Raw genomic sequence first — 57,671 nt, forward strand, 5'->3', positions numbered from 1 at the left:
CCTTCCAGCACCACCAGGCCTGCCCCACGCAGAACACCATGAACGCCAGCAGCCACAGGTAGAACCCGGCACCGAACCCGGTCACATCCTGGAAGGCATAGCTCTGGTTGTCCGGCAACCGGGTGATGCCAAAGCTGCTGGCCGCCAGGTACAGCGCCAGCAAACCGCTGACGAGCGCCAACCGCCGGAAGCGCCGATGGGCAAGGATCGCCAGCGCCAGCAGCGGATTGGCGAACCACTGGTGCAGCCCGAAGGCGATGCCCCAGGGGCCGTACAGCACCATCTGCAACGCCGGCATGTGCCGCCCGGCGCCCATCAGGGCACCGTCGAAAGCCAGGCTCAGCAGATACAGGGCCAGGCTGGTGGTCAGGTAGAAAGCGGGCAAGTGAGGCACCTGGTGAAAACGGACAGAGTGCGACCTTATCCCAGCCTGCCCCCTGTATCCAAACCCGATGGCGAGACACGGCGCACCTTCAGCCTGCCTCTGCCGGCTCGATCGCCTCGGCATGACTGGTCGGCTGGACGCGCAGGCTCGGCATCTGCGTCCCCGCATAGATCGTCGCCACCAGGGCCACGATCAGCACGCCATCGAACCAGCGCCAGCGCGGGACATCCATTGCCGCGTGCACCTTCCGGCACCACCAGGCCTGCCCGGCGCAGAACACCAGGATCGCCAGTGTCCACAGATAGTAGCCGGCGCCAAAGCCGGTCAGGGGCAGGAAGTCATAGCTGCGGTTGTCCGGCACCCGCTCGATGCCCAGGCAGCTGAGCGCCAGGCCCAGCGCGATCACCCCGGCGCCGAGCGCCAGCCGGCGAAAACGCCGATGGGCGAGTACCGCCAGCCCCAACAGCGGGTTGGCGAACCACTGGTATTGCCCGAAGGCGATCCCCCAAGGGCCCATGAGGAGGATTTGCAACGCCGGCATATGCCCGTCGGCGCCCATCAGGATTCCGTCGAAACACAGGCACAGCAAGAACAGCAACAGCGTGAACGTCACATGGAAAGCAGGCAAAGCGAAGGCTCCATCCAACATCAGAAAAGCGCGTCCATGACGCAATCGGGCATCAGGCCACAGGCGGTTCGAGCAGCAACCCGTAGAGCCCCGAATCGGACAACTCCCCCGCCACGCACCAGCGCGCGCGCAAAGTGCCTTCGAGCACGAAGCCCTGGCGTTCGAGGGTGCGCGCCGAGCCCAGGTTGCGCGGGTCGATCTCCGCCTCCAGGCGACGCAGGTGCAGGGTATGGGCGAGGTAGTCGATGAAACAGGTCAGGGCCTCGTCCATATAGCCCCGGCCCTGGGCGGACTTGGCCAGGCAGTAGCCGATCTCGCCACGGCGCGAACCCTCCTCCAGGTTGAACAGCTGGACCATGCCGATCAGCTCGCCGTTGTCGCGGCGGTACATGCCCAGCTTGAGCATCTGGCCGGCGGCATAGGCTTCGCGGTCGGCGGCCAGGGCGCTTTCGGCCTCGGCCAGGGTCTGCCAGGGGGCGTGGTACCAGTAACGCATCACTTCCGGGTCGGCCATGATGGTCAGCCACTGCTGCGCATCGCCATGGCGCATGGGGCGCAGCTGCAGGCGTGGGCTGTCGAGGCACAGGTCGCTGGGGAAACTGCGGGGGTGAGGCACGCCGGGACTCCTGTCCGATTGTGGGGAAGGTGACAGTCTAGCGTCAGCGCCGGGGCTGGCATAGCCGCCCCGGCAAGACTCACCCGCGCGCCCTACAACCCCGCCAGCAGACGCTCGCAGCGCGCCTCGTCGAGGCCGGTGTTCATGATGCACAGGCGCATCACCGTTTCTCCCTGCCAACGCGTCGACACCACCAAGGCAATACCTTCACGCAGGCAGTCCCGCGCCCAGGCGTCGTACTCGGCCGCCTGCCAGCCGCGGCGCTTGAACAGGATCACGCTCAGCCCCGATGCCTCGATCAGTTCCAGCCGAGGGTGCCTGGCAATGCGCTGGCGCACGCTGTCGGTCAGCGCCAGGATACGCTCCAGGGTGTGCCGGTACATGTCGCTGCCATGCACCACCAGCGAGAACCACAACGGCACGCCCCGTGCGCGGCGGGAGAGATGAAACGCATAGTGCATGGGGTTGAACTGCTGCGACTCGTTGATCTGGTCCAGGTAGGACGCATCCTGGGTGAAGGCCGCCATTGCCTGTTGCGGCTGCGCATACAGCAGCGCACAACAGTCATAGGGCACGAACAGACCTTTGTGCGGGTCGATGATCAGCGAGTCGGCCAGCTCGATGCCCTGGAACTGCGGGCGCACCTGCGGGACGCAGAGAAATGCGCCGCCGTAGGCGGCATCGACGTGGAACCAGATGCCCTGCCGACGGGCGATGGCACCTACGCCCGGCAGGTCGTCGATCTGCCCTGCGTTGGTCGAGCCGGCCACCGCGACGATTGCCACGACCTGCTCCAACCGACCATCGGCAGCCAACTCACCCAAGGTCTGCTGCAACCCCGCTGCGCTCATTCGCCCCTGTTCATCACAGGCCACGTCGACCCTTTCAAGGTCCAGCAGCCCGGCACTGACGTCGATCGAGGCATGGGCCGCCAGGCCCGCCAGCACTAGTCCGCCGCGCCGCCCCGTGCGCTCGCGGTAGCGTTGCCGGGCGGCCGCCAGCGCGGAGAAGTTGCCGGCCGTTCCACCACTGACGAAACAGCCGCCCGCCTCGCCCGGCAGCTGCGCCAGATCGGCCAGCCAGCGCAAGGCCTGGTTCTCGGCCCAGATCAGCCCGGCGCCCCCCAGCCAGCCGGAGCCGATCATGCCAGTGGCCGACAGCAGCCCATCCATCAGCGCGGCGGCCGGGGTCGGCGCGGAACCGATGTAGGCGAGATAGCCGGGATGGTCGGTGGGCACGCCCTGCTGTGCCAGCAGGCTGCCGAACACATCGAGCGCGGCAGGTAGCCCCAGCCCGGCCGCGCTGATGGGGTGGCCGACGCGCTGCTCGACGGCGTGGCTGATGGCCGACGCTTCGTCCGGGGCCGACAGCTCGCCCCGTGGTCGGCTCAGCGCCTGGCGCAGCGCTTCCAGCATCAGGTCGATATCGCCGGCGGCGAGGTTGCCCTCGCCGATGGTGGGTAGAAGCCGTGGCGGGTCCATGGCGATTGGTTTGCGCATTTGCATGTCCAAAGTGTCCTGCTTGGTGAGGGTCCAGGCCGACTGCCTCTGTAGGAGCGGCTTTAGCCGCGATGCAGGCACCGCGGTGTATGGCACCCGCGTTGCGGGTGATCGCGGCTGAAGCCGCTCCTACAAAGGCCGGGCCAAATGCTGGGTCAATTCAATGGGGTATTCGCGCCGCACCATGCGGTAGTCGGCGTGCCGGTACTGGCGCTGGTCGAAGTCGGGGTGGGCCTGCAGGTAACCGGCCAGGTCGTGACCACCCGCCCGCGCCGCCTCGACCAGGCGCAGCGCCAGGCCCACGCACTCACCGAAGTCCGGCGTGGCGTGGGGGCACAGCGTCACCACGCCGGAGCCCGCCAGCAGGCTGTCGAACTCGTCGATCAGGCAATCGTCGGGTACCAGGTAGACCGCGCCGGGCTGGGCGCGGCGATGGATCTCCCGCGCCACGGCCACGTGCGAGCCCATCAAGGCGTGGACCACCGGCCCGGCACTCGACGCGGCCCTCTCGCCCCCCCCTTCGCCAAGCGCCCCGGCCAACCGCTCGCCATAGGCCCCCGGCTGCGCCCAGGGCGGCTCGACCCGCCCGGCATGCCGGGCGAGGTACTCGAGCATCACCGCCACCTGCCGCGTTTCACTGGCACACAAGCGCCAGGCGCCCACGGCATGGCACAGGTCGGGCGCCGTGGCGGCGGGCAACAGCAGCGGCACGCCGGCCGCCTGGTAGAGGCGCCCGGCCACCCGGGCACATTCGCTGTTGAAGTGGCCGACCACCACCTCCACGCCGGCATCGAGCAGGTAGCGTGCGGCCACCTCCGCCATGGCCGGGTCGGCACCGTCGTCCGCCCACAGCAGTGGCAAGGTCGTGCCTTCGGCGGCTCGCCGCAGCCACTGCCCATAGGCCGCGCGCGGGCCGCTCAGCGGCCCGACGATACCCACTGGGCGCAATGACGAGCCCCGGCTCATCCCGCCCGCCCTGGCATCAGTTGCGCCAGCGCCTCAGGCGACAGCTTGGGCAGCTCCAGCGTGGCGCCCTGGGCCAGTACGTGATTGCCGGCGAAGAACGTGCAGGCCTGGGCCGCGTCGTTGGCCTGCGCCTCGATGTTCAGCACCTCGTTCAGTTGGCGGCTCACCCCTGGCATCAACGGGGCGGTGGCATGGGCCAGCCAACGTGCGGTGAGCGCCAGCAGCGCCACGGCGGTGCGTGCATGGTTGGACAAGGGTTGCCCGGGCGCCAGCAGGTGTTCCTGCGCCAGGCCGAAGCGCCAGGCCCGGTCGATCACCTGGGCGACCTGCTCGGCCATGCGTCGTGGCGAGTAGGTCTGGGTCGCCGCCGCCTGCCGGTAGCCCGCCATCCATTGCATCAGCTCGCCGTGATAGATCTTCTGGTCGCTCAGCCAGGCACCGGACTCAGGCACCTGGCCCCCCTGCCGGGCGACATGCTGCTGCAGGCGCTGCACCCAGTGGGTCAGCTTGTCGGCGAACAGGTCGTTGATCCGCTCGCAGACCTGGTCCACGGTGAAGTTGGTCCTCACCCCCTCGGGCCGCGTCAGCATCAGCGCCATGCGGGCATAATCCGCACCGGCCTCGGTGAGGAAGTCCTTGCCCCAGATCAGATGGCGGCGGCTGGTGGAGAACTTGCTGCCGTTGAGGTCGAGCAGTTCGTTGACCACATGGTGGCGCGGTGGCGTCAGCCCCAGTGCCAGGTACACCGCCGGGAACAGCAGGGTGTGGTAGTAGGCATTGTCGAAACCGTAGCAGTGGACGATGTCCATGGCGCCCGAGTAGCGCTGCGCGGCCCTGGCCATGCGGTCGCCGTCCGCGCCCGGCAGTTCGCTGGCGGCCCACAGGTAACCGAAGGCCATCTCGAACCAGACGTACACCACCTGGTCCTGCATCCCCGGCAGGCGATGGCGGATGCCCCAGTCGCTGCGGTGGCTGATGCAGATATCCGGCAGCCCTTGGCTCAGCATGGTGTGGCACAGCTGGTAGACATGCGCCGGCATGTTCGCCGTCTGCACATAGCTGGCCAGCTCATCGGCCAACGCGCTCAGGCGGAAGAACAAGCGTGTCTCGATCTTCAGTTGCGGCTGCCGGCCATCCTGCTTGACCCGCGGCTGGGTCAGGTCGACGCACTGGTTCGGCTGGCCACAGGCTTCGCAGGCATTGCCATCGCTGCTCTCGCCACAATGCGGGCAACCGCCGTGGATGAAGGCTTCGTGCAGCGCGTTGCCCTGGTTGTCGACGAACACCGGGGTGTCCTTGGCATAGATCAGCCCCTGGTCGTACAGGCGCTGCAGGTAATGGTGGACGAAGTCGGCATACTCACCCTGGTTGTCCGGGGTGATGAAAAAGTCCATGTCGATGCCGTAGCCCTGCCAGGTCTCGCGGATCGCCTCGGCGTAGTGGTCGGCGCACTCGCTGGGGCTGAACCCTTCCCGGGCCGCGCAGGTCACCACGTAGGTCTGGTTGTCGTCGCGGCCGCTGCCGTAGAACACCTGCGCGCCCGCGCCGGCCAGCACGCGCTTGAGCACATCGCCGGCAATATAAGGGCCCGACAGGTGCCCCAGGTGCAGGTCGCCATTGGGGGTGGGCGGGGTGGCGAAGATCAGCGTGTCGAGCACCGGCTCCGCCTCGACCGGATTCACCTGCCCGGCATCCCAGTACAGCGAGTGGAACTGCAACGGCTCGCTGGCGCTCAGGTTGCGAATGGTATGGGGCTCGAAACGCTGGCAGTGAACCGCGTCGCCGGCGTGCACTTCGAGCACCTCCTGGGCGGTGCGCACCAGACCATGGCCCGCGGTGAAGACGAACAGCTCGTCCTCGAAGTGGTTGTGCGGCTGGCTCTCCTGCCCCGGCGCCAGCGTGCAGCCCATCAGGTTGATATTGGTGCCTTCAAGATCAACGGCACGCGAGTCGACGTTGTAGAAGCGCTTGGCCGGCGCGAACATGCTGATTTTTTTCATTGTTCTGGTCTCTATCCTTGAGTGATCACACGGGCAAGACACATGGCGGCGTAAGGCGCCATCTTGAAGCCACCGCCACTGAAGCCCGACGCCACCAGCACACCGCCAGGCAACCCGGGCTGCTCGCCGAGCAGGGCGATGGGTTGTTCGCTGTAGCAGTCGCTGTGGCACAGCGCGCCTTCGGCACTGGCCGTGCGCAGCCAGGGGAAACGCCGCTCGCCGCGTTCACGGGTTAGTTGCGCGTGCGCCGGGCTGGCCGCGGCATAGGCCTGGCTGGCCGACACCCGCAGGCCGGTGGGGGTGCCCACGTAGAAGCCGCCGGTCAGCGGGCACCAGCGCCCGTTGAGGTCGTTGACGTCATCGATGAAGCACGGGGCCGTGGCCAGCGCGGCGGGCCCTTTGAAGCGGGTGACCTGGATGTGCTGGTTCCACAGGCCGAAGGCATCGCCAAAGTGGCGCGCGAGGAAGTCAGGGGTGCCATTGCCCATGGCCAGCACCACATGCCCGGCCTCGAACGCACCACTGGAGGTCTCCACGCCGGCCACCCGGCCGCCGCTGCCATCGACCCGTAAGCCGTGCAGGGTGACCGCGTCCTGGTAGACACCGCCCAGCGCGATACCGGCCCTGACCAGGTACTCCAGGGTCGGCCTGGCGTCCATGTAGCCCGACCCAGGTTCGAGCAGCGCCAGTTCGGCGTTGATCGGCAATGCCGGGAAACGCGCGGCCAGCGCCTGGGCATCGAGCAGTTCGGCGCCGATGCCCTCCTCCGCCAGCCAACCGTGCATGCGGTCCAGATCGGGTACTTCGGCGAAGTGCAGATAGCCCGTACGAGCGAACGGCACCCGCCCCTGCGAGGCTGCACTCAGTCGCTGGTAGAAGCGGTAACCCTCGGCCGCCGCCGCCGTGGCTTCGCGCGAGGCGTGGGTGACCCGCACGATGCAGCCCGACGCGCCGGTGATGCCGCAGGCCAGTTGTTTCTCGTCGAGCAGCAGGCAGCGCTTGCCCGCCTGGCTCAGCACATGGAAGCAGGTCGCACCGACGATACCTGCGCCCACGATGATCACATCAAACGGCTTTTTCATACTGCCTGTGCCTCAAGGTGGTCTTCAGGTCACCGACGATTTCGCCGGCACGGATGGCCATGTTGGAGATCAGCGTCGCGCTCAGCCCGTGGGAGCCCTCGGCGACACCGGTGGAATACAGCAACGGTGCGGCCTCGCCCTTGAAGGCCAGGCGGTAATGGCGCGACAGCTGCGCACCGCCCTCCTCCTTGACCAGCCGCGACGCCAACGGCGCGCACAGCAGGTCGGCGATATTGCGCGGGCGGAAGCCCGTGGCGCACACCAGGTAGTCACAGTGGACCTGGCGCGCCTCGCCGCTCAGTTGCCGATCGAACGTCACCTGCAGCCCATTGCCCTGCGCCTGCACCTTCTGGAACCGGCTCAGGCGCTCCAGGGTCAGGCGCTGCTGGCCGCTGACTTCGTCGTCGTACCATTGGCGGTAGAGCTTCTCGATCAGCGCCAGGTCGACCGCGGCGTAGTTGGTGGAGGCATGGGTGCGCAGCACGTGCTTGCGCACATGGGCCGGCGCCGCATGGAATCCGTCCACGGCCTCGGCATCGAAGATCTCGTTGACGAACGGGCTGTCGTCGGCGGGGGTGTAGCCATAACGGGCGTGGATCGCCGTCACCTTCAACGCCGGGTAGGTCTCGAGCAGGTACTCCACCGCCTCGGCGGCGCTTTGCCCGCCGCCGACCACCACGCAATGGCCGTCCGCCGGCAAGTCGGCGTCCTGCAGCCGCGCCAGCAGGTGATGCACATGGGTGACGCGCTCACCGGGCTGGACATCGTCCGGCATCTGCGGCTCCAGCCCCAGCGAATGCACCACCGAACGGGTCAGCATCGAGGTGGTGGTATCGCCGACCTGCATCTCGACCCGGAACAGCGGCGCGCCGTCGTCCGCCACGCCGCCTTCGGCGATGCGCAGCACCCGGTGGCCATAGAACACCTGCTCGCTGAACTCGGCCGCGCACCAGCTCAGGTAGTCATGGAACTCCACGCGCCCGGGAAAGAAGTCCTTCTTGTTGCAGAACGCCGCGATACGGCCCTTGCTGTGCAGGTAGTTGACGAAGGTGAAGTGGCTGCGCGGGTTGCGGAAGCTGACCAGGTCCTTCAAGAACGACACCTGCATGGTGGCGTTCTTGAACAACATGCCTTTGTGCCAGGCAAAGCCTGGGGCGCTGTCGACGAAGGCTACCGACAGCTCCGGGGCCAGCTCCTGCAGGGCGATGGCCAGCGAAATGTTCGACGGGCCGAAGCCAATGCCCACCACGTCATGTACCTTGCGCTCGCAAGGGCTTCTGGCCACATCTGTTGCAAAACTCATGTGAACTCCCTTTCTACTGAATTTCAGGCTGAGCGGGGCCACGGGGTCGTCATCCACGATGACGGCCCCGGGCGGTCCGGTTAGGGTGTTGCAAAGTGCCTGCGGGCTAGTCGAACTCGAACGCGTCGGCCAGGTTGAGCGCCTGCAGCCGGGCGATATCCTCCTCCAGCACCGACAGGCTGCGATGACGCAGGAATACGGTGCAGCCATAGGTGGTGCCATCGGTGGTCATCGCCATGTACTCACCCAGCGGCGGCGCGACGAAGTAGTGGCTGAAACTGGCCAGGCCACGCACCTCCCGGTCGAAGCGAAACGCTTTGACACGCCCCGGGCGGGTCACCACGAAGGAGTAGTCCGCCACCGGTTGTTCCGCGCCGGCGCCGATGCGCGGCAACTGGCGCCAGCTGTCTTCCTGGGAAGGCCAGCCCCCCAGCCGGCACAGCTCGGGCAATGGCGTGCTGGCCAGGCGCGGCGACAGCTTGACCAGCCGTGGCCCATGCTGGGTGACCACCACTTCGGCATGCAGCGGGCCGTGCACCATGCCCAGCCCGCGGGCCACGGCAGCCAGCCGTGGCACCAGGCCGTCGGGCAGCCGGGACGTGGGCAGGCTGGTAACTGCGGTGAGAATCCTGCGGCCTTCCAGGTCCAGGGTGTAGCAGTGCCAGGCATCGCTGACGATGAACTGCCCCTGGGCGAACACACCATTGATGAACAGCGGCTCGCCCGGCTCGTGCTCATGCAGCAGGAACGGCCCCGACACGCCCTGCATCGCCACCGCCAGCGCCGGCGCGTCGATGCCACCAAGCCCAAGCAGCAACGCCGAGCCTCGCGACGCCGGCGAAAGCGACGGGCGCACCACCCAGGTCTGCCCGGCATCGCCCGGCAATGCGTGCAACGACGCCAACGGCTGCGCGCTGAAAGCCAGGCCTGGGTCGAGCCGGCTGACCGCGCGATGCTGCGCGCATTTGTCGTAGAACACCGCCGGATCGCAATCGGCGCTGAAGTAGCCAGCGGCGATGTTGGCGGCCATGACCTGGCGCAATTGCTGGTCATCGGCCGCCAACTGATACGCCACCGGCGCCTGGGCGTTGGCCGCGCGCATCACGTCAGGTCCTGCCGGGTCGGACCACGGAAATGCACCGCGTCGATATGGCAGCTGCGCGGCTGGGCCAGCACGAAGCGCATGGTTTCCCAGATGGAGCGCCCGTTGAGCAGGCGACCTGCCGGGTCGACGGTTTCATCAAGGCTGGTCACCTCGAAGTCGGGCGGGTAGAAACCGGTGACCCGAATGCCTTCCGCCGCCAAGTGGTGGGTCATGTTCTGGCAGAAGCCGCTCATGCCATGCTTGGCCGCGAAGAACGCCGGGTGGGCGACGGAGTTGGTGAACTGCGGCACGCCGCACACCGAGACCATCGCCATGATGTCCGCCGCGCCAGAGCGGCGCAGGCTGGGCAGCAGGGCCCGGGTCAGGGTGATCGAGCCGGTCAGCCCGGAATTGATGGTGCTGACGATCTCTTCATCGCTGTCACCCTCGCCCAACGGCCCTTCGAGCCACTGCGCGGCACTGAGCACCAGGATATCCACCGGCCGCTCGTCGGCCTGCAACTGCTCGGCGAACGCACGCACCGAGCGGGCGTCGGCGATGTCGCAGGCATAGGCACGGGCCGAGCCGCCTTCGCCCTGGATGATCTCGCAGGTGGCGCGGGCGCTGTCCAGCTGGCGCGCGCACAGGTCCACATGGGCGCCCTCGCGGGCCAGCCAGACCGAAACCGCCTGGCCGAAATCACGGCCACCCCCGGTGACCACTACACGTTTGTTCTTCAGCATTGTCTGCTTCCCTGTCATGAAATCCGTCAACAGCCGGGGTGCGGCACCGTGCGGCTGCCCGAGAGCTTTTGCCCATGCAGCTGGTCGACGATGTAGTCCGCGGCATGCTCGGCCCACAGCCCTGGGGCGATGTACTGCGTGTGGTCATCCGGCAGGCACTGGGCGAGCATCTTGGTGTTCACCCCGTTGCCTGGGTCCAGCGCCACCGCGTGCAAGCCCTCCGGCAGGTCGGCGCTGAGCGAACCGATCAGCCCCTCCACCGCGAATTTGCTCGCGCAGTACGGGCCGAGCCCCCAGGACGCCGAACGCCCCCAGCCGGAGCTGATGGCGACGAACAGGCCCTGGCCACGGTCGAGCATCGCCGGCAGGAAAGCGTGCAGCGTGTTGACCACGCCCAGCACATTGACCTCCATCACCTGCGCCCACTCCGCCTGGCTGATTTCCCAGGCCGGCTTGCGCGCATTGATCACCCCGGCATTGCACACCACGATGTCCATCGCCCCCTCGCGGCATGCCGCTTCGGCGAAGCGCCGCATGTCTTCGGGCACCGCCACCGAAGCACTGAACAGTGCCGGGTTGGCCTGGGCCGCCGGCGCGGCCTCGGCCGACAGCTGGCAGCCGAACACCTGGTGGCCGCGGGCGGCCAGCGCCTGGCTCAAGGCCAACCCCAAGCCACGGCTCACACCAGTGATGGCGATGCGCAGCGGCCGCTGCGTGGTTGTGTTCATGATTCCTCCTTGATCGTTTGGCTGCTCACGCAAAAGCGCGATACAGCGTTGTCCGCCAGCAGGTTGGGCACCTCACCGCCCCAGTGGCCCTCAGGCCAGCTGGCGCTGAGGGTCGAGCGCGTGATCAGCGCATGCCCGCTGACAAAGATGAACGGCACCTTGCAGGCGATGGCGGCCTCGGCGTCGGCGCTGGCATCACCGAGGAACACGGCTTGCGCGGCACTGCAGTCGTACTGCTCGAGCAGCGCGTTGATCGCCGCGATCTTGGTCACCGGCGAACCCACCACCCGCGCCAGCAGCCGATCCATCCCGCACTCGGCCAGCGCGGCATTGATCTCCGCCTCCACGCCGCCGCTGACCACCGTGCAGATGACCCCACGGGCCGCCAGCCGGGCGAGCAGGTGCGGTGCGCCCGCCACCGCCGGCGAGTACCGATAGTGCGTTTGCAGGTACTGCTCGTAGCGGTCGATGCTCGCCGCCACGAAGTCTTCCTCCTGGGCCACCCCGATCACGCGCTGGAAGGCTTCGAAGTGCCAGCGCCGCGGGCGACCGAAGTTGAGCCGGAAGCTGTCCTTGCAGCGCTCACGCAGCACCGCCGGGTAGGCGGCCAGGGCGTGATCGACCGCGGCCAGCTTCACCCCGTTGGAGTCGAGCAGCACACCGTCACAGTCGAAGAACACCAACTTGCAGTCCGCCAGCAGTTCACCGAGTTTGACCATGTTCGTTCACCGGTAGTGGCTGAGAATGCCCGCGTCGAACTTGTGCGCCCCGGCATGCCCGGCGATCTTGCCGAGGATGTCGATACGCTCCAGGCCCGTCAGCGGCGTGCCTTCGAACAGGCGCTGGGCATAGGTCGGGTGCACGTTGTGCCTGGCCTGGCTGCGGTAGGTGGGCGAGTAGCCCCAGTTCGCCGTGAGCCTGAGCGGTTCGATGTGCTCCGCCAGGAACGCCTCGCACTCGGCCATTTCCCGTGTCCCCGACTTCAGCAGGCCGAGGGTTTCGGTCGGCGCGTTGCCGGCCCCCCGGCCGATCCCGGCGAAGGTGCCGTCGGCATGCCGGGCGCCTGCGTCCAGCGCCGCCTGGGTGTTGGCGACCGCCAGGCCATAGTTGTCGTGGGCATGGAAACCCAGCGGCAACGGGGTCAGCTCACGCGCCTGGCTGAACAGGCGATGCACCTGCTCGGGCAGCATGCGCCCGAAACTGTCGGCGAAATACAGCGCCGTGACTGGCTCGATGGCCAGGGCCGGCAGGTCATGGGCCAGTTGCTCCGGCGTCAGCTCGGCGGCCTGCATCAGGTTGATCATCACCGCCAGCTCCTGCCCCGCCAGCGCCTTGGCCAGCGCCAGGCTGCCCTCGAGCTGGCTGCTCATGGCCGCGATGCGCAGGATGGCGATGGGGAACGGCGAACGCCGGATCGCCGCCAGGATCACCTCGGCGACAGCCTGCACCGGCTGATCGAGGATACGCCAGGCATCGATCATCACCGCCGCGCGCATCGGCCCCAGGTCGACCTGCTGGCGCTGCACGTCGCTCAGCGACTCGGGCAATGCCTTGAATGACCCGAGGTGGCTGACCCCGGCGGCGGGGTCCAGGTTCAGGTAGCCCATCTCGACAATGTCCACGCCGGCGGCCTGGCACATACCGAAGTAGTGCCCGACCATGGCATCGGAAAACCGCCAGTCGGTCTGGAACCCGCCATCACGGAAGGTACAATCCATCAACACGAATGACTGGTTGTGCGCGGTCATTTTTGTTGGCCCGCCGTTTCCAGGGTCCAGTCGTACACCTGCTCCAGGCGCCACCAGTTGAGGTCGGTGCGGTTGCCTTCGATGCGCTTGAGCAGCGGGTTGTCGTCACCGTGCATGCGGTCGTCCCAGGCCTGGATCACCGGGTGCACCGACAGCGCGTGGGTAAAATCGCGCAGCGGGTCGAACTGATCGTGGGCTTCGACTTGCATGAACAAAGTGCGAGGCGGCAACAGGTAGATCGACATACGCTGCAAACCGATTTCACGCAGTACGCCGCGTTCACCGGAAATTTGCACGGGAACATCACGGTGCATGGCTTTATACAGTTCGGCGGCTTCGAGGCTGGTCAATTCAATGGAGAAACCAATACGTTTCATGAGTAACTTCCTTATTACTGGGTCACGAATTCGAAAAGTTGGTCGTAGACTTTTTCAACTTCTTTGAGGGTTTCCACATCCATGGTGAAATCCACGGGTGGGCGGATCAAGGTATTGCTCATCAACCGGCGGCGTTTGAGCAGGTGTTTCGACAACTGCAAGTAACAGTCGATGCTCGCCATCATGTGGCACATCAAGTAGGACAGCGGGTAGGCGATGGCCCGGGCGGTTCGCTCGTCGCCGGCCTGCAAGGCGCGCCACAGGGCCACGGTGATCTCGGCGATCTCGGTGGCCGGGATCACCCCCGCCAGGCCGCGCTGGTAGGTGTCGACCAGCATCATGCCGCCGTCGCCCTCGAAGATCCGTGCCTGGCCGCCAGTGGCGTCGCGCAGCAGCGAAACCTTGGGCGCGGTGGGCGCGGACTCGGGCTTGAACTGCACCTTCTGCGGGCCGAACGCCTTGAGCAGGCGGGCCTGCACGTCGATCGACAGCGGCCGCTTGGCCAGCGACTTGGCGTGGTGCACCAGCACCGGTATCTGCACGCTTTCGACGACATTGGCGAAGTAGGTGTACATCTGCTCGTCATCAAGCGCCCACATCGACGGGTGCATCACCAGCAGCGCGTCACAGCCGGCCTGTTCGGCCTGGCGCGAATATTCGATGGCCTGGGCGATGCTCTCGCCACCGGTGCTCATGATGGCCAGGCCCTTGTCGCCGGTCTGTTCGGCGATCAGCTCGGCCACGCGGAAGCGTTCAGTGGTGGTCAGCCGTGAAACCTCGGAAATCTGCCCGATGACCACGCCGTCGCAGCCGGTGTGCAGGATATGTTCGACCTGCAGGCGCAGGGCCGAGGTATCCAGGGAGAGGTCGTTGTTGTAAGGCAGGATGGCGACCGGAAGGACACCTTGGATGGGGAGTTGCGTCATGCCTGATATTCCTTATCAAAGTTTGACGTTAACAACTAGCAGACTCGCAACTTACACAACATGCGGCCACTCAGACGGCGCGTACGCCCTCTGTTTTTGGCCAGCATGCCTGGCGACCCGCAGCAAGGCGGATGCGTCTGAAAGTGTTAAGCGCAAGGCGTCGACTTTATTCGTAAAAGTCGGGTGTTCAACTACGGACTTATTCGGGAGTGCGGGGTATCCGTGCAACTTTCTCACTAGTTACTTGGTGCACGCCGAAGTCGGGGGCAAGTAAATGGCGGGGGGGATTTTTTGTCGATCCAGCATTTGTATCAAAATAATACAAATATGAATTTACAAAGACACACACGTTAAAACTGTTTTCTATATTTCAGGTTGTTTCAGACATGTAACTGGATTTAAATGTTTCGATGTCCGCAAAAGCGCCGTGCTAGAGCGCTTACAAGGAAAGGTTTCGCACCTGGTATGCATTTGAAGCCCAAGGGCAATGACAGATCTGCTGAACGAATGAATCCAAAGGGCCTGAATTTAGCGCTCACAGTTCATTCATTTGACTATGTGAAGAAAAGTTCGCCGTTAGTAGGGGCTTGACTTGCTTGAAGTTGGGCGGCTGGCCCACTCTCGTGCCGGCTGGCATCTACGGTTGCACGCGGTACCTGTAGGAGCGGATTCATCCGCGAACTACGGTTGCGCGCGGTACCTGTAGGAGCGGATTCATCCGCGAAGCAGGCGCCGCGGTGTCTGGCACCGGCCTTGCCGGTGTTCGCCAGCAAAGCTGGCTCCTACGGTTGCGCGCGGTACCTGTAGGGCCACCGGATGCCCGCCGCGATTCTTGCAGCGCCTATAAGATCGCGCGCCGCCCGCGCGGCGCATCGCGGATGAATCCGCTCCTACATTTGTTGCAACGTGCCGCACCTGCCAGGCCATGGTTGCCAGCCTTGGCGCATGGCGTGAGCCGGACGGTGCGGCGGCAGCGTCAACCGAAAAACCGCGCCGTACAAACAAGGCGGACCGGGTGCTCTTTCAGGCATCACTGGCCCGAAACAAACGTAGGAGCGGATTCATCCGCGATGCGCCGCGCGGGCGGCGCTCGATCTCATAGACGCTGCAACGTTAACGCCGAACACCTTGAAGGGGCTGGTGCCTGAGAATGTTTATGTCACACCCCCACGTGTAGGCATGGAGCGACTTGCCTCTCGGCAACGTCCGAACTGGGCATCGGAGCGGTCCGGCATACGCACAGCACATCATGGCTTAGGATCTTGCCGTTTGACGGGCAGGACTAACCCCCATGGAATCACTCGATCATGGTGTACTTCCGGAAATGAAGGTTGCCCTCACCGCATTCGTCACGGTGGACATTGTGATTTCAGTAGCGCTCAGGCGTTACCTGGCACAGAGGGATTTTTTCTGGGTGGGCGCCATCACCAGCTATCTCTACAACACCCTGATCGGCGCACTGTACCTCTACATGGCGCTCCACAGGCAGTTCCTACTGGTGTTTGACATCACAGAACTGTACGAGTGGCTTTGGCCTGCCTCGTTCGTCTTCTGTTTCCTCATGGTGTTTTTCCACAGCTGGGCATTCTTTGGAGGCACGCAACGATAAACCATGGAAGCCTTCATTCACCTGGTACTCGTGTTGATGGTGCTCTTCGCGCCTATCGCCTGGGTCACACTCGTGGCCATCCTGGTCAGCCCTTATTGACCTTCCCTTATCGAGACTGCCCGGCAGTCTCGATAAGGGATGCGCTTATTTGCCCTTACTCAGCCCCAACTCCATATCATCGATCAGCCCCTTGGCCAGCCCGCTGAGAATCCGCGCGGCGCTGGCGGCCATGAGGTCACCCTCCATCTCGGCCTCGGTGGTGAAGTGCGCCACGCACCCGAGCAGCACCGACAGGTCGCTGAAGGCATGTTCGAAAGGAATGCCCGGCTGGATACGGAAGATCTCGAGGCAGGTGGTCGTGCCCTGGGTCGGGCCGGGCTTGTGGTCGTCGCTCATACCGGCGCCCCCTTGGCCCGGGCGTGGCGGACCAGCGCGATGACCAGTTGAGCGAGGATTTCGGCGCTGTCCATCATCACGTCCAGGCGTTCGTCGCGTGGGCAGTGGGTGTAGGCGTGGATGGTGTCGCTGAGGGTGTGCATCAGCTTGTTGGCGTGGGCCATGGCCTCCTCGGGGGGGAGGTCGCTGATGATGGTGACAAAGGGGATTGGGTAAGGTGGGTCAGGTACTAATTTTTTCATGGTGTTCTCCTCAAGAATTACAGGGAGACAACCACCTCCATCCTTCTCACAGACAAGGGTGGCAGCCGTACGCATGGTGAGAAGACCGTGTAGACACCATGAAAAGCCACGGCCAGACCGAAGCCTGCACGCGCACGACTGCCATGAAAATGGAAAGCCAAAATGGTGAATACAACGGGCTTCTCACACCCGGTCGCCAAATTTGACGACCCAGCGACGTTACCCTCGGAGTAATTTCCAGCCAATTCGGAGCCTTCCGGCAGGCGCGTAGGATAGGTCCCAAGCGCTGACCGGCTGAAGTATTTTGTTTCAGATTCGGAAATGTCTGACGGCGTCAGGAAGCCGGGGGCGCTTTGCGCCCCTTTCGCGGCACAAGGCCGCTCCTACAGAGGGAATGCGATCTCCCTGTAGGAGCGGCCTTGTGCCGCGAAAGGGCCGCGCAGCGGCCCCGGCGCTCTACTTCAGAACCCCATGCTGAAGCTCACCACCACCCCATGGTCGCGGTTCTCGTTGGACAACTGCCCGGAATACCCGACCCCCAGCTTGCCACTGGCCCCGACGCTCAAGTCCAGCCCGGCCTCGACCACCGCCGCATCCTTGGCAATCGGCACGCCCTCGGTGCTGAACCCGGAACCCCCATCGATAAAGCGCAGATCCGCATCCGGCTTGTCATCCCCAAAGGCATGGCGCCAGCCCACGGACAGCCGTGGCGTGATGGTGCCGCCACTGTCGAGCTTGATGTGCTTGCCCGCCCGCACACCGAGGGTGGAATAGGTCACATCCTGATCGACCTTGCCCTCCAGCCGCCCTGCCCCACCCTTCTCATGGGCGGTGTCGCTGTCGTAGTTGACGTAGGCCAACCCGGCGAACGGCTCCAGGGCGATACCACCGGCATCGATGGCATACCCCACCTCGCCGAACACCTGGGCGCTGCGCGCCTTGTACTTGGCCTTGAGCCGGTCGTCGTAGCTGCCCACCGCGACATCGCGCTTGGTGTCGATGTCGTGCCAGGCGTAAGCCACGCCCAGGCGTGCAGCGAAGGCGTCCAGCTGGTAACCCAGGTAGGTGGTCAGGTGGTAGCTGTCGACGGTGGCGTCCGAGCGGCGACGGTGGGCGTCGATGCTGGAGCGGGTGTAGCCTGCGGCGACACCGACCTTCCACTCGTCATCCAGCGCACGGTCCACACCGAGCATGAAGCCCGACAGGTCGCGGTCGACGCTGGCATGGTTGCTGTTGCCGTCGTAGTCACCCCAACCGCCGATGGCGCGGATCCAGCCCACGGCCTGGCCTTGGCAACCTTCGCTGGTGAGCTGCTGGTTGGCGGTGGGCGCCAGGGTGCGCCGTGGGTCGTTCTCGCGGGTGCAATCGGCCTGGCGCAGACGGTCGTTGACCGCGTCGCGGATGTAGCGCGAGTCCTCGATCAGCACGGTCGCGGTGCTGGCGTGGATCTCGCCGGACAGGCTGTCGAAGGCACTGCGCGCCGAATCACGGTCCATGGTCACGATGGTGTTGCGCAACGCCGCCGGGGCCCCGGCGCTTTCCAAGGCGGTGGCGACACCGCGCTGGTTGCCGGAGGCGGCGACGTCGGCGAACGAGGTGCCGTTGCGGCTGATCGACAGGGTCACCTGGTTGGTGCCATAGGCCAGCACACTGTTGAGGAACGCCGAGTTGCTCAGGTTGGTGCCGGCGAAGGTGCCATTGATGCCACCACCCGCGCTGACCACGGTGTACACCCCGTCGTCATCGTCGACGTTCAGCACCTGCAGGCTGCCGCCCAGGTTGGCGGTGCCGCCCACGTTCAGGTAGTTCACCGGCTCGACGCCAAGGTCGATGACCAGGGTGCCGCCAGGGCCGTTGGTGAAGTTGCCGGTCACGTTCAGGTTGCCGCCAGGCCCAGGCATCACCGTGCCGTTGTTGACCAGCCCGCCGACGCTGCCGTTGCCGGTCAGCGCGGCGCCATTGGCCACGGTCACCTGGGCACCGAGGGTGGTGCCCGGATGGGCCGCGTCACCGACCTGGAGCACGCCCTGGTTGACGTTGAACGCGCCGGTGGTGGGTTGGTTGCCGGTCAGCAGCAGGGTGCCGGCCCCTTGCTTGGTGGTGGTGCCGGTGCCGCTCAGGGTGCCATTGAAGGTGCCGTTGGCCGATTGCTGGAACACCAGGCTGGCGTTGTTGAGGATGTTGCCCTGCAGGCTGGTGGTGTTGCCCACCAGGGTGCCGCCGCTGACGGTGGTGCCGCCGCTGTAGGTGTTGGCGCCGCTGAGCACCAGGGTGCCGGCGTCGAGCTTCTCGATACCGCCGGTACCGACCAGTGGCGCACTGACCACGGCGGTGGCGCCGGCATTGACCCGCACCGGCGCCAGGCCGCCGTCTGCCTCGTTGACCGGGGTCAGGCTGCCGCCCGCGCCCGGCACCACCTGGTAGCCGTCGCTGAGGAACTGCATGCCGGAAAACGACTGGTTACCCACCACGGTGACAGTGCCTGGCGCGCCGCCGAACACAGCGTACTCGCCGCTCCAGCCGGTGGAGGTGGTGCCGGACGCGTTGGTCCAGTTGGTGTTCGGGCCCCAGGTGCCGCTGCCGCCACCGATGCTGCCGTCGGGGTTGGTCTTGCCGCCGTTCCAGAACTGCAGCTCTTCACCGTAGTTCTGCACCACCAGATTGAGCTGGTTGGCAATGGCGGTCTGCAGGCCGAGGTCGGCCAGGGCCACGCCGCCGGGGATGGCGCCGAACACCAGGCCATTGTCGGTAAGGCTGCCGCTGTAGCTGAACAGCTGGTAGACACCGGTGCCGAAGCCACCGAGATCGGTGATGTTCAACGTGCCATCGAGCACCAGGTTGCCGTTGACCTTGACCACGGTGGTGGACGCGGCCGGGGCGCCCAGGCTGAAGTCCAGCGCGCTGCCCGAACTCAGGTTGAGGTTGCCCACGGTCAACGGCGTGGCGCTCTGGCCTGCGGCCAGGGTGGCGCCGTCGGCGATCTGCACGGTGCCGCCGTAGGTGCCGCTGCCGCCCAGGCGGGCGCCGGTGGCGACCTGCACGGTGGCGCTGTCGAGGCGGCCGTTGACCAGCAGGCTGCCGGCGTTGACGGTGGTGGCACCGGTCAGGCCGTTGACGCCGGTCAGCAGCAGTTCGCCGCTGCCGTTCTTGGTCAAGCTGCCGTTGCCGGTGAGGTTGCCGGTGTAGCTGCCGTTGGCGTTCTGTTCGAAGGTCAGCGCGGCGTTGTTGAGGATGGCGCCCTGCAGGCTGGTGCTGTTGCCCACCACGCTGCCGGCGTTGATCTGGGTGCCGCCGGTGTAGCTGTTGGTACCGCCCAGGGTCAGCTGGCTGGTGCCGTTCTTGACCAGGCCGCCCGTGCCGCTGATGGCGCCGTTGAGGGTCAGGGCGTTGCTGCCCGCAATGGCCAGGGCGCCATTGAGCACGGCATTGTTGGCCAGGGTGACCGCCTTGTTGCTGTCCAGTGTGGTGCCGGCTGCGGCGGTCAGGGTACCGCTGCCCAGCGCGCTGTCATTGCCCACCCGCAGGGTGCCGCCGTTGAGCGCGGTGCCGCCGCTGTAGCCGTTGGCGACGTTGAGCACCAGGGTGCCGGCGTCCTGCTTGGCGAGGCTGCCGGTACCATTGAGGGCGACGTTGAGGGTGGCGGTGACGCCCGTGTCGACCCGCAGGTTGGTGGCGCCGTTACCCAGCAGTTCACCGGCGGCGCCGGCGTTGAGCACGTAGCCATCAGTGCTGAACTGCAGGCCGGTAAGGGTGTGGCTGCCGTCGACGGTGACGGTGCCCGGGGCGCCCTGGAACACGGCAAAGGTGTCGTTCCAGGTTTGGTTGAGCACGCCGTTGGCGTCGGTCCAGTTGCTGTTGACGGCGTTCCAGGTGCCGCTGCCGCCGTCGATCAGGCCGTTGGCGACGCTCTGGCTGCCATCCCAGAACAGCACGTTGCTGGCTCCGCCGACCACCAGGTTGACCTGGTTGGCGACGGCGGTCTGCACGGTCAGGTCGGTGGCCGGCACCGGCGCGCTGCCGATGGCCAGGCCATTGTTGACCAAGCTCCCGCCATAGGCGAACAGGCGGTACACGCCGGCGCCGAAGCCGCCGATGTCGGTGACATTGAGGGTGCCGCCCAGGGTCAGGTTGTTCGCCACGTCGACCAGCGCGGCGGCGCCACCGACCGCTGCGCCGAGGGCCGCGTTGAAGCTGGAGCCGTTGTCCAGGGTCAGGTTGCCCGCGCTCAGGGTGGCACCGCTGGTGGCCGCGAGCGCACCGCCGCTGGCCACGGTCACCGCGCCACCGAGGCTGCCGGCGCCAGACAGGGTGGCGCCGCTGGCGACGTTGACCGCGCTGCTGGCCAGCGAGCCGTTCACCCGCAGCCGGCCGGCCTGCACGTTGGTGTTGCCGGTGTGGCTGTTGCTGCCGCCCAGCGACAGGGTGCCGGTGCCCAGCTTGTTCAGGGTGCCAGGGCCCGCGATATTGCCATCGAACACCCCGCCTTCGACGTTCAGGCTGTTGCCGGTGGCGATCTGGATCGCGCCGGTGCCGCCGATATCACCGAGGGTGGTATTGCCGTCGAGGTTGAGGTGGGCGCCGGTGCTGACGTTCAGCGCGCTCTGGGTGCCCAGGGCGGTGGTGCCGATGGTGCTCAGGCTACCGGAGAGGATGTTGAGCACGCCGCTGAAGGTGTTGTTGCCCGACAGCGTCAGGTCGGCCAGGCCGCTTTTGTTGAGCGTGCCGCCACCGCTGAGCACGCCATCCAGTTGCAGGTCATTGCTGCCCAGCACGTTGAGGATGCCGCTGACATTCACCGGGTTGGTCAGGCTGACGGCGCTGGCACTGTCGAGGTTGCCGTTGCCGGTGACGTCCAGGCCGCCGGTGCCAAGGGCGGCGTTGTTGCCGACCACCAGGGTGCCTGCCTGCAGTTCGGTGCCGCCGCTGTAGGTGTTGGCGCCCATCAGCGCGAAGCGCGCGGCGCCGGCCTTGAGCAGGCGCCCTGCGCCGGCGACGGTGCCGCCGAGGGTCAGGTCGTTGCTGCCCAGCACCGTGATCGGGCCGGCCAGGTTGACGTTGTTGGCCAGGGTGACGGCCTGGCTGCTGTCCAGGCTGGTGCCGCTGGCGGCGTTCAGGCTGCCGGTGCCCAGCGCGGTGTTTGAACCGAGCACCAAGGTACCGCCGTTGAGCGCGGTGTTGCCGGCGAAGGTGTTGTTGCCCCCCAGCGTCAGGCGCGCGCTGCCAGCCTTGAGCAAGCCACCGGCGCCACCGATGTTGCCGTTGAGCGCCAGGTTGTTGCTGCCAGCGATGTTCAGCGGGCCGCCCAGGACGATGGTGTTGCCAAGGGCGACCGCCGCGTTGCTATCCAGGGTGGTGCCCGCAGCGGTGTCGAGCGTGCCGCTGCCCAGGGCGCTGTTGTTGCCCAGCACCAGGGTGCCGCCGCTGAGGGTGGTACCACCGCTGTAGCTGTTGCTGCCATTGAGCACGAGGGTGCCGGTGTCGAGTTTGTTCAGCTTGCCGATACCGCTCAGACCGACATCAAGGGTGGCGGTCACGCCCGGGTCGACGCGCACGCTGGTGTCGCCACTGGAGCCGTTGATCAGGTCGAGCGCCCCGCCCGTGCCGGCCAGCAGGCGATAGCCGTTGGTGACGAATTGCATGCCGTTGACGGTCTGGCTGCCGTCGACGGTGACATCGCCCGCCGTGCCCTGGAACACCGCGAAGGTGCTGCCCCAGGTGCTGTTGGCCACGCCGTTGAGGTCGGTCCAGTTGGTGTTGGCGGCATTCCACACGCCCGCGCCGCCATCGACCTGGCCGTTGGCCACGCTCTGGCTGCCGTCCCAGAACTGAATGTTCAGGCCGGCGGCGCTGACCAGCAGGTTGACCTGGTTGGCCAGGGCGGTCTGCAGGGTCACATCACCAAGCCCGACGCCTCCCGGCAGGCTGCCGAAGTCCAGGCCGTTGTCGGTGAGCGCGCCGGTGTAGTCGAAGATCCGGTACACACCGTTGCCGAAGCCGCCGATGCTGCCGACGTTGAGCGTGCCGTCGAGGGTCAGGTTGCCGCCGACGTTGAACAGCGCGGTGCCACCGGTGGACGGCGCGCCCAGGCCGACATCGACGATCGAGCCGCTGTTGAGCACCAGGCTGCCGAGGCCCAGGGTGCTGCCGCTCTGCCCGGCCAGGTGGCCGCCGTTGTTGATGGTCACCGCGGCATTGGCGCTGCCGCTACCGGTCAGGGTGGCGCCGCTGGCGACGGTCAGCAGGTTGCTGCCCAGGCTGCCATCGATTTTCAGGGTGCCGCCGTTGACCTGGGTGTTGTCGGCCAGGTTGCCGGTGCCCGTCAGGGTCAGGGTGCCGGTACCGACCTTGGTCAGCCCGCCCAGGCCGTTGAGGCCGCCGGCGAAGGTGCTGCTGAGGTTGTTGCTGCCCAGGCTCAGGACGCTGCCGACACCGACATCGACCTGGCCGCTGCCGGTCAGGCTGCCCAGGCTGGCATTGCCGTTGAGGTTGAGCTGGCCGCTGGCGCCGACGTTGAGGGTGTCGACGTTGGCCAGCACGCCGCTGCCCAGGGTGGTAAGGGAACCGGCCTGGATATCGACGTTGCCGGTGAAGGTCTTGACGCCGACCAGGGTGAGGTCGTCGACGCCGGTCTTGACCAGGTTGCCGCTGCCGCCGAGGTCGCCGCTGAGGATCAGCGCGTTGGCGGCTTCAACGGTCAGGTTGGCGCCGTTGCTCAAGGCGAGGGTGTTGCCCAGGGCCATGGGCGCGCTGTTGGCCAGGGTGGCGTCGGCGGTGACCGCCAGGGTGCCGGTGCCCAGGGCGCCGCTGCTGCCCACGGTCAGGCGCCCGGCATTGAGCTGGGTGCCGCCCTGGAAGCCGTTGTTGCCGTTGAGGGTGAGGTTGCCGCTGCCGTTCTTGACCAGCCCGGCGGTGCCGTTGAGCACGCCGTTGAGGGTCAGGTCGTTGCTGCCAGCAACGGTGAGGCCGGCATTGAGGGTGGCATTGTTGGCCAGGGTGACGTTGCTGCCGGCGCTCAGGGTCGAGGCCCCGGCGACGGTCAGGGCGCCCTGCCCCAGCGCGTTGTCGTTGCCGACCACGAGCTGGCCAGCACCGAGGGTGGTGCCGCCGAGGTAATTGCTGGCGCCGTTGAGGGTCAGGGTGGCGGCACCCGATTTGTTCAGGCCGCCGACGCCATCGAGCACGCCATTGAGGGTGAGGTCGGCGCTGCCCGGCACGTTGAGCGTGCCGCCCAGGTGCACGGCATTGGCCAGGGTGACGCCCGCACCGCTGGCATCGAGGCTGGTGTTGTTGCCGGTGCTGAGGGCGCCAGTGCCCAGGGCGGTGTTGCTGCCGACCACCAGGGTGCCGCCATTGAGCGTGGTGCCGCCGCTGTAGGTGTTGCTGCCGTTGAGGGTCAGGCTGGCGGCGCCGTTCTTGATCAGGCTGTTGTTGCCCGCGACCACGCCGTTGAGGGTCAGCGCCTGGCTGCCGTCGAGGGTGAGGTTGCCACCGCTCAGGTTGACGGCGTTGCCCAGCGCCAGGGCCTGGCTGGTGTCGAGGGCCGCGGCGCCAGTGACGTTCAGCGCGCCACTGCCCAAGGCGCCGGCATTGCCAAGCAGCAGACTGCCCGCTTGCAACGCGGTGCCGCCGGTGTAGGTGTTGTTGCCGTTGAGGATCAGCTGGCCGCTGCCCAGCTTGTTCAGGCCACCGTCACCACTGATGACGCCACCGAGGGTCAGTGTCTGGGTGTTGCTGACGCCGAGGGTGGTACCGCTGCCAAGGCCGATGGCGTTGGCCACCTGCAGCACGCCGACGCTGGCCAGGGTGCTGTTGCCGGTCACGGCCAGGTTGCCTGAGCCCAGGGCGGTGTTGTTGCCCAGGGTCAGGTTGCCGGCCCCGAGGGTGGTGGTGCCCTGGTAGGTGTTGGCGGCACCGAGCGTCAGGCTGCCGGAACCGGTCTTGGTCAAGCCCCCCGTGCCGCTGATCACGCCGTTCAGCGTCAGGTTGTTGTTGCTTGGCAGGCTCAAGGTGTCGTTCAACGCCACCTGGTTGGCCAGGGTCAAGGGGCCGGTGATGGCCAGGTTGCTGGCGCCACCGACGGTCAGGGTGCCGGTGCCCAGGGCCTGGTTGTTGCCCAGGGTGAGGGTGCCGGCATTGAGGGTCACGCCACCGGTCAGGGTGTTGGCGCCGCTGAGGGTGAGGTTGCTGGCGCCATTCTTGGTCAGGCTGCCGGCGCCGGTGACCAGGCCGCCCAGGCCCAGGTCGTTGCTGCCGGCGATCGTGAGGTTGCCCCCCAGGTTGACGGTGTTGCCGATGTTCAGCGCGGTGTTGCTGTCCAGCGTGGTGCCGGCCGCTGTGTTGAGCTGGCCGAGACCGAGGGCGCTGGCGCTGCCGAGCACCAGGGTGCCGGCATTGAGGTTGGTGTTGCCCAGGTTGCCGTTGGTGCCGTTCAGGGTCAGGGTGCCGCTGCCGGTCTTGGTCAGGCCGCCGACGCCCGTGATATTGCCGCCCAGGGTCAGGTTCTGCGCCCCGGCGATGGTCAGGTTGCCGGCCAACGCGAGCTGGTTGGCCAGGGTGACGTTGGCGTTGCTGCTCAGGGTGGTGCCGCCCACCGCACTCAGCCCCCCGGTGCCCAATGCTGTGTTGCTGCCCACCACCAGGGTGCCGCCGTTGAGGCTGGTGATGCCCTGCTGGCTGTTGCTGCCGTTGAGGGTCAGCGTGCCGGTGCCGGCCTTGACCAGGCCACCGGTGCCGCTGAGGGCACCGTTGAGGGTAAGGTCGTTGCTGCCCGGCAGCGTGAGGTTGGCGTTCAGGGCGACGGTATTGGCCAGTGCCAGGGTGCCGGTGCTGTCCAGGCTGGCGGCGCCCGTGACGGCAAGGCCGCCTGTGCCCAGGGCCTGGGCGTTGCCCACGGTCAGGGTGCCGGCGCCAAGGCTGGTGCCGCCGCTGTAGGTGTTGGCGTTGCCGAGGGTCAGGTTGGCGCCACCGGCCTTGATCACGCTGCCGGCGCCCGAAACCACGCCTGCCAGGCCGAGGTCGGCGCTGCCGCCGACGGTCAAGGCGCCACCGAGGGCAAAGGCATTGCCCAGGGTGACGGCGGTGTTGCTGTCCAGGCTGGTGCCGGCGGCGGCGCTGACCGCCCCGGTGCCGAAGGCCGTGTTGTTGCCCACGACGATGCTGCCGCCGTTGAGCACGGTGCCACCGGTGTAGCTGTTGGCACCGTTGAGCACCAGGGTGCCGCTGTCGAGCTTGGCCAGTTGGCCGCTGCCCGAGAGGCCGACGTTCAGCGTGGCGGTGACACCCGGATCGACCCGCACGCTGAAGGCGCCGTTGCTGCCGTTGACCAGGTCCAGGCCACCGGCGCCGATCAGGCGATAGCCATTGGTGACGAACTGCAGGCCAGTGGCGGCCTGGGTGCCAACCACGGTGACATCGCCGGCCGTGCCCTGGAACACCGCGAAGTCGCCGGCCCAAGTGTTGTTGAGCACGCCGTTGACGTCGGTCCAGTTGGTGTTGACGCCATTCCAGGTCCCCGTGCCGCCGTCGATCACGCCGTTGGGCACGCTCTGGCCGCCATCCCAGAACTGCACGGTGCCGGTGGCGCCGCCGACCAGCAGGTTGATCTGGCTGCCGATGGAGGTCTGTACCTGCAAGTCGCCCGGCAGCACGCTGCCCGGCACGCTGCCGATCACCACGCCGTTGTCCACCAGGGCGCCGGTGTAGTCGAACAAGCGATAGATACCGGTGCCGAAGCCGCCGATATCGGTGACATTGAGGGTGCCGTCGAGGGTCAGGTTGCCGTTGACGTTGACCAACGCGGTGCCGCCGGTGGACGGCGAACCCAAGCCGAAATCGAGGATCGAGCCGCTGTGCAGGGTCAGCGCGCCGGTGGCCAGGGTCGCGCCGCTGTTGGCCAGCAGGTGCGCGCCGTTGGCGATATCCAGGGCGCCGAGCAGGCTGCCGGTGCCGCCCAGGCTGGCGCCGCTGTTGACCTGCACGTTGGCGCTGGCCAGTGCGCCGGTGATGTTGAGCAGGCCGGCGTTGACCGAGGTGTTGCCCGCCAGCACGTTCACACCCGACAGTTCCAGGCTGCCAGTGCCGTTCTTCACCAGCCCGCCAGCGCCCGCCAGCACGCCGCTGAAGACGTTGTTCGAGTTGTTGCCCCCCACGCTCAGGTTGCCGCCACCGGCCACGTTCACCGTGCCCGCACCGCTGAGGCCGCCAACCCCGGCGCTGGCGCCCAGGTTGAGGCTGGCGCCGGCACCGACATTGAGCGACGAGGCGTTGCCCAGCGCGCCAGTGCCCACGGTGGTGAGGCTGCCGCCGACCAGGTCGATGGCACCGCTGAAGGTGTTGTTGCCGGTGAGGGTCAGGTCGGCCAGGCCGTTCTTGATCAAGCCGCCTGTGCCGCCGAGGGTGCCGCTCAAGGTGAGGTCGTTGCTGCCACCCAGGGTGAGGTTGGCGCCCAGGCCGATGTCGTTGGCCAGGGTCAGCACGGCGCTGTTGTCGAGGCTGGCGGCACCGGTCACGTTGAGGGCGCCGCTGCCCAGGGCGCCGCCATTGCCGACGACCACGCCACCGGCATTCAGGGTGGTGCCCCCGGCGTAGGTGTTGACGCCGTTGAGGGTCAGGGTGGCGGCGCCGTTCTTGACCAGCTGCCCTGCCCCACTGAGTACGCCGCCCAGGGTCAGCGCGTTGCTGCCGCCGAGGGTGAGGTTGGCGTTGAGCGCGACGTTGTTGCCCAGGTTGATGGCGCTGCTGTTGTCCAGGCTCGCGGCCCCCCCCACGGTCAGGGTACCCGTGCCGAGCGCGCTGCCGTTGCCGAGCACCAGGCCGCCGGCATTGAGCAGGGTGCCGCCGGCATAGCTGTTGAGGCCTCCGAGGGTGAGCGTGGTGCTGCCGTTCTTGATCAGCCGGCCGGTGCCGTCGATCACGCCGTTGAGGCTCAGGTTGTTGCTGCCGGCCAGGGTGAGGTCGGCATCGAGGGTGACGGCGTTGCCGACGCTGAGCGCCGCCGTGCTGTCCAGGCTGCCGGCGCCCGCCACGGTGAGCTTGCCCACGCCCAGCGCGGCGCCGTTGCCCAGCACCAGGCCACCGGCGTTGAGGGTGGTGCCGCCCAGGTAGGCGTTGGGGCCGGACAGGGTCAGGGTCGCGCTGCCGTTCTTGACCAGGCTGCCCGCGCCGCTGACCAGGCCGCCGAGGCCGAGGTTGGCGCTGCCGCCGATGGCCAGCGCGCCGGCCAGGTTGACGGCATTGCCGAGGTTGACCGCGCTGCTGGCGTCCAGGCTGGTGCCGGCGGCGGCATTGAGCGCGCCACTGCCCAGCGCGGTGTTGCTGCCGACCACGATGGCGCCGGCGTTGAGGTTGGTGGCGCCGATCTGGGTGTTGGCGCCGGTGAGGGTCAGCGTGGTGCTGCCGCTTTTGGTCAGGCCGCCGACACCCGAGATCACGCCGCCCAGGGTGAGGTCGTTGCTGCCGGCGAGGGTGACATTGCCGGCCAGGCCCACGGCGTTGCCGATGTTCAGCCCGGCGACGCTGGTGTCGAGGGTGGTGCCGGCCGCGGCGTTGAGCGCCCCGGTGCCCAGCGCGGTGGCGCTGCCCAGCACCAGGGTGCCGGCGTTGAGCGTGGTAATGCCGCTCTGGGTGTTGTTGCCGGCCAGGGTCAGGCTGGCGCTGCCGTTCTTGGTCAGCCCGCCGGTGCCGCTGAGGTTGCCGGCCAGGACCAGGTTGTTGGCGCCGGCCAGGGTCAGGTCGGCGCCGAGGTTGACACCGTTGTTCAAGGTGAACGCGGTGGTGTTGGCCAGGGTCGCCGCGCCACCGACGGACAATGCGCCGGTCCCCAAGGCCGCCGCGCTGGCCAGGGTCAGGGTGCCGGCATTGAGGCTGAGGCCGCCGCTGAAGGTATTGCTGCCCGCCAGGGTCAGGTTGCTGGCGCCGTTCTTGATCAGCGCGCCGGTACCGCTGATCACACCGCCCAGGGTGGCGGCATTGCTGCCGGGCAGGGTCAGGGTGTTGCCGCCCAGGTTGATGGCGTTGCCCAGGTTGACCGTTGCGCCGGCGTCGAGGCTGGCGTTGCCGCCCAGGCTGAGCGCGCCAGTACCCAGGGCATCGTTGTTGCCCACGGTCAGCACGCCTGCGTTGAGGGTGGTGCCACCGCTGAAGGTGTTGCTGCCATTGAGGGTCAGGCCGGCGCTGCCGCTTTTCACCAGCGCGCCCGTGCCGCTGATCACGCCGCCCAGGGTGGTGGCGCTGGTGCCCAGCAGGTTCAGGGTGTTGGCGCCCAGGTTGACCGCGTTACCCAGGCTGACCGCAGTGCTGGCGTCGAGGCTGGCATTGCCGCCAAGCGTCAGCGCGCCGCCGCCCAAGGCGTTGCTGTGGCCGACCGTGAGCTTGCCGGTATTGAGCGTCAGGCCACCGCTGAAGGTGCTGTTGCCGTTCAGGGTCAGGTCGCCGGCGCCGTTCTTGATCAGCGCGCCAGTACCGCTGATCACACCGCCCAGGGTGGTGGCGCTGGTGCCCAGCAGGTTGAGGGTGTTGGCGCCGAGGTTGATGGCGTTGGCCAGGCTGACTCCGGTGCTGGCATCGAGGCTGGCGTTGCCGGTCAGCGCCAGGGCGCCGGTGCCCAGCGCGGCGCTGTCGCCGACGGTGAGCTTGCCCGCGCCCAGGCTGGTGCCGCCGCTGAAGGTGTTCACGCCATTGAGGGTGAGGTCGGCGGCGCCGTTCTTGACCAGGCTGCCGGTGCCACCGATCACGCCGTTGAGCGTCAGGGCGTTGTTGCCCGGCAAGGTCAGGGTGCTGCTGCCCAGGTTGATGGCGTTGGCCAGGGTCATGGTCGCCGTGGTGTCGAGGGTACCGTTGCCGGTCAGGCCCAAGGCACCACTGCCCAGGGCGCTGGCATTGCCGAGCGTGAGGGTGCCGCTGGCCAGGGTGGTGCCGCCGCTGTAGGTGTTGACGCCGTTCAGGGTCAGGCCACCGCTACCGCTCTTGACCAGCGAACCGCTGCCGCTGAGCACGCCACCCAGGGTCAGGGCGTTGCTGCCGGGCAAGGTCAGCGCCGCGTTCAACACCACGTTGTTGTTCAGCGCCAGTGGCACGCTGCCTTGCAGGCTGCCGGCACCGCTGACGGTGAGCCCGCCGCTGCCGAGCGCCGCGGCGCTGGTCAGGTTGAGGCCGCCTGCGGCCAGGGTGGTGCCGCCGCTGTAGGTGTTGGTGGCGCCAAGGGTGAGCAGACCGGCGCCGGTCTTGGTCAAGCCACCGACACCCGAGACCACGCCATTGAGGGTCAGGTCGTTGGCGCCGCCGACACTCAGGCCGGCGTTGAGGGTCAGGGCATTGGCCAGGCTCAGCCCGCCGACACTGCCCTGCAGGCTGCCGCCGTTGGCGGTGATACCGCCGCTGCCGAAGGCACTGGCGTTGTCGAAGCTGAGCGCGCCGCCGTTGAGGGTGGTCTGGGTGGTGCCGTTGAGCACCTGGCCGATCAGGCTCCAGGTGCCGCTGTCGACGATAAGCCGGTTGAAGTTGATGTAGTTGGTAGCGTTGATCGTGCCGCTGCCACTGGTCCCGCTACCGCCACCGATGGCGTTCTGCAACGCCAGGGTGTTGGTGCCACCGGCGCCACCATCGATCTTGCCCGCCGCCGCGTAGGCCAGGTTGGGGTTGCTGGTGACCAGCAAGGCCACGCCGACCCCGAGCCCGGCACTGACACTGGAGCCGGTGATGGCGTTGAAGCGGTTGGTGCTGTTGGCGCCCATCGACAGGCTGCCGGTCAGGGTGCCGGCGTTGGTGAAGGTGTTGCCCGCCGCCGAGGCCTCGAACGCTGCCCGGCCGAGAATGGTGCCGGTGTTGGTGAAGTTCACCGTGCTGCCGCCGGTCACGGCGATGACCGGGGTGTCCTCGCTCACCAGGGTGAGGCTGGCCAGCGCCGAGGAGCCGATGCTGCCGGCGTTGCTGATGGTGGTGGTGCCAGCGGCCCCGTTGCGCGCGTCCAGCGCCATGCCCGTGAGGTTCAGCAGGCTGGCGCCAAGCAATGCGCCGGTGCCTTTGATCACGCCGGTGGCGTTGTTGTTGATGGTGAGGGTACTGCCAGTGCCGGTGTTGCCGATCAGCACGGCGGAGGACTGGATGCTCAGCAGCCCGAGCAAGGTCGGGTCGATGGTGCCGGAGTTGTTCAGCGTGTTGTTGTTGCCGGCCAGCGACAGGGACGTGCCGCCCACGCCCAGCAGGGTGCCCAGGGAGGCACCCGGGTTGACGTTGACGGTGAGGCCACTGCCGCCGTTGGTATAGCTGGGTGCCAGGGGGTTGGCCGCGCCGTTGCAGGTAATGATGGACCCGGCCGCGCTGCAGACGGCCAGCGCCTGCTCGCTCGTCAGGCCGAAAGCCAGGGCGCCGACCCCCAGGCTGACGGCCAGGGACAGTTGCGAGAAACGGGCGGGGAAACGGGAGGCGGCACGTCTGTCCACGGAGAGCTCCTTCGTGGATCAGGCAATTCAGTCCTTGAATGCGTGTGCAGCGGGGTTGAGAAAGAGCAGCGAAACACGCGACGGCCGAAACGCCTGATCAATGGCTACGAATTTCCTTTGAGGGAATGTGTAGCCGCTGTAGGACGGGCAGTACGGCGTTGGAGGGGATCAAATGGTGTTAATACTTTTTCGAGGCGGCACGTGTTTCGCGGGTTTCAAGGAACTCCTGGTTGGATCCAGCCGACGAACGGTCATGCCACTTTGCCAAAGCGTGAACAGGTTAGACGTTTCGGTGCACGCGTGATACGCCCAGGCACGATCCTCTGTAGGAGCGGCTTCAGCCGCGATGCCCGCATCGCGGCTGAAGCCGCTCCTACAGAGGTTTCTTACGCCGGGTCAGGCCACCTCGGCGCCGTCATCCGGCCAGTGTGGCTCGTTGGCCCCTGGCGGTGTCAGCGGTGGCAGGCCATAGGCCGCCCGGGCATCGTCGCAGCTGGGGTTGTGCACCCCGTTTTCCCACGACGCATCGAACTCGCGGCACGGGCTGGAGCGGTTCTCGTAGATGGTGCAGGCCACCTGTGTACCGATCTCGCCACCCAGGCTGACGCAGCGACAGGGTTTGGCATCGGTGCCGATCATGGCGACGCGGGTCGGGTTGATCTGCACCACCAGATCGTCGGGCACCACGCCGCCGGCGGACTGGCATTCACCCCAGAAGAAAGACACACGAAAGTAGCCGCAGCAGGCGCCGCAGGTCAGGCAAGGGTTCTGTTCGGACATGATGGCCAGGGAGGGAGGTTGTTGTTATGAGGGCGAGCGCCCGCGGCGCCATTTGTAATCCAAGCGCGAACGGCTGAGAAGAGGGGGCATGCAAAAAAACATCGCCGCCGATCGGCGGCGCTTTGAAGGTAGGAGCCAGCCTTGCTGGCGAACACGCTAGCGGGGGTTCGCCAGCAAGGCTGGCTCCTACACGGACAGGGGTTACTTGCTGATCAGGCCATCGGCCCGGAACATCTGGCGGATCCCGCGGATGGCCTGGCGAATCCGGTCCTGGTTCTCGATCAGGGCGAAACGCACATGGTCGTCACCATAGTCACCAAAACCGATGCCCGGCGACACGCAGACCTTGGCCTCGGCCAGCAGTTTCTTGGCGAACTCCAGCGAGCCCAGGTGCGCATAAGCCTCGGGGATCTTGGCCCAGACATACATCGAGGCCTTGGGGTTCTCGACCATCCAGCCCAGCTCGTGCAGGCCCTTGACCAGCAGGTTGCGGCGCTGGCGGTACTGCTCGGCGATATCGCGCACGCATTGCTGGTCGCCTTCCAGGGCGGCGATGGCCGCCACCTGCAGCGGGGTGAAGGTGCCGTAGTCGTGGTAGCTCTTGATTCGCGCCAGGGCGCTGACCAGTTCCGGGTTGCCGACCATGAAGCCGATGCGCCAGCCCGCCATGTTGTAGCTCTTGGACAGGGTGAAGAACTCCACCGCGATGTCCTTGGCCCCCGGCACCTGCATGATCGACGGGGCCTTCCAGCCGTCGTAGACGATATCGGCGTAGGCCAGGTCGTGCACCACCAGCACGTCGTACTGTTTCGCCAGGGCCACCACGCGCTCGAAGAAGTCCAGTTCCACGCACTGGGCGGTGGGGTTGGACGGGAAGCCGAGGATCATCATCTTCGGCTTGGGGATCGATTCGCGGATCGCCCGCTCCAGTTCGTTGAAGAAGTCCACGCCCGGCACCAGCGGCACGGAGCGCACCTGGGCACCGGCGATCACGGCGCCGTAGATGTGGATCGGGTAGCTGGGGTTGGGCACCAGCACGGTGTCGCCATGGTCGAGGGTGCCGAGCATCAGGTGCGCCAGGCCCTCTTTCGAGCCGATGGTGACGATGGCCTCGCTCTCCGGGTCGATCGCGACGTCGTAGCGTTCCTTGTACCAGTTCGAGATGGCACGGCGCAGGCGCGGGATACCGCGGGAGGTGGAGTAGCCGTGAGTGTCTTCGCGCTGGGCGACCTGCACCAGCTTCTCGACGATATGCGGCGGGGTGGCGCCATCGGGGTTGCCCATGCTCAGGTCGATGATGTCCTCGCCACGGCGGCGGGCGGCCATCTTGAGCTCGGCGGTGATGTTGAAGACATACGGGGGGAGACGATCGATGCGCGCAAAGCGGCGCGGCGAACCTGGATTGGCCATGTGTTCCTCTGCAGACGTAAGCGCCCGGAACCGTCCGAGCGACGTTGGCCGCTGCGGCGGCCGAATCAGAAGATAATCCCGCAGAGCAAATTTCGTAAAGGATAATTTTCTGTTTTATTAGAATTTTTCAGGTGCATCATTTGAAAAACCCATAATTACAGAATCACGCCTATCCCTGTAGGAGCGGCCTTGCGCCGCGAAAGGGCTGCGCAGCAGCCCCAACATTCTGTGGCGTTGCATACACCGTGGGGCCGCTAGGCGGCCCTTTCGCGGCGCAAGGCCGCTCCTACAAACGACCATTTCTCAATACACCTGCACCCGCCACAGCTCACGCGACGCCGAAGCCGGGCTCATCGGCAAACGCCCGTGCAAGGTCTGGTAGTTGTCGATCAGCACCAGATCACCCGCCGCCCATTCATGGGCAATCAGGCAGTGCGGGTCGTAGACCAGCCCGTCCAATTGCTCGATCAGCTCGCGCTGGAACACCTCGTCACCGCCCTGCACCTGCTGCTCCAGGGTCTGCAGCGACGACTCGCAACCCTCCTGGTAGCGCAACACCGGCTCGCCACTGCGTGGGTCGCGGTCCACCAGCGGATAGGTGCGTGGTGAACCACCAAAGTAGGTCATGCGCGTGTAGTAGGTGATGTCGACGCCCTGCCACTGCCGCGCGGTCCGCAGGCCGACCTTGCCCAAGGCATTGCGGCTGTCGACGATGGTGGTCTGCCCTTCCCCGGGCTGCGGCGGCGTCTTGCAGTAGAGCATGAAGGTGTGCGCGCAGAACTTGGGGTCGCGCTGCACCAGCGGGTCGCTGTCGGGCAGCAGGTTGAGGTCCCAGTGCAGCGGCGTCTTCTCCAGCGAATGCACCACCCCTTGCGGCTGGTCGGCCGGCTTGACCACGTGCACCTCGCCAAAGGCCCAACGGTAGATGGTGCCAAAGCGCGCGCAATCGGCGGCGAAACTGGCCTGGTCGGCATATTCGCAACCCTTCAGGCAGACAAAGCCGAAACTGCGCACCAGCGCCTGCAGGGTTGCGGTAGACAGTCGCTCGAAGCCCAGCCCCATGGGATCGCTGACCACCAGGCCGAACAGCGGCAGCTTCTGCAGTTCGAAGCGATAGCCTTGCAGCGCTTCGCCATCGGTTTCGTGCAACAGCCATGGCCGCCCCTGCCAGGTCACCTGCACATGCCGGCTGCCGTCGATCTCGGCCCGGCCGCACAAGGACTGGCCACCATCGAGCTGGCGCACCGGCACCGCGTGCCAGGGGCTGATCACATGATGCAGGCCGTCGGCCAGGGCCACGGTGAACTTGGGCCCGGCATTGTCGTACTGGTGCACGGACAGGCGGATGTGTTCGGGGAAGAAACGGTCCACCGCGGCGTTGAGGGCCTGGCCACGCAACATCATCTGGTAGGCCTTGTAGCTGATCTGGCGCAGGTGCTCGTCCTCGTCCTGCCCCGGCTGGCGACACAGGCGCAGGTCGTTGTAGAGGTGGCTGCAGAGCTTGTCGTGGCTACGGGCCAGGCTTTCGTCCTGCTGGCACTGTTCGATCAACGCCTCGACGTTCTTCCAGGGCAGGCGGGCCTGCTTGACCAGGGTCGCACGCAGCGCTTCGGGGCTGCTGGCCTGGGGGAACAGGTCCTCCATGCTCACCCAGCGAATGCTGTGGGTGACGCACAGGGTGCGCAACGCCTGGTTGTAATGCCGGCGAACGTCGTCGGGCACACCGACGATATCGTTGAAGGTGGTGCCGTCGCTGAGGATGACGATCTCGCACCCCGGTGCGTGCAGGGCGGCGATCTCCTGGCCGAGGCGGTCGAGGCGGTCGATGGCCATCACCTCGCCGTAGTCCGGCAGCACGCCAAAGGTCTTGTCGCGATCATTCGGCGACTTGCAGGGGAAACCCGGCAGCACCATGCGCACGGGCTCACCGAGTTCGAAGCAACGTGCCAGGTCCTTGGCCAGGTTCACCTTGCCGACATCGGCGAAGCGATCGCCCCCGGCCTTGAGCAGATAACCGTCCAGCACCTGGCTGACGGCCGAGACCCAGCTGTCTTTGTCTTGCATCTTCTGTCGTCCTTGAGTGGAAGCTACAGCGAACCTGTCAGTTCGGCTCGCGGGGGTTGCACAGCTGCCGGGCACAGGGCCGCAAGCAACTGATGAGGGTGTTCGCAATACAACCGCGGATTGTGATCACGCAGCACGCCGGGCTCGCCATAGCCCCAAGCCGCGGCCACCGCCGACATACCGGCGGCCTGCGCCGTGAGCAGATCGATGGCCGTGTCGCCGACGAACAGGCAATGCTCAGGCGCCACACCCAGCCCCTCGGCAACCTGCAGGGCGGCATCCGGCGCGGGCTTGAGCCGCTGCCCAGGTCGGTGGCCGAGGACGACGGCGAAGGCATTCGCCGGTAACAGGTGCTCGACCACTTCCAATGCCAGTGCATGGGCCTTGTTGGTCACCACCGCCATGGGCACGCCCCGCGCGCCAAGGGCCTCGAGCAGCCGCTCGACACCCGCGTAAGGCCTCGACAGCCTGACCAGGTGCTGGCGATAGCAGGTGCTGTAGGCCGCTTGCAGGTGCTGGGCATCCTCCACGCCGTGCTCATGCGCGACCCGCTCGATCATCGCGGCCACGCCGCCACCGACCAGGGCACGCACGGACTCTACAGCCAGATGGGGCAGCCGGTGCTGACCCAGAACATGGTTCAGGCACCAGGCGATATCGGGCAAGGTGTCCACCAGGGTGCCGTCCAGGTCGAACAGCACCGCACGCACATCAGCCAGTCGATCCATCACTGCACACTGGCGTAGTGGCATGGCCGGCCACGGCTGAACACCAGGCGGCTGTAGCGCTCGTCGACATTGCTGCGGCGCTCCAAGGTGACGACGCCACGGCGCTTGATGGCCACCGAATGCCAGGGCGTGCGCCACAGGTCGCTGGTGGGGACCAGGCGGATGCCGATCTTGGCGGACACGGCCAGTTGCGGGTGAATCGACAGGCGCAGGCACTGAGGGTAGCGGGCCTCCAGCAAGGCGCTCCACGCCTCGCTGCGCTGGATCACCCGCTGCGACGCGGGCTTGGCCACCTTCTTCACCGCGTTCATGCTCATGCCGGCGAAGTCCGCCAGGCCGGCGTAGTCCTCCGACAGGAAACGGTGGATACCGCAGTACATCAGCATCATGTGGTCTTCGGCTTCGAAGCGCTGCTGCAGCACCCGTAGCGACTGGCCGTGCTCGATCATCAACTCTTCGCGCATCGAATCCAGGCAGCCCAGATGCGGGTAGGCGTCCTTCAGGTCGAACAGGGTGAAGCTGCCGGGGTAGTACTGGTCGGCGTAACGCTGGATATCGTCGGTGTAGGCCTGGACATGGACATCGGGCACGCGCACCAGGTCGGAGAATACATAACCGTCCGAACAGATATGGATCACCGCGCCCGGCGCGTGCAGCGCACGGATCTCCTCGCACAGCCGGTGCAGTTCGTCGATGGCGTGGTGCTCGGCCAGATCAGGTAGCGGGCCGAGGGTCTTCTGGCGGTTCGGCGACTTGCCAGGGAACGCCGGCAGCACCATTTCGATCGGCAGGCCTTGTTCGAGCGCGGCCAACACCTTCGGCAGGTGCGGTGCCAGGGCGGCCTCATCCAGCGCAGGGTCCTGCCCGGGGGCCAGGCTGCGGCGGCGGAACAGGCATTGCAGAATGGCGAGCGCGGTGTCGATGGGCGCAGCGAGGGGGCGTTGGCGCGGCAACGCGCCATCTGCCGAGAGAGCGAAGCTCGATTCGGTCACGGTACAGTCCTTTGTCGAAAGAGGGTACGGCCAACCCACGGCCGCCAGGTCATCCTGACCTGCGGCGGATAAAATCCTGCAAAGTGCGTGACCCTGTCAACTGGATAGTTATGTATTTTCCGACACAAAAAAAAACGCCCCGGCAAGCCGGGGCGTTTTTGCTGTTCAGCCAGCTGTCAGCGCGCGTAGGTCATCAGCACATCGGCCGCGGTCTGGCTGTCCACCGACATCATCACGCTCAGGGCGGTGACGGTGAGGATGGAGAAGCCGAACACCTTGCGTGCCCACTTGCTGTCATCCTCGGCCTTGTAGCCACCCCAGGCCATGTACAGCCAGTACAGGCCCATGGCGGCCGCCACGGCGAGGTAACCCAGGCCGGCGTAGCCGCCGAGGGTCAGCATGACAGTGGCGAGGACGAAGGCCAGCACGTACAGCACGATCTGCTTCTTCGCCGCCAGGATACCGCGCGCCACCGGCAGGACCGGAATGTTGGCGGCGCTGTAATCCTTGAAGCGGAAGATCGCGATCGCGAAGCTGTGCGGCATCTGCCACAGGCTGAACATCACCAGCAACGTCACCGCAGCCAGGTCGAAGCTGTTGCTCACGGCGCAGTAGCCGATCACCGGAGGCATGGCACCGGACAGGCTGCCAACCAAGGTGCCGTGCACCGATTTGCGCTTCAGCCAAAGGCTGTAGAAGCCGACGTAGACGACGAAGCCGACCAGCGCGCAAAACGCCGCCAGCGGGTTGGCCTGGACATACAGCAGGCTGAAGCCGACCACCCCGAGCAGGGTGGCGTAGGCCAGCGCGAGGGGCAGCGACATGCCGCCCTGCACCATGACGCGGTTCTTGGTGCGCTCCATCTTGTGGTCGATGTCACGGTCGATGCAGTTGTTGAACACGCATCCGGACGCGACCACCAGCGAAGTGCCAATCACCACCGCCAGGAACAGGGCGAAGTCCACATGGCCCTTCGAGGCAAGGAAGAAGCCGCCTGCCACGGAAAGCACGTTACCGAAAATGATCCCCGGTTTGGTGATTTGGATAAAGTGCTTAACGGACATGCAGTCTTACCTCACTTGGCCAGCATTTCGAAGTGGATGCTGAACATGATCCACAGCGACAGGCCGACCAGCAGCGCGATTACCAGAACAGTGAACAGGAACGTCGACACGTTGGAGCGTTGCTCTTTCGAGCGGTCCATGTGCAGGAAGTACACGAGGTGCACCACCACCTGGATGACGGCCATGGCCACCACGATCAGGACGGTCAGGTTCTTCGGCAGGCTCGGGAACATCACCAGGCCGAACGGGATCGCGGTCAGGATGATCGAGAGCACGAAGCCGATCATGTACGACTTCACGCTACCGTGGTTACCCTCGTGATGAGTGTCGTGTGCGCTAGCCATTACAGAACTCCCAGCAGGTAGACGACGGTGAACACGCAGATCCAGACCACGTCCAGGAAGTGCCAGAACAGGCTCAGGCAGCTCATGCGGGTCTTGGCGGTCGGCGTGATGCCGTGCTTGTTGATCTGATACATCATGATCGCCATCCAGATCAGGCCGGCGGTCACGTGCAGACCGTGGGTCCCCACCAGGGCGAAGAACGCCGAGAGGAAGCCACTGCGCTGCGGGCCGAAGCCTTCGGCGATCAGGTGATGGAATTCATAGATTTCCATCGCGATGAAGCCGGCACCGAACAGGAAGGTCACAGCCAACCAGCCCAGTACGCCTGCCTTCTTGCCGTCGAACATCTTCAGCATGGCGAAGCCGAAGGTGATCGACGACAGCAGCAGGAACGCGGTTTCTACCAGCACGAAGTCGAGCTGGAAGATGTCGTGACCCGACGGGCCGCCGGCGAAACCGCCGGACAGCACCGCGTAGGTGGCGAAGAGCGACGCAAACAGGATGCAGTCGGTCATCAGGTACAGCCAGAAACCGAGGACGGTCATCTGGCCCGAGTCGTGGTGGTGGTCATCATGCCCATGGTCGTGACCATGAGCAGCACCGTGCATTACTTGACTGGACATTGATTACACCCGTTCAAACGATTCGACACGTGCGCCGCCGGCAGGCAGTGCACCAGCCTGGGCCAGCGCCTTCATGCGCTCGCCTTCGATGCGCGCCACTTCTTCGGCCGGAACCATGTAGCCCTGGTCGTCACGCGCGGCGTGGCGAACGAAGACAGCGATGGTCGCAACCAGGCTCGCACCCACCAGCCACCAGATGTGCCAGATGAAGGCGAAGCCGAACACGGTCAACAGCAGGCCCATGAACAGACCGGTCGAGGTGTTGCTCGGCATGTGGATCGCTTCGTACTTGGCCGGGGCTTTGTACGCGGCACCGGCTTGCTTGGCTTCGTGCCAGGCGTCCAGGCCTACATGCTCAGGCATGTGAGCGAAGTTGTAGAACGGAGGTGGCGACGAAGTCGACCATTCCAGAGTACGGCCGCCCCATGGGTCGCCAGTGACGTCCATGTTGTCCTTGCGGTCGCGAACCGAGACGTAGATCTGGATCAGCTGGCAGGCGATACCGAACAGGATCAGCACGGCGCCGACTACCGCTACCCACAGGTAGGGTTCCCACAGTGGGTTGTCGGAGTGGTTCAGACGACGGGTCATGCCCATGAAGCCCAGGGCGTACAGCGGCATGAACGCAACGTAGAAGCCGGAGATCCAGAACCAGAAGGCAGCCTTGCCCCACTTCTCGTTCAGGGTGAAACCGAAGGCTTTCGGGAACCAGAAGGCGAAGCCGGCGATATAGCCGAACACCGCGCCACCGATGATCACGTTGTGGAAGTGGGCGATCACGAACAGGCTGTTGTGCAGAACGAAGTCGGCACCTGGAACAGCCAGCAGAACGCCGGTCATGCCACCGATGGAGAAGGTGACCATGAAGCCCAGGGTCCACATGATCGGCGCGGTGAAGCGCAGACGGCCCTGGTAGATGGTGAACAGCCAGTTGAACAGCTTCACACCGGTCGGAATGGAGATCAGCATCGTCGCCAGGCCGAAGAAGGTGTTGACGCTGGCGCCGGCACCCATGGTGAAGAAGTGGTGCAGCCAGACCGCGAAGCCGAGGATGGCGATCGCGCCCGATGCGTAGATCATCGAGTGGTGACCGAACAGGCGCTTGCCTGCGAAGGTCGAGGTGACTTCCGAGAACACGCCGAAGGCCGGCAGGATCAGGATGTAGACCTCAGGGTGACCCCATGCCCAGAACAGGTTGACGTACATCATCGGGTTCCCACCAAGCTCGTTGGTGAAAATGTGGAAGTCCAGATAACGGTCAACGGTCAGCAGGGCGAGTGCGGCGGTCAGGATCGGGAACGAAGCGACGATCAGCACGTTGGCCCAGGTGCAGGTCCAGGTGAAGATCGGCATGTCCATCAGCTTCATGCCAGGGGCGCGCATCTTCATCACGGTGACGAGGAAGTTCACGCCGGTCAGTGTCGTACCCAAGCCTGAGAGCTGTAGCGCCCAGATGTAGTAGTCGACACCCACCCCAGGGCTGTACTGGATACCCGCGAGCGGCGGATAGGCAACCCAGCCGGTCTTGGCGAATTCACCAACGCCCAGCGAGATGTTGACCAGCAGCACGCCTGCCAGCAGCAGGTAGAAGCTCAGGGAGTTCAGGAACGGGAAGGCAACGTCACGTGCACCGATCTGCAGCGGAACCGCGAGGTTCATCAGGCCGGTGAAGAACGGCATCGCCATGAAGATGATCATGATCACACCGTGGGCGGTGAAGATCTGGTCATAGTGTTCAGGCGGCAGGTAGCCTTCGGAGCCACCGGTGGCGGCGGCCAGCTGGGTACGCATCATGATGGCGTCGGCGAAGCCGCGCAGCAGCATGACCATAGCGACGATGATGTACATCACGCCGATTTTCTTGTGGTCGACCGTGGTCAGCCACTCGGTCCACAAGTAGGTCCACTTGCGGAAATAGGTGATGGCACCAACGACGGCAATACCACCGAGCGCGATCATGGCAAGCGTCACCATGACTATCGGCTCGTGATACGGTATCGCCTCCAGAGTTAATTTACCGAACATCTCTTACTCCTCTGCACCGGCAGCTGGTTGCATACTCGATTCCACACCCTTGGTAGTGGCCAGATCTTTGCTGCCTGCTTCTTCGTGGCTCGGACGACCGCGGTTCATGCCTTCGTACTTGTCGACGATGCGCTGGAACTGGTCAGCCTGGGCCTCGCTGTACAGCGCGACTGGGTTGTTTTCGCTTGCTTTGGCCAAGGCGTCATATTCGGCCTGGTCCAGTTTCTTCGGCGATGCCTTCACTTCAGCGACCCATGCATCGAAGTCAGCTTGCGAGGTGGCAACCGCCTTGAATTTCATACCGGTGAAGCCGGCGCCGCTGTAGTTGGCGGAGATACCGTCGAACTCACCGTTCTCGTTGGCGATCAGGTGCAGTTTGGTGGTCATGCCAGCCATGGCGTAGATCTGGCCACCCAGGCCCGGGATGAAGAAGGAGTTCATCACGGCGTCGGAGGTGACACGGAAGTTGACCGGGGTGTTAGCCGGGAAGACGATCTTGTTGACCGTGGCGATACCCTGCTCCGGGTAGATGAACAGCCACTTCCAGTCCAGCGCGACCACGTCGATCTGCACCGGCTTCACGTCGGAATCCAGTGGACGGTACGGGTCCAGCTTGTGGGTGGAGTGGTAGGTGAAGTAACCCAGGGCGATGATGATCAGGATCGGGATGATCCACACCGCGGCTTCGATCTTGGTCGAGTGCGACCAGTCGGGGGTGTAGGTGGCGGCCTTGTTGGAAGCACGGTACTTCCAGGCGAACGCCAGGGTCATGATGATCACGGGCACGACCACCAGCAGCATCAGGCCGGTGGCGATCAGGATCAGGTTCTTCTGCTCAATGCCGACCTGGCCCTTCGGGTCGAGCAGGGTCCAGTTGCACCCACTGAGTAAAAGCATGCCTAAAAAGGGCAATATGCCAAACAGTCTGGGGTAACGCTTTTTACTCATCTCACGACCTCTAGATCAGCTTGCTTCAATGCAATTTGTGTTTTGGTAGCCAACACTTCGTCCTGCCAAGTGCGGCAATTCGCGCCCGTACTCGCTCCTGCCCGGGGTCCGACTGCAGGACCTTGGCGCCAAGCGTGTTAACGGTGCTTATGGTTTCGTAGGCAACAGGCCTGTACTTCAGACCAAGTCCATTTGGTGCGGGAAAACGCGGAGGGGGGTCCGCCCGGTATCGCCGTTGGGCGAAACTTGACGAAGTCAGCAAAAGGGAGCGCTGCGGCTTCCTTCAATCCTGCGACTCGCAAGCAGTGCCGAACGGAAATTGGGGGCGATTGTAGTGAGGTCGCCCCCCATTGACTATGACTTATTGAGCAACAGTCTTTTACAGAATGCGTAACAATACTGCTCGAAAAATCAACTTCGCGACAGTTTGTCGCACCCCGCCGAATAGCCCTGAAACCCGCATCGCGCAAGGCCCTTGGCTTGATCCTGGTCAATCATTCGGCAGGGTTTGTGCCTTCTCGCGCCCTGCAATAGACCTGGGTCAAATAGGGACTTTGGTCTAACCGCGACGACGGTTGCGGTAGATCCCCAGGGGGACAAGCACGGTGGTCAGCACGAAGGCGACCAGGGCCCATTGAGCGAGCGACAGCCCGAGGATCGGCGGGTACGGCGTGGAGCAGAAGCCGTCGACCTGAAATGCCAGCGGCCACAGCTTGGCCAGCGGCAGGTCATCGACGATCGGTTGCAGCGTGTCTATGCCGCAGCTGACCATCGGGTTGGCGAGTATATACACATGGTTGCCGGCTGCAACGATGCCACCGATGGCGCTGAGCACCACCAGTACTTCGAAGAAGGTCAGGCTCTTGCGCCCCGGCATGGCGGCGGCGATGAAGGCGAAGATCGCGATGAACAGCAGCGCGTAGCGTTGCAGGATGCACAGCGGGCACGGCGCCTCGCCCAGCACCACCTGCATGTACAACGCGCCGCCGATCAGCGCCAGGCAGATCACGCCAAGGAGCACCAGAAAGCGCCGTTCCCGATTCAGGCGCGATGTGAGTTCGTTCATTGCCGATTCCTTCGATGGAGAGTGGCAGCGTTGGCTGCCCGGGGGCGCCAAGTCTACACGCTGGAGATGACCTTTGAATGTGTCGAGGCGGGGCGTGCGGCTATCCACTGTTGACCTAGGACCGAGCGGGTCGGTTTCGGTTCAACCGCTGCGCGTGAAAAACACGGCGGCCCGAGCGCCGGACAGGGCAAGGCCCCTCGACACTCGGGAGTGAAGGATACAGTGATTAAAGGAGGATTAAAGATGAAGGCCGCTGTAGCGGCTTTCATCTCTTTCTATATAAAGAGGGGTTGTAGCCCAATTGCTGGCAAGCCAGCCCCCGCACGGAGAATGCAATCGGCCGCTTCGTTCTCGATTACCCACGGTCGGGAGCATCAGGTACGAGAGCTGGCTTGCGAGCAATTGGGAATTTGAGAAACCTCGGGGGCGCTTTGCGCCCCTTTCGCGGCACAAGGCCGCCCCTACAGACGATTGCGCACTCCTGTAGGAGCGGCCTTGTGCCGCGAAAGGGCTGCGCAGCAGCCCCGACAATTTCCAGCCGAACCGGTTACTCCAACGCCGCCGCCGGCCCGAAGAACTCATAACGGCTCTGCCCTTCCGGCACGCCCAACCCCTTGAGCTGGCGCTTGATCGCCGCCATGAAGCCCTTGGGCCCGAGGAAATAGGCATCGACATCCCGCTCGCGCGGCATCCACTGCGCCAGCAGATCCTGATCCAGCAGGCCCACCGCATCGGCAGCACGGCTGCCGTCGTCCTCGGCGTAGCAATAGAAGCGCTTGAGTTGCGGATGCTTCGCGGCCAGCCCGTCGACCCAGTCACGGAACGCATGCACCGCGCCATTGCGCGCGCAGTGGATGAAGTGCACCGGCCGCTCGGTCTTCAGCGCCGCCTCGAGCATGGCCAGGGTCGGGGTGATGCCCACGCCACCACTGATCAGCACCAGCGGCTTGTCGCTGGCAGCCAGGGTGAAGTCACCGGAAGGCGGGAACAACTGCACCGTCGCGCCCACCATCAGTTCGTCGTGAAGGTAGTTGGAAACCTTGCCCTCGGCTTCGCGCTTGACGCTGATGCGGTACTGCTCACCGTCGCACAGGGCCGACAGGGAATAGTTGCGGCGCTGCTCGACGCCGCCGATGAACAGTTGCAGCCCAATGTACTGGCCCGGCTCGGCCTTGATGACCGGCTTGCCGTCGACCGGGGCGAAGTAGAACGAGACCACCTCGCCGCTTTCCTGCTCGCGGCGCACCACACGGAACGCGCGGGCACCGCGCCAGCCACCGGCGGCTTCTTCCTTCTGCTTGTACAGGCCCTCTTCGGCGCCGATGAGGATATCGGCCAGTTGCCCATAGGCGGCAGCCCAGGCGGCGATTACCTCGGGAGTGGCGATGTCCTTGCCCAGCACTTCCTCGATGGCGCGCAGCAGGCAGCCGCCGACGATAGGATAGTGTTCGGGCAGGATCTGCAAGGCCACATGCTTGTTGATGATCTGCCCGACCAGGCCGCCGAGCTGCTCGAGCTGGTCGATGTGCCTGGCATACATCAGCACGCCGTTGGCCAGGGCGCGTGGCTGGTCGCCACTGGCCTGGTGGGCCTGGTTGAACAAAGGGCGTACTTCGGGGTATTCACTGAGCATCAGCTTGTAGAAGTGAGTGGTCAGCGCCTCGCCACCGCTTTCCAACAGGGGAACAGTGGCCTTGATGATTGCACGTTGTTCGGCATTGAGCATTGCAGCGACTCCTGAGCCTGTGGCTTCGAATAGTTGCCATCGTCATTTCAGTAATCGTGCCAACTTTAAAAACCAATGAATTCAGGGTCTTGAGCATTACCGGTGTCATAAAGACACACCCAAGCGTATAGTCATTACGACCAACAGGAGTCCATATGACTGCAAAACCCCTGCTCACCGCCCTCCTCCCCCTGGTCAGCGACCTGTCCTGCGACCTGCCCGACCAGGAGCGCTACCGCCGTCTGCTCCAGGCTATGCGCGGCCTGCTGCCGTGTGATGCCGCGGCGCTGTTGCGCCTCGATGGCGAGTGGCTGGTGCCGCTGGCGGTCGACGGGCTGTCAGCGGATACCCTCGGTCGGCGCTTCCGGGTCAGCGAGCACCCACGCTTCCAGGCGCTGCTCAGCCGCCCGGAGCCGACCCGCTTCGCCAGCGACAGCCCGTTGCCCGACCCCTACGACGGCCTGGTCAACGCCACCCACGCCGACCTCGAAGTGCATGACTGCATGGGTTGCCCTTTGATGGTCGACGAGCGCCCCTGGGGGCTGCTGACCCTCGACGCCCTGACCCCCGGCCAGTTCCAGAGCCTGGAGCTCGATGCCCTGCAAGCCTTCGCCAGCCTGGCCGCCGCCACCGTCACCGTGGCCGAGCGCATCGAGCACCTGGCCCTGCGCGCCGAGGACGAGCACCAACGTGCCGAGGTGTACCGCCAGGCCAGCGGTCAGGACAGGGAACTGATCGGCCAGAGCAAGGCCCACAAGCACCTGGTCGAGGAAATCCGCCTGGTCGGCGGCAGCGACCTGACCGTGCTGATCACCGGCGAGACCGGCGTGGGCAAGGAGCTGGTGGCCCAGGCGCTGCATAGCGCCAGCAACCGCGCCGACAAGCCGATGATCAGCCTGAACTGCGCCGCGTTGCCCGACACCCTGGTGGAAAGCGAACTGTTCGGCCATGTGCGCGGCGCCTTCACTGGCGCCCACGGCGAACGGCGCGGCAAGTTCGAACTGGCCAACGGCGGCACGCTGTTCCTCGATGAAGTCGGCGAATTGCCCCTGGCTGTGCAGGCCAAGCTGTTGCGCGTGCTGCAGAGTGGCCAGTTGCAACGGCTGGGCTCGGACCGCGAGCACCAGGTGGACGTGCGCCTGATCGCCGCGACCAACCGCGATCTGGCGGAGGAAGTGCGCAACGGTAACTACCGTGCCGACTTCTATCACCGGCTGAGCGTCTATCCCCTGCAGGTCCCCCCCCTGCGTGAACGGGGCCGCGATGTACTGTTGCTGGCTGGGTATTTCCTGGAGCAGAACCGCTCGCGCCTGGGGCTGGGCAGCCTGAGGCTTTCCACCGATGCCCAGGCCGCGCTGCTGGCTTACGACTGGCCAGGTAATGTGCGCGAGCTGGAGCACCTGATCGGCCGTTCGGCGCTCAAGGCGCTGGGGCACCATGGGCAGCGGCCGAAGATTCTCACGCTGGAGGCAGCGGACCTGGATCTGCGCAATGTGGCGCCGGCCATGCATGCCGAGGCAGAGATGCCGCCCGTCGACGCGCCGTTGCCCGAGGGTGGGCTGCGCGAGGCCATGGATGATTATCAACGGCAGATCGTGGAAGCGTGCCTGAAGCGCCATGGGGACAACTGGGCGGCCGCAGCACGGGAACTGGGGCTGGACAGGGCGAACCTGAGCCGGTTGGCCAAGCGCCTGGGGTTGCGTTGATTGGATCTGTTCGCCGGCAAGCCGGCCCCTACCTGTCACGTAGGAGCCGGCTTGCCGGCGAACAGGGCGGTAAAGCGCAGTTCGTAATCGCAAACTAAGCTAAAGCCCGGCGCCAAAAAGCCGATAACCCGGCATCCTCCCCATTTCGAACCAAAGGTTGCCCATGGCCACGCAAAAAGCCCGCGCGGACTCGTTGTCCCTGCTGCTATTCACCCTGCGCAGCGGCAAGCTGATGGCAATCAACTTGCTCAAGGTCAGCGAGATCATCCCCTGCCCGCCGTTGACCAAGCTGCCGGAGGCCCACCCGCATGTGAAGGGCGTGGCCACCCTGCGCGGCAACTCGCTGTCGGTGATCGACCTGTCCCGCGCCATTGGTGAGATGCCCCTGGCCGACCCGGACGGCGGCTGCCTGATCGTCACCGAGATCAGCCGCTCGCGCCAGGGCCTGCATGTGCAGGCGGTGAGCCGCATCATTCATTGCCTGAGCACCGACATCAAGCCGCCGCCGTTCGGTTCCGGCAACCGCTCGTTCATCACCGGCGTGACCCGGGTCGACAACACCCTGGTGCAGGTGCTGGACATCGAAAAGGTCATCCACGGCATCGCCCCGCCGCAGCACGAGCCGCACCCGGGCGAAGTCAGCGAAGAGGACGCCAGCCTGCTGGCCGCTGCCAACATCCTGGTGGTGGACGACAGCCAGGTGGCGCTGCAACAGTCGGTGCACACCCTGCGCAACCTGGGTATCGAGTGTCACACCGCGCGCAGCGCCAAGGACGCGATCAACGTGCTGCTGGAGCTGCAAGGTACCGACAAGGAGATCAATATCATCGTCTCCGACATTGAGATGTCGGAGATGGACGGCTTCGCCTTCACCCGCACCCTGCGCGAGACGCCGGACTTCCAGCACCTGTACATCCTGCTGCACACCTCGCTGGACAGCGCGATGAGCGGCGACAAGGCCAAACTGGCGGGGGCCAACGCCATCCTCACCAAGTTCTCCTCACCGGAGCTGACCAACTGCCTGGTGACGGCGGCGCGGGCGGTCGTATTCGAGGAACGCTGACAAATCAAGTCAGGACTTTCCTGACTTGATGCAGGAGAATGTTCGGGCATAATTCGCGCCCTTCGGATGTTCATGGCCAGTACGCATATGAAATATCTCAGTTCTCTCCTGCTCACTTGCGCCCTGTTCAACGGCGCAGCCCATGCTTCGAGCAGCCAGGCCTGGAGCGACCAGCGCCAGCACATGCTCAAGGCCTGCCTGGCCGCCAGCCAGTTCAAGGACGCCCACGTGCTGGGCAAGCCCGCCGAGTTCGACGACCAGGTCGGCTACAGCGCGCTGCTGGTCGAAGGCACCTACCCACAGAAGCACATGCAACAGCGCACCGGCACGGAGTTGTGCCTGTACGATCGCCAGCGCCAGCAGGCGTTCGTGACAGAGTGGGAAGCCGGCAAGCCGTGAGCGACAGTATTCGTTTCGCCTGTACCGGCTGCGGCAAGTGCTGCACCGGCCACCATGTACCTCTGACACTCGCCGAATCACGTCAATGGGCCGCGTCCGGTGGCCAGGTAGTCGTGTTGATCGAGGGTTTCATCGTCGATGGGCCCGGCATGCCGGCCGATCAACGCGAACATGTGCTGCGCCGGTCCCACCCCGTGCATTGCGGCGCGGGCGAACTGCGCGTGTCGGTGACCTTCGCCGCCTTCAACCCGGGGCGTTGCCGCAACCTCGACGCCAACGACCTGTGCACCATCTACGACACCCGCCCGCTGGTGTGCCGGATCTACCCGGCCGAGATCAACCCGCACCTGCCGCTGCGCCCGGAAAACAAGGACTGCCCGCCCGAGGCCTGGGAGCAAGGGCCGGCGCTGATCCATGGCAGCCTGCCGGTGGATGCCGGGCTGCGGGCGTTGATCGACGCGTCGCGCCAGGCGGACCGGGACGACATCGCCGGCAAAGTGGCGATCTGCCAGGTGCTGGGGATGACCACCAGCGCGTTGAAGGGCAATGGGTTTACCGCGTGGTTGCCGGACATGGCGGCGTTTGCCGCGGTGCTGGGGCAGCCGCCACAGACCGCCGACGCCCCTTGGAGGGTGCATGTCCAGGACGAGGCGCTTGCCACCGAGCTAATGGATCATCATTTGCAGGTGACCGGCGAAGCGCCAGTCTATTACGCGTTCATCGGCTTCTGAGCAACCTGTAGGAGCGGCTTCAGCCACGATCACCCTGTAGGAGCGGCTTCAGCCACGATCACCCTGTAGGAGCGGCTTCAGCCGCGATCACCCGCGAAGCGGGTGCCAAGACGGCGTTACCCGCATCGCGGCTAAAGCCGCTCCTACTGACAGCGCCGCCAGAACTCATCCGCCAGCCGCCGCAGGTCCTTGGCCAGGTCCGCCACGTCACTGGCGCTGCTGTGGCTGCGCTGCCCGACACTGACCGTCGCCTCGCTGGCCTGGCGGATGCTGATGATATTGCGGTTGATGTTCTCGCTCACCTGGCTCTGCTGCTCCACCGCCGCGGCAATCTGCAGGCTCATCTCGTTGATCTGGTTGACCCGCGCGCTGATGCTGTCCAGCGCGTCGCTGGCCAGTTGCGCCTGCTCGACACTGTGCCCGGCATGGGCACTGCTCTGTTGCATCACTTGCACCGCCGCACGGGCGCCGTCCTGCAGGGCGGCGATCATGCGCTGGATATCGTGGGTGGACTGCGCGGTGCGCTGGGCCAGGCCGCGCACCTCGTCGGCGACCACCGCGAACCCACGCCCCTGGTCGCCGGCCCGCGCCGCCTCGATGGCGGCGTTGAGCGCCAGCAGGTTGGTCTGCTCGGCGATGCCGCGGATCACGTCGAGCACCCCGGAGATCTCGCTGCTGTGGTTCTCCAACTGCTGGATCACTTCGCTGGCTTCCACCAGCGAGCCTGCCAGGTCCTGGATCGCGCAGCGGTTGCGGTCGACCAGCTGATGGCCGGACTGCGTCTCGCCCTCGGCCTGGTCGGCGGCCATCGCCGCCATCTGCGCGCTGCTAGCGACCTGGGCGACACTGGCGCTCATCTGGTGGATCGCCGTGGCCACCTGGTCGGCCTCGCTCTGCTGCTCCAGGCTGTTGGCATGGCTGCTGTGCAGCGCGTCGACCAACGACCCGGAATGCCCGGCCAGCCGCGAGGAGGTGTCGCCGATACGTCCGACCACCGCCCCCAACTGCGCCTTGAGCATGCGCATGGCGAACTCGATCTGGCCCAGGCCGTCGCGGCGACCGGTGTACAACTGCTGGCTCAATGGATTGTCGGCGATGGCCAGCGCCTGGCGGCGCAGGCGCTCGAGCGGGCGCAGCAACAGCAGGATCACCCCGGCGCTGAGGCCGGCCGCGACGCCGATCTCCACCAGCGACGCCAACAGCGGGCGCTCGAGCCACCAGTGCCCGGCCCCCATCACCACGGCCAACAACCCTGCTATCCCCAGCGACAACCGCGTCGCCAGCCCCGCCACCGGTAGCCGCTCGCGCCAGCCACGCCGCCCCTCGCGCAACCGCGCGTAACAGCGCTCGGCCGCCTCGACCTGTGCGGCGCTGGGCTTGGTTCGTACCGACTGGTACTCCAGCGTCTGCCCACCACTGCTGATCGGCGAGACGAACGCGCTGACCCAGTAGTGATCACCATTCTTGCAACGGTTCTTCACCAGCCCCATCCACGAACGCCCGGCCTTGAGCGCCTGCCACATCTGGGCAAAGGCCTGGGGCGGCATGTCCGGGTGGCGCACCACATGGTGGGCATGGCCCAACAGCTCGTCACGGGTGAAACCACTCACCCGCAGGAAGTCGTCATTGGCGTAGGTGATGCGGCTGTCCAGGTCGGTGGTGGAGAGGATATTGGCGTCGCCGGGGTAATCCACTTCGCGACCGGTAACGGGCATATTGCACTTCATCGGAGGCTCTCGTTGTTGTTCGGGAAATCGGCAGGGCGTTCGACTCTAGGGGCAATTGGCGGGGCAATATTGATCCACGGCAGGATATTGGCATTTGGCCATCAAGCCTCGAAACTGACAGCCGTGACAGCCTGGCGTCACGCTGCCGACCCGGTCGGCGCGCTATAACCGTGGATAACCGAATACTGTTTTCGCCCCCTGGCCAAGGTGCCCGCCCGATGCGACGTCCGTCCCGCCCCCTCGTTCTCGCCGCCCTGGCCCTGGTTGCACTGGCCACTGCCGGTTTCTGGCTCGCCCAACGCCCGACGGCCCCCGCCAGCCGTGGCGCAAGCGCCGTGCCGGTGCGAGTGGTCGCCGTCGCCCAGCAGGACGTGCCGCGCTACCTCGGCGCCATCGGCTCGGTGCTGTCGCTGCACAGCGTCGAGGTGCGCCCCCAGGTCGAGGGGGTGCTCACTCAGGTGCTGGTCAAGGAAGGGCAATGGGTGAAGCAGGGCGACCTGCTGGCCACCCTCGACGACCGGGCGATCCGCGCCAGCCTCGACCAGGCCCGCGCCCAGCTCGGCCAGACCCAGGCGCAACTGCAGGTGGCCAGGGTCAACCTCAAGCGCTACCAGTTGCTCAGCACCGACGACGGCGTGTCGAAGCAGACCCTCGACCAGCAACAGGCGCTGGTCAACCAACTTCAGGCCACGATTACCGGCGACCAGGCCGCCATCGACAACGCCGCGGTGCAGCTCTCCTACACCCGCATCGCCTCGCCGGTGACCGGCCGCGTCGGTATCCGCAACGTCGACCCCGGCAACCTGGTGCGCACCACCGATACGCAGGGCCTGTTCAGCGTCACCCAGATCGACCCGATCGCCGTGGAGTTCTCGTTGCCCCAGCAACAGCTGCCCACCCTGCAAAACCTGCTGAAAACCCCCACGCCGGCGGAAGTCGAGGCCTACATGGACGCCGACGGCGAACGCAGCCTGCTCGCCAAGGGCCACCTCAGCCTGATCGACAACCAGGTCTCAGCCACCACCGGCACGGTGCGGGTCAAGGCCGAGTTCGACAACCAGGACGGTCGCCTGTGGCCCGGCCAGCTGGTCACCGTGCGCCTGCGCACGGCGGTGACTGAAAACGCCCTGGTGGTGCCGCCGCCGGTGGTGCAGCGCAGCATCGACGGCCACTTCGTCTACCGCGTGGACGGCGACAAGGTCACCAGCGTGCCGGTCAAGGTGCTGTACCAGGACAGCACGCTGAACATCGTCGCCGGGGTCAAGGCCGGCGACCAGCTGGTGCTCGATGGCCAGTCGCGCCTCAAGCCGGGCTCGAAGGTCGAGGTCACGCCGGATGCGCCGGCGCCGGCCGAGATGGCCGACCGCAGGAGCCAGCCATGAACACCCGCAACGGCGTCTCGGCCTGGTGCATCGACCATCCCATCGCCACCCTGCTGCTGACCTTCGCCCTGGTGCTGCTGGGCGCCATCGCCTTCCCGCGGCTGCCGGTGGCGCCGCTGCCCGAGGCCGACTTCCCGACCATCCAGGTCACCGCCGCGCTGCCCGGCGCCAGCCCCGAGACCATGGCCTCGTCGGTGGCCACGCCGCTTGAAGTGCAATTCAGCGCCATCCCCGGCATGACCCAGATGACCAGCAGCAGCGCCCTGGGCTCGACCACGCTGATCCTGCAGTTCACCCTCGACAAGAACATTGACACCGCCGCCCAGGAAGTCCAGGCGGCGATCAACACCGCCACCGCGCGCCTGCCCCAGGACCTGCCCAGCCCCCCCACCTGGCGCAAGGTCAACCCGGCCGACAGCCCGGTGCTGATCCTCACCGTCAGTTCCGCGCAGATGCCCGGCAACGAGCTCAGCGACTACGCCGAGACCCTGCTGGCCCGTCAGCTCAGCCAGATCGACGGGGTCGGCCTGGTCAACATCACCGGCCAGTTGCGCCCGGCCATCCGCGTGCAGGCCCAGCCCGAAAAACTCGCCGCCATCGGCCTGACCCTGGCCGACGTGCGCCAGGCCATCCAGCAGACCAGCCTCAACCTGGCCAAGGGTGCTTTTTATGGCGAGCACAGTGTGTCGACCATCGCCGCCAACGACCAGCTGTTCCACCCCGAGGACTACGCCAGGCTCATCGTCAGCTACCGCGACGGCGCACCGGTGCACCTCGCGGATGTGGCCAAGGTGATCAACGGCGCCGAAAACGCCTATGTGAAGGCCTGGTCCGGCGACCGGCCCGGCCTGAACCTGGTGATCTTCCGCCAGCCCGGGGCCAACATCGTCGACACCGTGGACCGGGTGCTCGACGCCCTGCCCCGCCTGCAGGAGATGCTGCCGGCCTCGGTCGAGGTGTCGGTGCTGCAGGACCGCACCCAGACCATCCGCGCCTCGCTGCACGAGGTGGAGCTGACCCTGATGATCGCCGTGGCCCTGGTGATCGGAGTGATGGCGCTGTTCCTGCGCCAGTGGTCGGCGACCTTCATCGTCTCCAGCGTGCTGGGCGTGTCGCTGATCGCCAGCTGCGCGCTGATGTACGTGCTCGGCTTCAGCCTCAACAACTTGACACTGGTGGCCATCGTCATCGCCGTGGGCTTCGTGGTCGACGACGCCATCGTGGTGGTGGAGAACATCCACCGCCACCTCGAGGCCGGCGACGACAGCCGCACCGCCGCGCTCAAGGGCGCCGGCGAGATCGGCTTCACCGTGGTGTCGATCAGTTTCTCGCTGATCGCCGCGTTCATCCCGCTGCTGTTCATGGGCGGCGTGGTGGGCCGGCTGTTCAAGGAGTTCGCGCTGACCGCCACGGCGACCATCCTGATTTCGGTGGTGGTGTCGCTGACCCTGGCCCCGACCCTTTGCGCACTGTTCATGCGCCGCCCGCCCGGCGAGCATGAGGGCGGGTTCGGCCCGCGCCTGCTGCGCGGGTACGAAAAGGGCCTGGACCGCGCCCTGGCCCATCGGCGCATCACCCTCGGCGTGTTCGGCCTCACCCTGGTCCTGGCCGTGGCCGGCTACGTGGGCATCCCCAAAGGCTTCTTCCCCTTGCAGGACACCGGCTTCATCCTCGGCACCACCGAAGCGGCGGCGGATGTCTCATACTCCTCGATGATCGACAAGCACCTGGCCCTGGCCAGGATCATCGGCGAAGACCCGGCGGTGCGCGCCTACTCGCACTCGGTCGGGGTCACCGGCAGCAACCAGACCATCGCCAACGGCCGCTTCTGGATCTCGCTCAAGCCACGGGGTGAGCGCGATGTGTCAGCCAGCGAGTGGATCGACCGGATCCGCCCGAAACTGGCCCAGGTGCCGGGCATCGTCCTGTACATGCGCGCCGGCCAGGACATCAACCTCAGTTCCGGCCCGTCGCGCACCCAGTATCAATACGTGCTCAAGAGCAACGACGGCGTGGCGCTGAACCTGTGGACGCAACGCCTGACCGAACGCCTGCGGGAAAACCCGGCGTTCCGTGACCTGTCCAACGACCTGCAACTGGGCGCCAGCGTCACCCGCATCGACATCGACCGCCAGGCCGCAGCGCGCTTTGGCCTGACCACCACCGACGTCGACCAGGCCCTGTACGACGCCTTCGGCCAGCGGCAGATCAGCGAATTCCAGACCGAAACCAACCAGTACAAGGTGATCCTCGAACTGGACGCCCGCCAACGCGGCAAGGCTGAAAGCCTCAATTACTTCTACCTGCGCTCGCCACTGTCCGGCGAGATGGTGCCGCTGTCGGCCCTGGCCCATGTCGCGCCGCCCAGCACCGGCCCCCTGTCGATCAGCCACGACGGCCTGTTCCCGGCCGCCAACCTGTCGTTCAACCTGGCCCCCGGCGTGGCCCTGGGCGACGCGGTGCGGATCCTCGAACGCACCCAGCGCGAACTGGGCATGCCCGACGCCATCAGCGGCAACTTCCAGGGCGCGGCCCAGGCGTTCCAGAGTTCGCTGTCGAGCCAGCCGTACCTGATCCTCGCCGCGCTGGTGGCGGTATACATCATCCTCGGGGTGCTCTACGAGAGCTTCGTCCACCCGCTGACCATCATCTCCACGCTACCGTCCGCGGGCCTGGGCGCGATCATCCTGCTCTGGGCCAGCGGCCAGGACTTCAGCATCATGGGGTTGATCGGCGTGGTGCTGCTGATCGGCATCGTCAAGAAGAATGGCATCCTGCTCATCGACTTCGCCCTCGAGGCCCAGCGCAATCAAGGCATGACGCCCGAGCAGGCGATCCGCCAGGCGTGCCTGGTGCGCTTCCGCCCGATCATCATGACCACCCTCGCCGCCTTGCTCGGCGCGGTGCCGCTGATGTTCGGCTTCGGTACCGGCGCCGAGCTGCGCCAGCCGCTGGGCATCGCCGTGGTCGGCGGCCTGCTGGTGAGCCAGGCCCTGACGCTGTTCACCACCCCGGTCATATACTTGGCCCTGGAACAGCTGTTCCACCGCCGCCGGGCCACCCCGGCCGCCGCTTCAAGCGCCAGTTGAGACAAGACCATGCGTGTGCTGATCATCGAAGACGAAGAAAAAACCGCCGACTACCTGCATCGCGGCCTGAGCGAACAGGGCTTCACCGTCGACCTGGCCCGCGACGGCATCGACGGCCTGCACCTGGCCCTGGAGGGCGACTATGCGGTGATCGTGCTCGACGTGATGCTGCCCGGCCTGGATGGCTATGGCGTGCTGCGCGCACTGCGGGCACGCAAGCAGACCCCGGTGATCATGCTCACCGCCCGCGAGCGGGTCGAGGACCGCATCCATGGGTTGCGCGAAGGCGCCGACGATTATCTGGGCAAGCCGTTCTCGTTCCTCGAACTGGTCGCCCGCCTGCAGGCGCTGACCCGGCGCAGCGCCATTCATGAACCCTTGCAGATCCAGGTGGCCGACCTGTGGATCGACCTGATGGCGCGCAAGGCCACCCGTGCGGGGCAACGCCTGGACCTCACCGCCAAGGAGTTCTCGCTGCTCAGTGTGCTGGCCCGGCGCCAGGGCGAGATCCTCTCGAAGACCGCCATCGCCGAGCTGGTCTGGGACATCAACTTCGACAGCGACGCCAATGTCGTCGAGGTGGCCATCAAGCGCCTGCGGGCGAAGCTCGACGGGCCGTTCGACAACAAGCTGCTGCATACCATTCGAGGCATGGGTTATGTCCTGGAGCACCGTGGGTAGCCTTGGGGGCGCTGCGCGCCCCGTTCGCGGCACAAGGCCGCTCCTACAACGGATCGCGGTCTCCTGTAGGAGCGGCCTTGTGCCGCGAACGGGCTGCGAAGCAGCCCCTTGGGGTAGCCATCCATGACCCTTTTCCGAAGCAAACCCGGCAACTCCATCGCCCTGCGCCTCTCGGCCCTGTTCACCCTGGTCGCCCTGGCGGTGTTCGTGCTGATCGGCAGTGCCCTGTACCGCCAGGTCGACCACAGCCTCGACCTGCTGCCCGCCGCCGAACTGGACGCACGCTTCAGCGTGCTCGAATCCACCCTCAACCGCTTCGGCACCCCTGAGCACTGGGCCAAGGTCAACAACAAGCTCAACCTGCTGAGCGAAGAAGACCGGCGCATCCGCTTCTGGGTGGTCAGCAGCGACCCGGCCTTCGAATACGGCCACCCCACCGAACAGGTCCGCGCCTTCGCCGAAGGCGCGCCGGGCATGCGCGACCTGCGCCTGGCCAGCAGCCCCTACCCGTATAAAGTGTTGGTCAGTGAACTACCCGCACTGGGCGACCGCCCGCCACTGCGCTTCCTGATCGGCATCGATACCGAGACTTTCTGGCAAGCCCAGCACAGCCTTCTGGTGGCCATCGTCGGCCTCGCCGCTTTCGGTGTGCTGCTGGCCTCGCTGCTCGGCTACTGGGTGGCGCGTATCGGCCTCAAGCCCCTGCAAGCCCTGTCGGACGAAGCCCAGGCCCTGGCCCCGCCGCGCCTGGACGGCCGCCTGCCAACCCGCGACCTGCCCCCGGAACTGGCACAGTTCGCCGGCGCCTTCAACGCCGCCCTCGACCGCGTCACCCAGACCTATTCACAGCTCGAAGCCTTCAACGCCGATGTCGCCCACGAACTGCGCTCGCCACTGACCAACCTGATCGGCCAGACCCAAGTCGCCCTGACCCGCGGGCGCAGCGCCGAGCACTACTTCGAAGTGCTGCAATCCAACCTCGAAGAGCTGGAGCGCCTGCGCAGCATCATCAACGACATGCTGTTCCTGGCCAGCGCCGACCAGGGCAGCAAGGCCACCTCGCTGACCAGCGCCTCGCTGGCCGAGGAAGTGGCCACCACCCTCGACTACCTCGACTACATCCTCGAAGACGCCCAGGTCAGCGTCAGCGTCAGCGGCGACGCCCAGGCCTGTTTCGAAAAGGCCCAGCTGCGCCGGGCGCTGATCAACCTGCTGAACAACGCCGTGCAGCACACCGCGCCACACCAGGTAATCCAGGTGCGCATCGAGGCGGGTGAAGAACAGGTGAGCATCGCCGTGAGCAACCCGGGGCCGGCGATTGCCGAGGAGCACCTGCCGATGCTGTTCGAGCGCTTCTATCGGGTGGATGCGGCGCGCAGCAACAGTGGTGGCGGCAATCATGGTTTGGGGTTGGCCATCGTCAAGGCCATCGCCGTGATGCATGGCGGCAATGTTTTCGTGCGAAGTGAGGCCGGCGCCAATACCTTTGGTATCAACCTGCCGAACGCTCAACTACGCGGGTTTGCGGTAAAAATCTGAAGCTATTCATCCTAATCATTACTTTTTGCGCAACAGTGCTTATCTAAACAGCCTCTGTTTCCCATGTGTTTACGGGACTAACTTAAGCCCTGTCTCCATTAGCACTTGCCCCGCAAGAAGGTTGCATCAAATGTCCAACAGTATGGGTATTGCCAGCGTGTTCGTCCTGTCTTCCCTGTTGTTGTCGCCCCTGGCCATGGCGGAAGAATCCCCGGCCTTCGTCGCCCGTAACGCCGAACTTGCCACTGTTCACCAGGAAGCCTTCGCGGCACGCCAGGCCGACGCTGCCAAAGACGTGCAACAGACCGCTTCCAAGGTGTCGGTCGACGACAACGCCGACAGCTGATCGGGCCACACCCGCGTTTCCAGATTTCCCTTGGCTACACCATGGGCACCGCCTGTGACGATATGTTAGCCTTTCAAAGCCGCTGCCCCGCAGCGGCTTTTTTTATGTGTCGAAAATATCAGCCCGGCTGTTACGTCTCTAATAAGAAACTTGCAGGCACGACAATAAAAAACTGCCCCATCGCTTGACCAAAGGAGTTTGTACCGGTGTCTTTTGCGTTTCGTTTCACCCCGTTGTTCGTTGCATTGGCCGCAACGATGCCCGTGGCCGCTCAGGCCGATGAAGCCAAGGCTGATGGCTTCATCGAAGGTTCCACGCTGAACCTGCATTTCAGAAATGCCTACTTCAACCGCAACGAGAAGAATGCCCAGATCAAGGACAAGCGTGAGTGGGGCCAAGGCGCTGTCGCCCGCTTCGAGTCCGGCTACACGCCGGGCGTGATCGGTTTCGGCCTCGACGCCCACGCGA

The 57,671-nt window shown here is 65.8% G+C and carries 42 protein-coding genes (1 of these 42 running past the window's edge); 11 read left to right on the forward strand and 31 right to left on the reverse strand.

Annotated features, from left to right (window positions below):
• The 15 genes from P5705_RS13320 to P5705_RS13390 form a co-directional block, all read right to left on the reverse strand.
• The coding region (locus P5705_RS13320; RefSeq protein ID WP_277461303.1) for a hypothetical protein at positions 1–385 on the reverse strand (385 nt) is incomplete at its 3' end.
• 88 nt (positions 386–473) lie between these two features.
• Positions 474–1,013 (reverse strand): hypothetical protein, encoded by a 540-nt coding sequence (locus P5705_RS13325; protein WP_277461304.1) that lies wholly within the window; start codon positions 1,011–1,013, stop codon positions 474–476.
• Between the two features lie 52 nt (positions 1,014–1,065).
• Complete coding sequence (locus P5705_RS13330) at positions 1,066–1,629, reverse strand: GNAT family N-acetyltransferase (RefSeq protein ID WP_213659668.1); 564 nt, start codon at positions 1,627–1,629, stop codon at positions 1,066–1,068.
• 92 nt (positions 1,630–1,721) lie between these two features.
• Entirely contained in the window at positions 1,722–3,128 is a 1,407-nt protein-coding gene (locus tag P5705_RS13335) for a pyridoxal phosphate-dependent decarboxylase family protein (RefSeq protein WP_277461305.1), read from the reverse strand.
• 129 nt (positions 3,129–3,257) lie between these two features.
• Positions 3,258–4,094: an ABC transporter substrate-binding protein gene (locus tag P5705_RS13340; RefSeq protein WP_277461306.1), complete on the reverse strand. Its 837-nt coding sequence runs from the start codon at positions 4,092–4,094 to the stop codon at positions 3,258–3,260.
• Entirely contained in the window at positions 4,091–6,094 is a 2,004-nt protein-coding gene (locus P5705_RS13345) for a class I tRNA ligase family protein (RefSeq protein WP_277461307.1), read from the reverse strand. The genes P5705_RS13340 and P5705_RS13345 overlap by 4 nt, the downstream gene beginning before the upstream one ends.
• An 11-nt stretch (positions 6,095–6,105) precedes the next feature.
• On the reverse strand, positions 6,106–7,176 hold the full coding sequence (locus P5705_RS13350; protein WP_277461308.1) for an NAD(P)/FAD-dependent oxidoreductase: 1,071 nt from the start codon (positions 7,174–7,176) through the stop codon (positions 6,106–6,108).
• Positions 7,160–8,479: a lysine N(6)-hydroxylase/L-ornithine N(5)-oxygenase family protein gene (locus tag P5705_RS13355; protein WP_277461309.1), complete on the reverse strand. Its 1,320-nt coding sequence runs from the start codon at positions 8,477–8,479 to the stop codon at positions 7,160–7,162. Before P5705_RS13355 ends, P5705_RS13350 begins: the two co-directional genes overlap by 17 nt.
• A gap of 106 nt (positions 8,480–8,585) precedes the next feature.
• A complete protein-coding gene (locus P5705_RS13360) occupies positions 8,586–9,581 on the reverse strand; it encodes a hypothetical protein (RefSeq protein ID WP_277461310.1) in 996 nt (331 codons plus the stop codon).
• Complete coding sequence (locus P5705_RS13365; protein WP_277461311.1) at positions 9,581–10,306, reverse strand: SDR family oxidoreductase; 726 nt, start codon at positions 10,304–10,306, stop codon at positions 9,581–9,583. The genes P5705_RS13360 and P5705_RS13365 overlap by 1 nt, the downstream gene beginning before the upstream one ends.
• Positions 10,307–10,332: 26 nt before the next feature.
• A complete protein-coding gene (locus tag P5705_RS13370; protein ID WP_277461312.1) occupies positions 10,333–11,034 on the reverse strand; it encodes an SDR family oxidoreductase in 702 nt (233 codons plus the stop codon).
• Positions 11,031–11,753, reverse strand: a complete 723-nt coding sequence (locus tag P5705_RS13375) for an HAD family hydrolase (RefSeq protein WP_277461313.1) — start codon at positions 11,751–11,753, stop codon at positions 11,031–11,033. Before P5705_RS13375 ends, P5705_RS13370 begins: the two co-directional genes overlap by 4 nt.
• 6 nt (positions 11,754–11,759) lie before the next feature.
• On the reverse strand, positions 11,760–12,782 hold the full coding sequence (locus P5705_RS13380) for a homocitrate synthase (protein ID WP_277461314.1): 1,023 nt from the start codon (positions 12,780–12,782) through the stop codon (positions 11,760–11,762).
• Complete coding sequence (locus P5705_RS13385; RefSeq protein WP_277461315.1) at positions 12,779–13,159, reverse strand: L-rhamnose mutarotase; 381 nt, start codon at positions 13,157–13,159, stop codon at positions 12,779–12,781. The genes P5705_RS13380 and P5705_RS13385 overlap by 4 nt, the downstream gene beginning before the upstream one ends.
• A 14-nt stretch (positions 13,160–13,173) precedes the next feature.
• A complete protein-coding gene (locus tag P5705_RS13390) occupies positions 13,174–14,085 on the reverse strand; it encodes a dihydrodipicolinate synthase family protein (protein WP_213659658.1) in 912 nt (303 codons plus the stop codon).
• A gap of 1,291 nt (positions 14,086–15,376) precedes the next feature.
• Here P5705_RS13390 and P5705_RS13395 point away from each other — a divergent pair.
• Complete coding sequence (locus tag P5705_RS13395; protein ID WP_277461316.1) at positions 15,377–15,694, forward strand: hypothetical protein; 318 nt, start codon at positions 15,377–15,379, stop codon at positions 15,692–15,694.
• Between the two features lie 144 nt (positions 15,695–15,838).
• Here P5705_RS13395 and P5705_RS13400 read toward each other — a convergent pair whose 3' ends face one another.
• From P5705_RS13400 to hmpA, 15 genes are all read right to left on the reverse strand, one after another.
• Positions 15,839–16,090, reverse strand: coding sequence for a DUF3077 domain-containing protein (locus P5705_RS13400; protein ID WP_277461317.1), 252 nt, complete (start codon positions 16,088–16,090; stop codon positions 15,839–15,841).
• A complete protein-coding gene (locus P5705_RS13405; protein ID WP_277461318.1) occupies positions 16,087–16,332 on the reverse strand; it encodes a hypothetical protein in 246 nt (81 codons plus the stop codon). The genes P5705_RS13400 and P5705_RS13405 overlap by 4 nt, the downstream gene beginning before the upstream one ends.
• 461 nt (positions 16,333–16,793) lie before the next feature.
• Positions 16,794–30,770: an autotransporter-associated beta strand repeat-containing protein gene (locus P5705_RS13410; protein ID WP_277461319.1), complete on the reverse strand. Its 13,977-nt coding sequence runs from the start codon at positions 30,768–30,770 to the stop codon at positions 16,794–16,796.
• 396 nt (positions 30,771–31,166) lie between these two features.
• Positions 31,167–31,550: a YkgJ family cysteine cluster protein gene (locus P5705_RS13415; RefSeq protein WP_248918748.1), complete on the reverse strand. Its 384-nt coding sequence runs from the start codon at positions 31,548–31,550 to the stop codon at positions 31,167–31,169.
• Between the two features lie 201 nt (positions 31,551–31,751).
• The gene (gene alaC, locus P5705_RS13420; protein ID WP_213659651.1) at positions 31,752–32,960 is read right to left on the reverse strand and encodes an alanine transaminase; all 1,209 of its coding nucleotides are present in this window, start codon (positions 32,958–32,960) and stop codon (positions 31,752–31,754) included.
• 303 nt (positions 32,961–33,263) lie between these two features.
• The gene (locus P5705_RS13425; protein ID WP_277461320.1) at positions 33,264–35,024 is read right to left on the reverse strand and encodes an isocyanide synthase family protein; all 1,761 of its coding nucleotides are present in this window, start codon (positions 35,022–35,024) and stop codon (positions 33,264–33,266) included.
• Between the two features lie 23 nt (positions 35,025–35,047).
• Positions 35,048–35,752 (reverse strand): HAD family hydrolase, encoded by a 705-nt coding sequence (locus P5705_RS13430; RefSeq protein ID WP_277461321.1) that lies wholly within the window; start codon positions 35,750–35,752, stop codon positions 35,048–35,050.
• A complete protein-coding gene (locus P5705_RS13435; protein ID WP_277461322.1) occupies positions 35,752–36,744 on the reverse strand; it encodes an isocyanide synthase family protein in 993 nt (330 codons plus the stop codon). Before P5705_RS13435 ends, P5705_RS13430 begins: the two co-directional genes overlap by 1 nt.
• Before the next feature lie 176 nt (positions 36,745–36,920).
• Entirely contained in the window at positions 36,921–37,808 is an 888-nt protein-coding gene (gene cyoE / locus P5705_RS13440; RefSeq protein ID WP_277461323.1) for a heme o synthase, read from the reverse strand.
• Positions 37,809–37,819: 11 nt separating this feature from the next.
• Positions 37,820–38,152, reverse strand: a complete 333-nt coding sequence (gene cyoD / locus P5705_RS13445) for a cytochrome o ubiquinol oxidase subunit IV (RefSeq protein WP_186658833.1) — start codon at positions 38,150–38,152, stop codon at positions 37,820–37,822.
• Complete coding sequence (gene cyoC, locus P5705_RS13450; RefSeq protein WP_240066774.1) at positions 38,152–38,775, reverse strand: cytochrome o ubiquinol oxidase subunit III; 624 nt, start codon at positions 38,773–38,775, stop codon at positions 38,152–38,154. Before cyoC ends, cyoD begins: the two co-directional genes overlap by 1 nt.
• A 3-nt stretch (positions 38,776–38,778) precedes the next feature.
• On the reverse strand, positions 38,779–40,800 hold the full coding sequence (gene cyoB, locus P5705_RS13455) for a cytochrome o ubiquinol oxidase subunit I (RefSeq protein WP_277461324.1): 2,022 nt from the start codon (positions 40,798–40,800) through the stop codon (positions 38,779–38,781).
• Positions 40,801–40,803: 3 nt separating this feature from the next.
• The gene (gene cyoA, locus P5705_RS13460) at positions 40,804–41,748 is read right to left on the reverse strand and encodes a ubiquinol oxidase subunit II (protein WP_213659645.1); all 945 of its coding nucleotides are present in this window, start codon (positions 41,746–41,748) and stop codon (positions 40,804–40,806) included.
• A 559-nt stretch (positions 41,749–42,307) separates the two neighbouring features.
• Positions 42,308–42,814 (reverse strand): disulfide bond formation protein B, encoded by a 507-nt coding sequence (locus tag P5705_RS13465; protein ID WP_011532285.1) that lies wholly within the window; start codon positions 42,812–42,814, stop codon positions 42,308–42,310.
• Between the two features lie 547 nt (positions 42,815–43,361).
• The gene (gene hmpA, locus P5705_RS13470; RefSeq protein WP_277461325.1) at positions 43,362–44,540 is read right to left on the reverse strand and encodes an NO-inducible flavohemoprotein; all 1,179 of its coding nucleotides are present in this window, start codon (positions 44,538–44,540) and stop codon (positions 43,362–43,364) included.
• Positions 44,541–44,695: 155 nt separating this feature from the next.
• On the opposite strand from hmpA, the gene norR reads away from it, so the two are divergent.
• The 4 genes from norR (at position 44,696) to P5705_RS13490 (ending at position 48,439) form a co-directional block, all read left to right on the forward strand.
• Positions 44,696–46,246: a nitric oxide reductase transcriptional regulator NorR gene (gene norR, locus P5705_RS13475; protein WP_277461326.1), complete on the forward strand. Its 1,551-nt coding sequence runs from the start codon at positions 44,696–44,698 to the stop codon at positions 46,244–46,246.
• A 163-nt stretch (positions 46,247–46,409) separates the two neighbouring features.
• A complete protein-coding gene (locus tag P5705_RS13480) occupies positions 46,410–47,309 on the forward strand; it encodes a chemotaxis protein (RefSeq protein ID WP_277461327.1) in 900 nt (299 codons plus the stop codon).
• A gap of 87 nt (positions 47,310–47,396) precedes the next feature.
• Entirely contained in the window at positions 47,397–47,708 is a 312-nt protein-coding gene (locus P5705_RS13485) for a hypothetical protein (protein WP_277461328.1), read from the forward strand.
• Entirely contained in the window at positions 47,705–48,439 is a 735-nt protein-coding gene (locus P5705_RS13490) for a YkgJ family cysteine cluster protein (RefSeq protein ID WP_277461329.1), read from the forward strand. The genes P5705_RS13485 and P5705_RS13490 overlap by 4 nt, the downstream gene beginning before the upstream one ends.
• Positions 48,440–48,582: 143 nt before the next feature.
• Here P5705_RS13490 and P5705_RS13495 read toward each other — a convergent pair whose 3' ends face one another.
• The gene (locus P5705_RS13495) at positions 48,583–50,166 is read right to left on the reverse strand and encodes a methyl-accepting chemotaxis protein (protein WP_277461330.1); all 1,584 of its coding nucleotides are present in this window, start codon (positions 50,164–50,166) and stop codon (positions 48,583–48,585) included.
• A 218-nt stretch (positions 50,167–50,384) separates the two neighbouring features.
• On the opposite strand from P5705_RS13495, the gene P5705_RS13500 reads away from it, so the two are divergent.
• From P5705_RS13500 to P5705_RS13525, 6 genes are all read left to right on the forward strand, one after another.
• Complete coding sequence (locus P5705_RS13500) at positions 50,385–51,548, forward strand: efflux RND transporter periplasmic adaptor subunit (RefSeq protein WP_277461331.1); 1,164 nt, start codon at positions 50,385–50,387, stop codon at positions 51,546–51,548.
• Positions 51,545–54,637 (forward strand): multidrug efflux RND transporter permease subunit, encoded by a 3,093-nt coding sequence (locus tag P5705_RS13505; protein ID WP_277461332.1) that lies wholly within the window; start codon positions 51,545–51,547, stop codon positions 54,635–54,637. The genes P5705_RS13500 and P5705_RS13505 overlap by 4 nt, the downstream gene beginning before the upstream one ends.
• Positions 54,638–54,646: 9 nt before the next feature.
• Entirely contained in the window at positions 54,647–55,318 is a 672-nt protein-coding gene (locus P5705_RS13510; protein WP_011532275.1) for a heavy metal response regulator transcription factor, read from the forward strand.
• Positions 55,319–55,441: 123 nt separating this feature from the next.
• Positions 55,442–56,857: a heavy metal sensor histidine kinase gene (locus P5705_RS13515; protein ID WP_277461333.1), complete on the forward strand. Its 1,416-nt coding sequence runs from the start codon at positions 55,442–55,444 to the stop codon at positions 56,855–56,857.
• A 130-nt stretch (positions 56,858–56,987) separates the two neighbouring features.
• Positions 56,988–57,203 carry a hypothetical protein gene (locus P5705_RS13520; RefSeq protein WP_240066783.1) on the forward strand — a complete coding sequence of 72 codons (216 nt, stop codon included), beginning with the start codon at positions 56,988–56,990 and terminating at the stop codon, positions 57,201–57,203.
• A 257-nt stretch (positions 57,204–57,460) separates the two neighbouring features.
• A protein-coding gene (locus tag P5705_RS13525) for an OprD family porin (RefSeq protein ID WP_431196944.1) crosses the window boundary here: on the forward strand, positions 57,461–57,671 show its 5' end (the start). It continues 1,049 nt past the right edge of the window; the window shows 211 of its 1,260 coding nt (coding positions 1–211); it begins with the start codon at positions 57,461–57,463; the stop codon falls past the right edge of the window.

This window comes from Pseudomonas entomophila (genome assembly GCF_029478665.1).
Classification (GTDB): domain Bacteria; phylum Pseudomonadota; class Gammaproteobacteria; order Pseudomonadales; family Pseudomonadaceae; genus Aquipseudomonas; species Aquipseudomonas entomophila_F.

Bases quoted from the DNA above. Each gene is read 5' to 3' on its own strand.
- P5705_RS13385 (WP_277461315.1), bottom strand. From the start codon at position 13,159: ATGAAACGTATTGGTTTCTCCATTGAATTGACCAGCCTCGAAGCCGCC.
- P5705_RS13365 (WP_277461311.1), bottom strand. From the start codon at position 10,306: ATGCTGAAGAACAAACGTGTAGTGGTCACCGGGGGTGGCCGTGATTTC.
- cyoB (WP_277461324.1), bottom strand. From the start codon at position 40,800: ATGTTCGGTAAATTAACTCTGGAGGCGATACCGTATCACGAGCCGATA.
- P5705_RS13465 (WP_011532285.1), bottom strand. From the start codon at position 42,814: ATGAACGAACTCACATCGCGCCTGAATCGGGAACGGCGCTTTCTGGTG.
- P5705_RS13395 (WP_277461316.1), top strand. From the start codon at position 15,377: ATGGAATCACTCGATCATGGTGTACTTCCGGAAATGAAGGTTGCCCTC.
- P5705_RS13355 (WP_277461309.1), bottom strand. From the start codon at position 8,479: ATGAGTTTTGCAACAGATGTGGCCAGAAGCCCTTGCGAGCGCAAGGTA.
- P5705_RS13520 (WP_240066783.1), top strand. From the start codon at position 56,988: ATGTCCAACAGTATGGGTATTGCCAGCGTGTTCGTCCTGTCTTCCCTG.
- cyoC (WP_240066774.1), bottom strand. From the start codon at position 38,775: ATGTCCAGTCAAGTAATGCACGGTGCTGCTCATGGTCACGACCATGGG.
- P5705_RS13370 (WP_277461312.1), bottom strand. From the start codon at position 11,034: ATGAACACAACCACGCAGCGGCCGCTGCGCATCGCCATCACTGGTGTG.
- P5705_RS13345 (WP_277461307.1), bottom strand. From the start codon at position 6,094: ATGAAAAAAATCAGCATGTTCGCGCCGGCCAAGCGCTTCTACAACGTC.
- P5705_RS13495 (WP_277461330.1), bottom strand. From the start codon at position 50,166: ATGAAGTGCAATATGCCCGTTACCGGTCGCGAAGTGGATTACCCCGGC.
- P5705_RS13380 (WP_277461314.1), bottom strand. From the start codon at position 12,782: ATGACCGCGCACAACCAGTCATTCGTGTTGATGGATTGTACCTTCCGT.
- P5705_RS13350 (WP_277461308.1), bottom strand. From the start codon at position 7,176: ATGAAAAAGCCGTTTGATGTGATCATCGTGGGCGCAGGTATCGTCGGT.
- P5705_RS13510 (WP_011532275.1), top strand. From the start codon at position 54,647: ATGCGTGTGCTGATCATCGAAGACGAAGAAAAAACCGCCGACTACCTG.
- P5705_RS13430 (WP_277461321.1), bottom strand. From the start codon at position 35,752: ATGGATCGACTGGCTGATGTGCGTGCGGTGCTGTTCGACCTGGACGGC.
- P5705_RS13390 (WP_213659658.1), bottom strand. From the start codon at position 14,085: ATGACGCAACTCCCCATCCAAGGTGTCCTTCCGGTCGCCATCCTGCCT.
- cyoE (WP_277461323.1), bottom strand. From the start codon at position 37,808: ATGTCCGTTAAGCACTTTATCCAAATCACCAAACCGGGGATCATTTTC.
- norR (WP_277461326.1), top strand. From the start codon at position 44,696: ATGACTGCAAAACCCCTGCTCACCGCCCTCCTCCCCCTGGTCAGCGAC.
- P5705_RS13375 (WP_277461313.1), bottom strand. From the start codon at position 11,753: ATGGTCAAACTCGGTGAACTGCTGGCGGACTGCAAGTTGGTGTTCTTC.
- P5705_RS13515 (WP_277461333.1), top strand. From the start codon at position 55,442: ATGACCCTTTTCCGAAGCAAACCCGGCAACTCCATCGCCCTGCGCCTC.
- P5705_RS13485 (WP_277461328.1), top strand. From the start codon at position 47,397: ATGAAATATCTCAGTTCTCTCCTGCTCACTTGCGCCCTGTTCAACGGC.
- P5705_RS13500 (WP_277461331.1), top strand. From the start codon at position 50,385: ATGCGACGTCCGTCCCGCCCCCTCGTTCTCGCCGCCCTGGCCCTGGTT.
- P5705_RS13400 (WP_277461317.1), bottom strand. From the start codon at position 16,090: ATGAGCGACGACCACAAGCCCGGCCCGACCCAGGGCACGACCACCTGC.
- P5705_RS13405 (WP_277461318.1), bottom strand. From the start codon at position 16,332: ATGAAAAAATTAGTACCTGACCCACCTTACCCAATCCCCTTTGTCACC.
- cyoD (WP_186658833.1), bottom strand. From the start codon at position 38,152: ATGGCTAGCGCACACGACACTCATCACGAGGGTAACCACGGTAGCGTG.
- P5705_RS13425 (WP_277461320.1), bottom strand. From the start codon at position 35,024: ATGCAAGACAAAGACAGCTGGGTCTCGGCCGTCAGCCAGGTGCTGGAC.
- cyoA (WP_213659645.1), bottom strand. From the start codon at position 41,748: ATGAGTAAAAAGCGTTACCCCAGACTGTTTGGCATATTGCCCTTTTTA.
- P5705_RS13335 (WP_277461305.1), bottom strand. From the start codon at position 3,128: ATGCGCAAACCAATCGCCATGGACCCGCCACGGCTTCTACCCACCATC.
- alaC (WP_213659651.1), bottom strand. From the start codon at position 32,960: ATGGCCAATCCAGGTTCGCCGCGCCGCTTTGCGCGCATCGATCGTCTC.
- P5705_RS13360 (WP_277461310.1), bottom strand. From the start codon at position 9,581: ATGCGCGCGGCCAACGCCCAGGCGCCGGTGGCGTATCAGTTGGCGGCC.
- P5705_RS13480 (WP_277461327.1), top strand. From the start codon at position 46,410: ATGGCCACGCAAAAAGCCCGCGCGGACTCGTTGTCCCTGCTGCTATTC.
- P5705_RS13415 (WP_248918748.1), bottom strand. From the start codon at position 31,550: ATGTCCGAACAGAACCCTTGCCTGACCTGCGGCGCCTGCTGCGGCTAC.
- P5705_RS13340 (WP_277461306.1), bottom strand. From the start codon at position 4,094: ATGAGCCGGGGCTCGTCATTGCGCCCAGTGGGTATCGTCGGGCCGCTG.
- hmpA (WP_277461325.1), bottom strand. From the start codon at position 44,540: ATGCTCAATGCCGAACAACGTGCAATCATCAAGGCCACTGTTCCCCTG.
- P5705_RS13505 (WP_277461332.1), top strand. From the start codon at position 51,545: ATGAACACCCGCAACGGCGTCTCGGCCTGGTGCATCGACCATCCCATC.